At 45.1% G+C, this 57,671-nt stretch carries 48 protein-coding genes and 1 other annotated feature (1 of these 49 running past the window's edge); of the genes, 26 read left to right on the top strand and 22 right to left on the bottom strand.

All coding sequences use genetic code 11. The features are described from left to right. Positions 1-779: 779 nt before the first annotated feature. From croR to ACOMA8_RS04105, 4 genes are all read left to right on the top strand, one after another. The gene (gene croR, locus ACOMA8_RS04090) at positions 780-1,469 is read left to right on the top strand and encodes a response regulator transcription factor CroR (RefSeq protein WP_161900421.1); all 690 of its coding nucleotides are present in this window, start codon (positions 780-782) and stop codon (positions 1,467-1,469) included. Beyond that, the gene (locus ACOMA8_RS04095; protein WP_161900436.1) at positions 1,459-2,673 is read left to right on the top strand and encodes a sensor histidine kinase; all 1,215 of its coding nucleotides are present in this window, start codon (positions 1,459-1,461) and stop codon (positions 2,671-2,673) included. The genes croR and ACOMA8_RS04095 overlap by 11 nt, the downstream gene beginning before the upstream one ends. Positions 2,674-3,020: 347 nt before the next feature. Further along, positions 3,021-4,298, top strand: a complete 1,278-nt coding sequence (serS, locus tag ACOMA8_RS04100; protein ID WP_421368751.1) for a serine--tRNA ligase — start codon at positions 3,021-3,023, stop codon at positions 4,296-4,298. Positions 4,299-4,414: 116 nt separating this feature from the next. Beyond that, complete coding sequence (locus ACOMA8_RS04105) at positions 4,415-6,037, top strand: polysaccharide deacetylase family protein (protein ID WP_421368752.1); 1,623 nt, start codon at positions 4,415-4,417, stop codon at positions 6,035-6,037. 477 nt (positions 6,038-6,514) lie between these two features. On the opposite strand, the gene guaB is transcribed toward ACOMA8_RS04105, so the two are convergent. Further along, on the bottom strand, positions 6,515-7,999 hold the full coding sequence (guaB, locus tag ACOMA8_RS04110) for an IMP dehydrogenase (protein ID WP_161900419.1): 1,485 nt from the start codon (positions 7,997-7,999) through the stop codon (positions 6,515-6,517). A gap of 374 nt (positions 8,000-8,373) precedes the next feature. Here guaB and ACOMA8_RS04115 point away from each other — a divergent pair, with 374 nt between their 5' ends. Further along, entirely contained in the window at positions 8,374-9,528 is a 1,155-nt protein-coding gene (locus ACOMA8_RS04115; RefSeq protein ID WP_421368754.1) for a glycoside hydrolase family 88 protein, read from the top strand. A 13-nt stretch (positions 9,529-9,541) separates the two neighbouring features. Then, positions 9,542-11,326 carry a glycoside hydrolase family 35 protein gene (locus ACOMA8_RS04120; protein ID WP_421368756.1) on the top strand — a complete coding sequence of 595 codons (1,785 nt, stop codon included), beginning with the start codon at positions 9,542-9,544 and terminating at the stop codon, positions 11,324-11,326. A 32-nt stretch (positions 11,327-11,358) separates the two neighbouring features. Here ACOMA8_RS04120 and ACOMA8_RS04125 read toward each other — a convergent pair whose 3' ends face one another. Further along, the gene (locus tag ACOMA8_RS04125; RefSeq protein ID WP_161900416.1) at positions 11,359-12,066 is read right to left on the bottom strand and encodes a GntR family transcriptional regulator; all 708 of its coding nucleotides are present in this window, start codon (positions 12,064-12,066) and stop codon (positions 11,359-11,361) included. A 370-nt stretch (positions 12,067-12,436) separates the two neighbouring features. On the opposite strand from ACOMA8_RS04125, the gene ACOMA8_RS04130 reads away from it, so the two are divergent. The 4 genes from ACOMA8_RS04130 (at position 12,437) to ACOMA8_RS04145 (ending at position 15,719) form a co-directional block, all read left to right on the top strand. Then, the gene (locus tag ACOMA8_RS04130) at positions 12,437-13,372 is read left to right on the top strand and encodes a PTS sugar transporter subunit IIAB (RefSeq protein WP_421368759.1); all 936 of its coding nucleotides are present in this window, start codon (positions 12,437-12,439) and stop codon (positions 13,370-13,372) included. Between the two features lie 13 nt (positions 13,373-13,385). Beyond that, a complete protein-coding gene (locus ACOMA8_RS04135; RefSeq protein ID WP_161900414.1) occupies positions 13,386-14,183 on the top strand; it encodes a PTS mannose/fructose/sorbose/N-acetylgalactosamine transporter subunit IIC in 798 nt (265 codons plus the stop codon). Continuing rightward, the gene (locus ACOMA8_RS04140) at positions 14,170-14,976 is read left to right on the top strand and encodes a PTS system mannose/fructose/sorbose family transporter subunit IID (RefSeq protein WP_161900413.1); all 807 of its coding nucleotides are present in this window, start codon (positions 14,170-14,172) and stop codon (positions 14,974-14,976) included. The genes ACOMA8_RS04135 and ACOMA8_RS04140 overlap by 14 nt, the downstream gene beginning before the upstream one ends. 263 nt (positions 14,977-15,239) lie before the next feature. Then, positions 15,240-15,719: a pyridoxamine 5'-phosphate oxidase family protein gene (locus ACOMA8_RS04145; protein WP_421368762.1), complete on the top strand. Its 480-nt coding sequence runs from the start codon at positions 15,240-15,242 to the stop codon at positions 15,717-15,719. A gap of 295 nt (positions 15,720-16,014) precedes the next feature. Here the strand turns inward: ACOMA8_RS04145 and ACOMA8_RS04150 are convergent, their stop codons facing one another. The 14 genes from ACOMA8_RS04150 to ACOMA8_RS04215 form a co-directional block, all read right to left on the bottom strand. Then, the gene (locus ACOMA8_RS04150; protein WP_421368764.1) at positions 16,015-17,337 is read right to left on the bottom strand and encodes a dihydrolipoyl dehydrogenase family protein; all 1,323 of its coding nucleotides are present in this window, start codon (positions 17,335-17,337) and stop codon (positions 16,015-16,017) included. A gap of 41 nt (positions 17,338-17,378) precedes the next feature. Continuing rightward, positions 17,379-18,395 (bottom strand): ABC transporter ATP-binding protein, encoded by a 1,017-nt coding sequence (locus ACOMA8_RS04155; protein ID WP_421368766.1) that lies wholly within the window; start codon positions 18,393-18,395, stop codon positions 17,379-17,381. Beyond that, positions 18,395-19,933, bottom strand: a complete 1,539-nt coding sequence (locus tag ACOMA8_RS04160; protein WP_421368768.1) for an ABC transporter permease/substrate-binding protein — start codon at positions 19,931-19,933, stop codon at positions 18,395-18,397. Before ACOMA8_RS04160 ends, ACOMA8_RS04155 begins: the two co-directional genes overlap by 1 nt. Positions 19,934-20,233: 300 nt before the next feature. Continuing rightward, positions 20,234-20,935 carry a DUF1129 domain-containing protein gene (locus ACOMA8_RS04165; RefSeq protein ID WP_161900408.1) on the bottom strand — a complete coding sequence of 234 codons (702 nt, stop codon included), beginning with the start codon at positions 20,933-20,935 and terminating at the stop codon, positions 20,234-20,236. A gap of 124 nt (positions 20,936-21,059) precedes the next feature. Then, a complete protein-coding gene (gene ychF / locus ACOMA8_RS04170) occupies positions 21,060-22,160 on the bottom strand; it encodes a redox-regulated ATPase YchF (protein WP_421368771.1) in 1,101 nt (366 codons plus the stop codon). Positions 22,161-22,318: 158 nt separating this feature from the next. Then, positions 22,319-22,513 (bottom strand): DUF951 domain-containing protein, encoded by a 195-nt coding sequence (locus tag ACOMA8_RS04175; protein WP_421368773.1) that lies wholly within the window; start codon positions 22,511-22,513, stop codon positions 22,319-22,321. A 101-nt stretch (positions 22,514-22,614) separates the two neighbouring features. Then, a complete protein-coding gene (locus ACOMA8_RS04180) occupies positions 22,615-23,502 on the bottom strand; it encodes a ParB/RepB/Spo0J family partition protein (protein WP_421368776.1) in 888 nt (295 codons plus the stop codon). After that, positions 23,492-24,256 carry a ParA family protein gene (locus tag ACOMA8_RS04185; protein WP_161900404.1) on the bottom strand — a complete coding sequence of 255 codons (765 nt, stop codon included), beginning with the start codon at positions 24,254-24,256 and terminating at the stop codon, positions 23,492-23,494. Before ACOMA8_RS04185 ends, ACOMA8_RS04180 begins: the two co-directional genes overlap by 11 nt. 125 nt (positions 24,257-24,381) lie before the next feature. Further along, positions 24,382-25,098, bottom strand: a complete 717-nt coding sequence (rsmG, locus tag ACOMA8_RS04190; RefSeq protein ID WP_421368778.1) for a 16S rRNA (guanine(527)-N(7))-methyltransferase RsmG — start codon at positions 25,096-25,098, stop codon at positions 24,382-24,384. Between the two features lie 285 nt (positions 25,099-25,383). Further along, positions 25,384-26,025, bottom strand: a complete 642-nt coding sequence (locus tag ACOMA8_RS04195) for a GyrI-like domain-containing protein (RefSeq protein ID WP_421368781.1) — start codon at positions 26,023-26,025, stop codon at positions 25,384-25,386. Beyond that, positions 26,015-26,569: a helix-turn-helix transcriptional regulator gene (locus ACOMA8_RS04200; RefSeq protein ID WP_421368783.1), complete on the bottom strand. Its 555-nt coding sequence runs from the start codon at positions 26,567-26,569 to the stop codon at positions 26,015-26,017. Before ACOMA8_RS04200 ends, ACOMA8_RS04195 begins: the two co-directional genes overlap by 11 nt. Positions 26,570-26,578: 9 nt before the next feature. After that, positions 26,579-26,986, bottom strand: a complete 408-nt coding sequence (locus ACOMA8_RS04205; protein WP_421368785.1) for a helix-turn-helix transcriptional regulator — start codon at positions 26,984-26,986, stop codon at positions 26,579-26,581. A gap of 268 nt (positions 26,987-27,254) precedes the next feature. After that, positions 27,255-27,545: a hypothetical protein gene (locus ACOMA8_RS04210; RefSeq protein WP_161900400.1), complete on the bottom strand. Its 291-nt coding sequence runs from the start codon at positions 27,543-27,545 to the stop codon at positions 27,255-27,257. Positions 27,546-27,987: 442 nt separating this feature from the next. After that, positions 27,988-29,304, bottom strand: coding sequence for a CHAP domain-containing protein (locus tag ACOMA8_RS04215; RefSeq protein ID WP_421368787.1), 1,317 nt, complete (start codon positions 29,302-29,304; stop codon positions 27,988-27,990). Positions 29,305-30,068: 764 nt separating this feature from the next. Between ACOMA8_RS04215 and ACOMA8_RS04220 the strand changes: the two genes are divergently transcribed. Continuing rightward, the gene (locus tag ACOMA8_RS04220) at positions 30,069-31,226 is read left to right on the top strand and encodes an MFS transporter (RefSeq protein ID WP_421368789.1); all 1,158 of its coding nucleotides are present in this window, start codon (positions 30,069-30,071) and stop codon (positions 31,224-31,226) included. Positions 31,227-31,431: 205 nt separating this feature from the next. Here ACOMA8_RS04220 and mnmG read toward each other — a convergent pair whose 3' ends face one another. Both mnmG and mnmE read right to left on the bottom strand, forming a co-directional pair. After that, positions 31,432-33,333, bottom strand: a complete 1,902-nt coding sequence (gene mnmG, locus ACOMA8_RS04225) for a tRNA uridine-5-carboxymethylaminomethyl(34) synthesis enzyme MnmG (protein ID WP_421368791.1) — start codon at positions 33,331-33,333, stop codon at positions 31,432-31,434. A 164-nt stretch (positions 33,334-33,497) separates the two neighbouring features. Then, entirely contained in the window at positions 33,498-34,895 is a 1,398-nt protein-coding gene (gene mnmE, locus ACOMA8_RS04230) for a tRNA uridine-5-carboxymethylaminomethyl(34) synthesis GTPase MnmE (protein WP_421368793.1), read from the bottom strand. Positions 34,896-35,301: 406 nt separating this feature from the next. Between mnmE and ACOMA8_RS04235 the strand changes: the two genes are divergently transcribed. Continuing rightward, on the top strand, positions 35,302-35,655 hold the full coding sequence (locus ACOMA8_RS04235; protein ID WP_161900395.1) for a heavy metal-binding domain-containing protein: 354 nt from the start codon (positions 35,302-35,304) through the stop codon (positions 35,653-35,655). 495 nt (positions 35,656-36,150) lie between these two features. On the opposite strand, the gene jag is transcribed toward ACOMA8_RS04235, so the two are convergent. The 4 genes from jag to rpmH form a co-directional block, all read right to left on the bottom strand. Beyond that, positions 36,151-36,918, bottom strand: coding sequence for an RNA-binding cell elongation regulator Jag/EloR (gene jag / locus ACOMA8_RS04240; RefSeq protein WP_421368795.1), 768 nt, complete (start codon positions 36,916-36,918; stop codon positions 36,151-36,153). 201 nt (positions 36,919-37,119) lie between these two features. Then, entirely contained in the window at positions 37,120-37,947 is an 828-nt protein-coding gene (locus ACOMA8_RS04245; RefSeq protein WP_161900393.1) for a YidC/Oxa1 family membrane protein insertase, read from the bottom strand. A gap of 20 nt (positions 37,948-37,967) precedes the next feature. Further along, positions 37,968-38,312, bottom strand: a complete 345-nt coding sequence (gene rnpA / locus ACOMA8_RS04250) for a ribonuclease P protein component (RefSeq protein WP_161900392.1) — start codon at positions 38,310-38,312, stop codon at positions 37,968-37,970. Positions 38,313-38,591: 279 nt separating this feature from the next. Beyond that, positions 38,592-38,726: a 50S ribosomal protein L34 gene (gene rpmH / locus ACOMA8_RS04255; RefSeq protein ID WP_010766794.1), complete on the bottom strand. Its 135-nt coding sequence runs from the start codon at positions 38,724-38,726 to the stop codon at positions 38,592-38,594. 771 nt (positions 38,727-39,497) lie between these two features. On the opposite strand from rpmH, the gene dnaA reads away from it, so the two are divergent. From dnaA to ACOMA8_RS04325, 14 genes are all read left to right on the top strand, one after another. Beyond that, the gene (gene dnaA, locus ACOMA8_RS04260) at positions 39,498-40,832 is read left to right on the top strand and encodes a chromosomal replication initiator protein DnaA (RefSeq protein WP_161900391.1); all 1,335 of its coding nucleotides are present in this window, start codon (positions 39,498-39,500) and stop codon (positions 40,830-40,832) included. Between the two features lie 361 nt (positions 40,833-41,193). Next, positions 41,194-42,324, top strand: a complete 1,131-nt coding sequence (dnaN, locus tag ACOMA8_RS04265; protein WP_161900390.1) for a DNA polymerase III subunit beta — start codon at positions 41,194-41,196, stop codon at positions 42,322-42,324. Between the two features lie 511 nt (positions 42,325-42,835). Beyond that, positions 42,836-43,081, top strand: a complete 246-nt coding sequence (gene yaaA, locus ACOMA8_RS04270; protein WP_161900389.1) for a S4 domain-containing protein YaaA — start codon at positions 42,836-42,838, stop codon at positions 43,079-43,081. Beyond that, complete coding sequence (recF, locus tag ACOMA8_RS04275; protein ID WP_421368800.1) at positions 43,068-44,204, top strand: DNA replication/repair protein RecF; 1,137 nt, start codon at positions 43,068-43,070, stop codon at positions 44,202-44,204. The genes yaaA and recF overlap by 14 nt, the downstream gene beginning before the upstream one ends. Positions 44,205-44,373: 169 nt before the next feature. Further along, positions 44,374-46,323, top strand: coding sequence for a DNA topoisomerase (ATP-hydrolyzing) subunit B (gyrB, locus tag ACOMA8_RS04280; RefSeq protein ID WP_161900387.1), 1,950 nt, complete (start codon positions 44,374-44,376; stop codon positions 46,321-46,323). Positions 46,324-46,339: 16 nt separating this feature from the next. Beyond that, the gene (gene gyrA / locus ACOMA8_RS04285; protein ID WP_421368803.1) at positions 46,340-48,820 is read left to right on the top strand and encodes a DNA gyrase subunit A; all 2,481 of its coding nucleotides are present in this window, start codon (positions 46,340-46,342) and stop codon (positions 48,818-48,820) included. Between the two features lie 641 nt (positions 48,821-49,461). Beyond that, positions 49,462-49,696 (top strand) — a binding site (T-box leader). Positions 49,697-49,758: 62 nt separating this feature from the next. Further along, positions 49,759-50,970, top strand: a complete 1,212-nt coding sequence (gene tyrS / locus ACOMA8_RS04290) for a tyrosine--tRNA ligase (RefSeq protein WP_421368805.1) — start codon at positions 49,759-49,761, stop codon at positions 50,968-50,970. Positions 50,971-51,252: 282 nt separating this feature from the next. Then, a complete protein-coding gene (gene rpsF / locus ACOMA8_RS04295; RefSeq protein ID WP_161900384.1) occupies positions 51,253-51,552 on the top strand; it encodes a 30S ribosomal protein S6 in 300 nt (99 codons plus the stop codon). 59 nt (positions 51,553-51,611) lie between these two features. Further along, positions 51,612-52,169 (top strand): single-stranded DNA-binding protein, encoded by a 558-nt coding sequence (gene ssb / locus ACOMA8_RS04300; RefSeq protein ID WP_161900434.1) that lies wholly within the window; start codon positions 51,612-51,614, stop codon positions 52,167-52,169. Between the two features lie 27 nt (positions 52,170-52,196). Next, positions 52,197-52,433, top strand: a complete 237-nt coding sequence (gene rpsR / locus ACOMA8_RS04305; RefSeq protein WP_161900383.1) for a 30S ribosomal protein S18 — start codon at positions 52,197-52,199, stop codon at positions 52,431-52,433. 259 nt (positions 52,434-52,692) lie between these two features. Next, the gene (locus ACOMA8_RS04310; protein ID WP_421368808.1) at positions 52,693-54,648 is read left to right on the top strand and encodes a DHH family phosphoesterase; all 1,956 of its coding nucleotides are present in this window, start codon (positions 52,693-52,695) and stop codon (positions 54,646-54,648) included. Beyond that, a complete protein-coding gene (gene rplI, locus ACOMA8_RS04315) occupies positions 54,645-55,097 on the top strand; it encodes a 50S ribosomal protein L9 (RefSeq protein WP_161900381.1) in 453 nt (150 codons plus the stop codon). Before ACOMA8_RS04310 ends, rplI begins: the two co-directional genes overlap by 4 nt. A gap of 402 nt (positions 55,098-55,499) precedes the next feature. Next, positions 55,500-56,885 carry a replicative DNA helicase gene (gene dnaB, locus ACOMA8_RS04320; protein ID WP_161900380.1) on the top strand — a complete coding sequence of 462 codons (1,386 nt, stop codon included), beginning with the start codon at positions 55,500-55,502 and terminating at the stop codon, positions 56,883-56,885. Positions 56,886-57,013: 128 nt separating this feature from the next. Then, positions 57,014-57,671 carry the 5' portion of a DUF3810 domain-containing protein gene (locus ACOMA8_RS04325; protein WP_421368811.1) on the top strand. Its footprint extends 479 nt past the window's final position, so the window shows 658 of its 1,137 coding nt (coding positions 1-658); its start codon is at positions 57,014-57,016; its stop codon lies off the right edge, out of view.

A 57,671-nucleotide genomic window follows, 5' to 3' on the forward strand; every position in this document is an offset into this window, starting at 1 on the left:
AGACCATTTAAGCTCATAAATTGTTTGCTAGCTTTTGCTTGCAATGTTTTGTTCTCTCAATCGAAATTGAGATGCCCTACACATTGGTTCGTTTGCTTGTTGTTCAGTTTTCAAAGGTCTAAGTTGTTGTCGTTAATTGTTTCAGCAACTCTTATATCTTATCAGAAGGCTAGAAGTTTGTCAACAAAAACTTTTAAATTTTTTATTAACTTTCTTGTCTCCGACTTGACAAAAGCGTTTCTCTCTCAAGCGACTTTGCTATTTTACCAAGAAAGGAATCAGCTGTCAACTGTTTTTATCAAGTTTTTTTCTTGACCAGTTGATGGCTACTATCCCCTCAAGGACAAGATATAATATACCAACTTTGGCTTTGGATGTCAATGAAAAATGTTGATTTGGCGGGCTTTCCTTAGTTTCCTGATAATATCACTTCCATCTGTCAGCAACGTTCGTGATTACTGCGAAACAATTTGGAATTGAATGGCTTTCATTTCGTTTGTTATGTTTTTTTACTATCGAGAAATAGCGAGATTTTGAAGGCTGCTGTAAAAAAATAGTAGAAATGCATTTTATTTGATACTATTAAGGCAAATCACTTCCTTTTTTAGCTTCAACTACGGCTTATTTTTAGGCTAACTGTTCCAGTGGGAAGCTGCTTTTACGAAGGAAACTCTTTTGAGAAGGCACGGGGGCTGAAAGGTTCTTCTATCACTCCTAATCGCTTTATAGTTTTGATCAACCATTTTTTCACTATTTATATAGTAGGAGGAATTTACATTATGAAAATTTTAGTTGCAGATGATGACAAAGAGATTGTTGAATTACTGAGTATCTATCTCCACAATGAAGGGTACGAGCCGGTAAAAGCTTATGATGGTAAAGAGGCCTTATCAAAGGTTCGGACAAATCCGGATATTGAACTGTTAATATTGGATATCATGATGCCGGAAAAAGATGGTATGCAGGTGGTAAAAGAACTACGAAAAGAATCGCAAATCCCAATCATCATGCTCACAGCCAAAACAACGGATATGGATAAAATCAGAGGCTTGGTTGCCGGGGCAGATGATTACGTTACAAAACCCTTCAATCCATTAGAAGTCATGGCTCGGGTGAAATCCTTGTTGCGTCGGACAAAGATGGCTGTGCAGCCGGACCAACCTGATGTACTGGAAGTCAATTCGCTGATTATTAATAAAGACTCCCACGAGGTCAAGACCGTCGATGGCAAAGAGATCCAGCTAACCGCCTTGGAATTTGGTATCTTGTACTTGCTGGCTTCCCATCCAAATCGGGTCTTTTCTGCCGATGAAATCTTCGAACGGGTGTGGAAACAAGAGAGTGTGGTTTCTGCAAAAACTGTTATGGTCCATGTCAGTCATCTACGGGACAAGATCGAGGAGGCGACTGGTGGTGAGAAAATTATCCAAACCGTCTGGGGCGTTGGTTACAAGATCGATGCAAAATAGTAAACCAACACGTTTGATAGAAAAGCGTAAACGAATCACCCTCACCTCAAAAGAAATCAGTGAGCTTTTGGCGGAAGGCATCGTTACCGTCATCTTGTTACTTCTATTAAATGTCGCGATTATTGTCGTCTTGTCCGCTGTCATCGAAAATTCTCCTTCATTAAATGATGCCATCTGGGATACCAAAGAATCCTTGCGTAACAATTTTCAAACTAACTTCTTTCGTAGTGGACGCAACCTGATTATTCCGCTGTTTCTGATTAGCGATGTCGCTGTCTTGTACTGGCGACTGATCCGCCGTTATCGACAAATGCAGTTGCGACACATTATCAGCGAACTGCACTATATCGCTGAAGGAAATTACGATCACCGCATTCCTTTTGAATTACGAGGAGACCTCAGTCGTGTCGTTACCAGCATCAATGGCTTAGTAGACAGCACAGTGGCTGCGATTGAAGACGAACGTAGAATTGAGCAGTCAAAAGACGAGTTGATTACCAATGTCAGCCACGATATCCGCACTCCTTTGACGTCAATCATCGGCTATCTCGGTCTGATTGAAGACGGGCAGTATCAAACTGAAGATGAAATCTTGAAATATACCCACACGGCTTATGTCAAAGCCAAGCAGATGAAGTCGCTGGTGGAAGATCTCTTCGAATACACCAAAGTCCGCCAACCTACTGTGCCGGTGAATATGAGTAGCTTCGACATGGTGCAACTGGTTGAACAACTGGCCGCTGACTTTGAATTGGAAGCCAACAAAAAAGGCATTGAAATTGAAGTCGTCACGGAAGAAAAACAGTTGATGATGGATGGCGATACCGAAAAACTTGTGCGGGTCTTCAACAACTTATTCACCAATGCTTTTAAATACGGCAAAGGCGCCACCAAGCTTGTGATCCAACTGGAAAAAGTCGGAACAGAGGCCGTTATCATTGTCAAAAACAACGGTGCTGAAATTCCCAAATACGCCCTAGACTCCCTCTTTGACCGCTTCTATCGGGTGGAAGAATCTCGAAATCAGGCGACTGGTGGCACAGGACTTGGCTTAGCTATCACGCAAAGCATCGTCGCTTTACACGGTGGCTACATTTACGCGAAGTCAAATCCGGAGTGGACCTCTTTTATCATCCACCTGCCTTTGACCCGCAATCCCAAGCCAAAAGAATTGCCGAAAGTTGACGAAACACAGGAAATCTAGTATCCTAACACTAACTTGATACCTGAGACTTAAAGACCAAGTATGAATAGTTTCTCCTTTAAGAGAGCTGATGGCCGGTGAAAATCAGCAGAGGAATTTTTCGGAAATCCAGTCTTTTCTACGTCGCCTTCGTAATGGAAGGCCGTCTGATCTGCGCTAAAGATCGACAAGGGCGGCACGTCACAGTGTCGAACTTGGGTGGTACCGCGAATAAACTATTTCGTCCCAAGCATCTGCTTTGGAGGAAATAGTTTTTTTATTTTGTCCGGTCGCAAAATTCGATCATCGATTCAGGTCAAGTTTCACGACTATGAAGCCAAAGAAATAATTATATGGAGGGAAAACACATGTTAGATGTCAAAATGATCCGCCAAAATACCGAAGAGGTCAAAGCCAAATTGGCAACCCGCGGTGTTCCGGGAGCTGTCATTGATGAATTTACCACATTGGATGAACAGCGCCGCAGCCTTTTGGTAAAAACCGAGGAGCTGAAGAAATATCGCAACGATGTTTCCGGAGAAATCGCCAAATTAAAACGGGAAAAGGCCGATGCCGCAGATAAGATTGCCGAGATGAAAGAAGTCGGCGAAAAGATCAAAGTCTATGACAATGAGATTGGCGAGATTGATGAAAAACTGACCACCATCTCCACTACTTTGCCGAACCTGCCAAATGACAGCGTTCCGGTGGGTAAAGATGAAGCCGATAACGTAGAAGTCCGTCGCTGGAGCGAACCCAACGCTTTTGGTTTTGAAGCAAAAGCCCATTGGGATATCGCCGAAGACTTGGGTATTTTAGACTTTGAACGTGGTGCCAAAGTTTCCGGTGCCCGCTTTGTCTACTACAAAGGATTGGGTGCCCGGCTAGAACGTGCCCTTTACAACTTTATGTTGGATCAACATGTCTATGAACACGGCTATACTGAAATGATTACACCGTATATCGTTAACAGCAAAGCCATGTTTGGGACAGGCCAATTTCCGAAATTCAAAGAAGATGTCTTTCAATTAGCAGATACTGATCTGACGTTGATCCCTACTGCTGAGGTTCCCTTGACCAACTACTATAATGGTGAAATCTTAGAAGGCGCCGATCTTCCTATCTACTTCACTGCACTGAGCCCTTCTTTCCGTTCTGAAGCCGGTAGTGCCGGGCGCGATACCCGCGGTTTGATTCGTCTGCATCAATTCAATAAAGTTGAAATGGTAAAATTCTCCGATGCGGAACATTCTTATGATGAACTGGAAAAGATGACCAACAACGCTGAAGACATTCTGCAAAAATTAGGACTGCCGTACCGAGTGATGGCTTTGTCTACTGGTGATATGGGCTTTTCCGCAGCCAAAACTTATGATTTGGAAGTATGGATTCCTGCTCAAGACATGTATCGGGAAATCAGTTCTTGTTCCAACTGCGAAGACTTCCAAGCCCGCCGAGCAATGATTCGTTACCGAGATACAGAGGGTAAGATTCGCTACGCCCACACATTGAACGGTTCTGGTTTAGCAGTCGGTCGTACCGTAGCAGCTGTCTTGGAAAATTATCAAAACGAAGACGGCAGCGTGACAATTCCTGAAGTACTGGTGCCTTACATGGGCGGTTTGACCAAAATCACTAAAGACTGACCTGACAAAAATGAAAGCCCGGCAGACAGCCATCTAACTTGAAAGCAGTTCTCAATGGTGATACATTGGGAATGCACTATATGAAAAAGACACTCTTTACGGGGGATATATGTTCAATGGAAGAAAATCAAGAAATGAGCCGCTCTAGCCGCCACCAAAAAAAGCGGTCTAAAAACGAAAAGCCGGATAAAATCGTCGATGAAAACCCGCCGCAACCAGAAATTGCTGCGGAAGGCCCCGCGGAGGAAGTGGTACCGACTCAAGAAGACAACCACTCATCAGAGGAGCCTTCTCGCAGCAACAAACCCACCGAGCCAAGGAAAAAGGGACGCTGGGGTAAGCACATCTTCACTTTGGTCAGCCTCTTAGTCGTCTTGGCAGTCGCCGGCAGTGCTTATCTGTTTTACGACATGAAACGACAGGAAGCCCTCGCTCAAGAACGCTTTGACAACGGCGCTAAAAACCTGCTGGCTGAAGTCCAAGAAGAGCGCAACCAAAGTGGCATCACCGACAAAAAGACCGAAAAAGATGGCAAAGATTTAAAAACTGTCGTCTATGTTCCTGAAGACAAAGATGGTGACTTGCCAGTAAAAGATGCCGCAGCCAGCTTAGAAGAACTCGTAGCAAAAGCCAAAGAAAAAATCAAAGATGATAAAGCCGTCGTCGTTGGTAAATTGGCTGTCGACACCGTCTCTGATCAATTGGATATCTACCAGCTGGTAGCGCAACCTTATACCTGGGATGATTCAAAAGAAAGTTTCGTTACCGGCAAACCGGTCACCGGAGAATCCCAGTACATTTTCCACAAAACCGGCAAACCTGTGACTATCCAAGACTTACTTCCTGAAGAAGCAGATCTCCTCGGCATCCAACAAGTCATTCAACAAAAGATTCTGGATGCCGCGGATGACAAGGAGGCCATTTTTGACAAGGTGTTAGATATGCCGCGGATCAGTATGAAAGACAAAATTGTTTACTCACCAGAAAAGCTGACCATCACCTTACCAAAAAATGATACCGGCACAGATGAAATCACTTTGGAGTACAAAGACATCGCTGCATATATCAACACCTCTTTGGTAGATGCCAAAGCTTTGCAAGATCCAGACAAAATTACGTTGGATCCAAATAAGAAATATGTGGCGTTGACCTTTGACGATGGTCCAAATGCTGCTACCACTGGTAAAGTTTTGGATATTTTGAAAGAAAAGAAAGCGACAGCAACATTCTTCCTACTAGGGCAAAACGTTGCTGAAAATCACGACTTGGTTCAACGCATGGTAAAAGAAGGCATGGATGTCGGGAGCCACTCTTTTTCTCACCCGATATTGACTACTCTCAGTGATGAACAAGTCAAAGAAGAAGTCCGAAAAACAGACAAGGCCATCTTTGAAGCTTGTGGACAGTTACCGAAAAATTTCCGTGCTCCCTATGGTGCAGCCGATCAGCGGGTGGCAAATATCGTCGGGAAGCCATTGATCAACTGGAGCGTAGATTCCCAAGACTGGGAATTGAAAAATGCGCCGAAGACAGTGGATCGAGTTAAAAACACACTGTATGAAGGCTCGATTGTTTTGATGCATGATATTCATCAAACCACCGTCGATGCCCTACCGGAAATTATCGATAACATGCGCAATGAGGGCTATGAATTTGTGTCTGTCGATACGTTGTTGCAACAGACGCAAAAACCGCTGTATACCTACTTCGGGGAAAAAGATTTCCGAATGGTGCCATAATTGGTTAACAAGCAAAAAGAGAAGCAACTTCTTTAGCGGAAGTTGCTTCTCTTTTTGCTTGTGGCTCACGTTTGGTAGCATTCGCTTTGAAGGCAGGTGCTTGGGTGGTTGTTACAGCCCTTCATGACTAAATGTTTCAAAGGCTGTGATACTCGGCAATTTCTATTGGCAGCTTAGCAAACAGTTCAAGCTCTCCCTTTAGAAAGCAGCCACCTGAAGGGTACTTCCTATTCTTAAGGTGGGTTCAAAAAGTTTTCACGTGAAACATTTTTACTTTTCTAATGCCTGATAATGTCTCTAGCTAGGGATTTCCAGCATAACGAGTGCAGTTGGTCATTAGTCAGCGTCTGAGATTTTTAACAAGTAAAAACCGACTATCTTCCATTAAAATTAGTGGAAGATAGTCGGTTTTTGAGGTCTCACGTTTGGTAGTGTTCGCTTCAAAGAACGTGACGAATTGTCACAGCTCCTTCTAACTTATTGTTCGACGGAGTAGTTTGGTGCTTCTTTTGTGATTTGAACATCGTGAGGATGGGATTCTTTCAATCCGCTGCCGCTCATTTGGATGAACTGGGCATCGTCTCGTAATTGTTTCAGGTTGCCTGCACCAACATAACCCATGCCGGCCCGCAAACCACCAATCATTTGGAACAAGATATCAGATACGCTGCCTTTGTAAGCTACCCGACCTTCGATTCCCTCTGGCACCAACTTGTTGGCTTCATTGACGCTACCTTGGAAGTAACGATCGCTGGAGCCTTTTTCCATTGCTCCCAATGAGCCCATGCCTCGGTAAGTTTTAAAGCGGCGGCCTTGGTAGATTTCGAATTCGCCTGGAGATTCATCTGTCCCTGCCAGCATAGAGCCCAACATTACCGCATGACCACCGGCAGCCAAAGCCTTCACGATATCGCCGGAGTACTTGATCCCGCCATCTGCAATAATCGCTTTGCCGTATTGACGAGCCACTGAAGCAGCATCGTAAATCGCCGTCAACTGAGGGACGCCGACACCAGCGACTACACGAGTCGTACAAATGGAGCCAGGTCCGATCCCGACTTTCACTACATCGACACCGACATCATATAATGCTTTGGTAGCTTCTGCAGTGGCTACATTGCCGGCAATTAAGGTTGCTTCTGGGAAAGTTTCACGAATCTCTTTAATCTTCCGGATAACACCGGCGCTGTGCCCATGGGCAGTATCAATGACAATCGCATCGGCACCAGCTTCTAACAATGCACCAGCCCGCTCAAAGGTATCGCTGGTCACGCCGACAGCTGCAGCCACTAACAAACGACCATGTTCATCTTTGGCAGCATTCGGGAATTCAATCACTTTTTCAATGTCTTTAATCGTGATCAGACCGCTGAGACGGCCTTCTTCATCAACAATCGGGAGTTTTTCGATTTTGTGTTTTTGCAGAATCTTTTCAGCATCCTGCAGTTTCGTACCAACTGGAGCAGTAACGAGTTCGGATTTAGTCATGACATCATTAATCGGAATACTGTAATCCGTAACAAAACGCATGTCACGGTTAGTAATAATCCCTACCAATTTACGGTTTTCCATCGTTTCAACGATTGGCACACCACTAATGCGGTATTTGGCCATCAAATGTTCTGCATCCGCCACCAGGTGATCTGGCGTCAAAAAGAACGGATCAATGATTACGCCGCTTTCGGAGCGTTTGACTTTGCGAACTTCATCCGCTTGTTGGGCAATCGTCATGTTCTTGTGAATGACACCCAAACCGCCTTGACGACTCATGGCAATTGCCATTTTGCTGTCGGTGACGGTATCCATACTTGCTGAAAGGATCGGGATATTGAGTTTGATGTTTTTGGCAAGCTGCACGCTCATATCCACATCATTTGGCAATACATGGCTTTCTGCCGGAATCAGCAGCACGTCATCGAAGGTCAAGCCTTTTTTCGCGAATTTCGTTTCCCAGTTGGACATTTTCGTTACCACTCCTCGATTTTATTTTTATTGATGAATTTAACAGAAATATTGCTACAAGTCAACCAACAGACAGGGATTCTTAGGAAAGCTGCTTCCCTTTAAAAAGCACCGCTGATAAAGCATAGACTTTTCCTGTATTCATCTTTATTAATAAAGTAATTAATAAAGTAGCTTTTTTACTACACCCCCTCCCCTGCTCCTTCTAAGTGAAAACTGCTTCTATTGTCCCAGCTAAGAAAAATTTAAAGGTGCAGAAATCCCGCTCTATTAACGCCAACTGTCGCTACCTTTATTTCGGGGTCGCTTTTTTAGTTGAAATACAGTATACTGGTTTCGAGTTAATATGTTAACAAGTTAAGGAGTCTTGCGTAATGAATTCAATAAATGAGCAGCGCTTGGTCGCCCTGGGGCAACAAGTGACCCCGGCCTGGTTGGAAGATCAAATCCACTCTGCCATCCTTAAAATCGAGAAAAATATGCTTCGCTTTGGGGAACAATTTCCCTCAGCCTGTGCCACTGACGGCATTTATCGCCTCAAACCAAACGATGACTGGACCAACGGCTTTTGGACGGGCATGTTGTGGTTGGCCTATGAATGGACCGGCGATTCGAAATTTCGACAATTGGCAAAAACCAATCTAGACAGCTTTCAAGATCGCTTAGACCGGCACTTCGTCTTGGATCACCATGATATTGGCTTTCTCTACAGCTTATCGGCTGTAGCTGGCCATCAACTGACCCGCGAAGAGGCTTATCGTAAACAAGTTTTGCAGGCGGCAGATGTCCTGATGGCACGTTTTCAGACCCGCGGCAATTTTATTCAAGCTTGGGGAAAAATGGGCGATGCAAAAGAGTATCGCTTGATCATTGATTCACTGATTAACCTCCCGCTTTTGTTCCGGGCATCACAGCTCTCGGGTGATTCTCGCTATCGAGAAGTTGCCCAAAAGCATTATCAAACACTGCTTCACACGGTCATCAAGCCCGATGCCACGACTTACCATACCTACTACTTTGATCCTCAAACGGGCGAGCCGTCACACGGCGCGACCCATCAAGGCAACAGCGACAACTCCATCTGGGCACGAGGCCAAAGCTGGGGTGTGTTGGGAATTCCATTAAACCAGCATTATTTGGATACCCCTTATCCTGCAATCTATCCTCAACTGGTCACGGTTTTTCTTGATCATTTACCGGCGGATCTCATTCCTTACTGGGATTTTGATTTCACAGATGAAAAGCCGTCGGAAAAAGACAGTTCGGCTCTGGCTATCGCTGCCTGCGGACTGTTGGAAGCCGCTAAGCAAAAAGCTTATCCTGAGGCCAAACAGTTGGCTAAAGGCATGATTTATCAGTTGGGAACCTTGTACACAACTCAGGATTTGCAAAATGAAGGAGTATTACTTCACGGCGTGTATGCCCACAGCGAAGGCAAAGGCATCGATGAACCCAACCTCTGGGGCGATTACTTCTATTTGGAAGCTTTGATGCGCCTGCAAAACCCCGACTGGAAAAACTACTGGTAAGGAGACCACCACTATGACCACCTTTGCAATCAAAGAAGATTTTTTATTAGATGAGCAGCCCTTCAAAATCATCAGCGGGGCGTTACACTACTTCCGGATGACACCACAGCAATGGGAAGACAGTCTTTATAACCTGAAAGCCCTGGGCGCAAACACGGTTGAAACTTATATTCCCTGGAATTTACACGAAGCACAAGAAGGTGTGTTTGATTTTTCCGGCTCTAAAAATCTGGAAGCTTTTGTCCGACTGGCGGAAAAATTGGGCTTGTGGGTCATCTTGCGTCCTTCTGCATACATCTGCGCGGAATGGGAATTCGGTGGGTTGCCCGCCTGGCTGTTAAAAGAACCCGGCATCCGGCTGCGCTCCGGTGATCCCCGCTTCATGAGCAAAGTCGCAGCTTATTATCAAGAACTGCTGCCTCGTTTGTTGCCACTCCAGATCACTCACGGCGGCCCAGTCCTGATGGTCCAAATTGAAAATGAATACGGCTCATACGGCATGGACAAAGATTATCTTAGACAAACTAAGAAACTGTTGGAAGCCGGCGGAATTGATGTGCCGCTGTTCACCTCAGACGGGGCCTGGCCTGAGGTATTAGACGCGGGTACCTTGATTGAAGAAGATGTCTTTGTCACCGGCAATTTCGGCAGTCGTTCCAAAGAAAATGCGGCCGTTTTACAAGACTTCATGGCGGCTCATGGTAAGAAATGGCCCTTGATGTGTATGGAATATTGGGACGGCTGGTTCAATCGTTGGGGCGAACCGATCGTCAAACGTGACCCCCAAGATTTAGCAAATGAAGTCCAGGACATGCTGGAAATCGGGTCTGTTAATCTCTATATGTTTCATGGGGGCAGCAATTTCGGTTTTTACAACGGCTGCTCGGCGCGAGGCCAGCAAGATTTGCCTCAAGTAACCAGCTATGATTATGACGCACTCCTGACAGAAGCCGGCCAGCCAACAGAAAAATATTACCTCGTACAACAGGCTATCAAAGCTGTCTGTCCTGACGTTTGGCAAGCCGAACCGCGGGTCAAAAAACTGGTAGCTTTAGGAACATATCCGGTTTCTGACAGCGTCTCGCTCTTAAAAGTGAAGGACCAATTGATGTCACCAATAACGACAGCATATCCATTGACCATGGAACAGGCTGGCAGCGGCTATGGTTACTTGCTGTATTCTCTGGATTTAAAAAACTACCATCATGAAAACAGTATTAAAGTCGTCGATGCCGGTGACCGCATTCAAGCCTATGTTGACGGTGCCTTAACGCCTTTACAACAGACAGACCCATTACTCCGGGAAATGACGCTTACAGGAGCCAGCTCTCAGGATATTATCACCCTTGATCTTTTAGTAGAAAATCAAGGACGCGTCAACTACGGTTATAAATTGAACCATCCTGGTCAAAGCAAAGGCATTCGCGGCGGTGTAATGCAAGACATTCATTTCCACCAGGGCTACCGCCATTATCCCTTAGATTTCTCTTCTGAACAGTTGGCCGCTGTTGATTTCAGTGCTGGAAAAGACCCGCAGCAGCCTTCGTTTTATCGCTTTTCGTTTGACCTGGATGCCATCGGTGACAGTTTTATCGATTGTTCTGCTTATGGCAAAGGTGTCGTTATCGTCAACGGTCACAATCTGGGGCGCTACTGGAATCAAGGTCCCATCTATTCCCTGTATTGTCCAAAAGAATTCCTGCGCCAAGGTGCCAATGAAGTAATTATCTTCGAAACAGAAGGCATTGAATTGACCCAACTGCGCTTTACCGATCAGCCAATCTGCGACACAGAATAAATTTCTCACAACATCAAAATAGAGATGGCGGCTTATTCAGCCTCCACCTCTATTTTTGTTTTGAAGTATTTCCAATGTTTGTAGCTGACGATATACTCTGCGACGCTGTGATCCGGCAAATAGGTATGTTTGATCTGCTTGACTGCCGGCTCCCGGAAGCTCAAATGCAATCGATTCAAAATCTGCGGCTCATCTGGAAAGACGATTTCATTGGTTTCAACCGACGCCATCGCAAACAAATCAATCCCAAAATCTTTTCTGACCCGCTCGTATACACTGGCATAATGCGCAAGGTCATTGTCCAGCGGCTCTTTGACGAGGGTACGGGGCAGATGAGTGATGTGTAAAAGAAACGGCGCATCCTCAAAATAACGAACCCGCACGATTTTGTAATAGGCGGACTCTTCCGGCAGTCCCAACTCCACAAGCATCTCCGGTTCTTGTTCCAAGGTAATCGATAAGACCTCTACTCGCTCCGTATCGCTTGTATGAAGTTCAATATCGGAAAATTTGACACTTTGGGAAACTTTCGCTTTAGAAACAAAGGTCCCCTTCCCCTGAATCCGATACAGATAACCCGCTGCTGTTAATTCGTTCAGCGCCTTTACCGCCGTAATCGAGCTAACTGCATATTTGCGTTTAATATCCGCTTCGGAATAAAATTTATCCCCCGGCGTGAAGGTATGATTTTTGATTTCTGCCAACAGATCTTGTTTGATCTGCTCATATTTTGGTAACACGATGACGGCCTCCCTCTGTACTGCTCATACAGCAAGCATAACATGTCAAGTTGTTTCGTGCAATTGTTTCTATGCGCAGCGCTTTCAAGGTGCAAAATGATGCCCCGCATTTTTCTGTTCTCAACTCCTTGCTCGTTAATTTAAGGCTCGTTTTATAAGTGAAAACTTCCACAAAAGGAAATTATTTTCATTTTTTCGTCAGGATGATCAGCAACAGGCTGCAAACAGTGACCAAACTTCGCCGCTAATATTTTCACGAAAAAATATAATATATTAAGAGGTTAGGTTTACTTCGAATAAAAGATGTGATATAGTGAACACGTTCAAAAGATGACATATTAAGTTGACACTTTTTATTGGAGGGAACAAGATGAAAAACATCGTATTGGTGAGCCACGGCGATATGGCTGCTGGCGTCAAAGCCAGTCTCGAGATGATTGTCGGTCGCCAAGACCAAGTCCATGTCGTCTCCTTGCGACCAGATGGTGATGACCGGCAATTCGCTGCTGATTTACAGGCAAAAATGAAAACCCTTTACGGATCAACATTAATCATTACTGATCTATTGGGAGGCACTCCAGGAAACGTCTCATTAAAGCAATACTTGGAAAATGATGACGTCCAAATCATCAGTGGTTTATCGTTGCCGCTGGTCATGGAAGCGGCGTTAAACCCCAATGCAACAATCAGTGAACTGATTGCTACAGGGCGCAACGGTATTTCTGATCTCAAACATGCACTGACTGCTACCCAACCGACAACCACAGAAGCGGCGCCGGCAAGTGGCGCTGAAGACTTGTCCCAATATGCAGACTACGCCGGCAAAGCCAATGTCGTCAACGTCCGTATTGACGAGCGCTTGATTCACGGTCAAGTAGCAGGTATCTGGACCACCAGCCTCAATACGCAACGAATCATCGTAATCAATGATGAAGCAGCGACAGATCCATTGCAAAAATCTTCTTTGCGAATGGCGGCCCCTTCTTCGATGCGTTTGTCCGTCTTACCGGTAGATACGGCAGCTCACAACGTCGAAAGTGGAAAATACGGCAATCAACGCCTTTTCCTATTGTTTAAAAACCCAACTGACGTGCTCCGTTATCTGGAAAGCGGTGGGACATTAGCCACTGTCAATGTCGGAAACATGAGCTACAAAGACGGTACCAGAGAAGTCACAAAGAGCATTCAGGTAACCGCGGCAGAAGAAGAGGTTTTTGAAGCTATTGCCCAACGCAATGTCAAGATAACGGCTCAATTAGTTCCAAATGACCCAGTCGTCGATTTTATGCAAAAACTGAATCACTAAGGAGGAAACGAGTATGCATTTAGCTGCTTATCAAATCATTCTTATTACTATCTATGCTTTTATTGCTATTAACGATTCATTTATTTCCAACACTTTGACCCAGCCGGCGATTGCCGGGATGATCTCTGGTTTGATCATGGGGGACTTGAAAACCGGCCTGATGGTAGGTGGTACCTTGCAATTGATGCGCCTGGGGATTGCAGCTTTCGGGGGCGCTTCGGTGCCGGATTACTTTACCGGTGCAGTCTTAGGTACCGCCTTTGCCGTCATCTCTGGTAAAGGTGCCGAATACGGTATCGGACTTGCAGTGCCGGTATCCTTGCTGATGTTACAGCTGGACGTCGTGGCCCGCTTCTCCAATGTCTTCTTGCTTCACCGAGTAGACAAAGCCATCGAAAACATGCAGATCAAACGCATCCCGCGACTGGTATTATCAGGATCTGTTTTGTGGGGATTGTCTCGAGCGATTCCAATTCTCTTGATGCTGTTGGCAGGAGACGCAGTGGTCACTACCCTCACCAACAACATGCCGGAATGGCTGATGAACGGATTGAAAACTGCCGGTGGCGTGATGCCCGTCGTTGGTATCGGTATTTTGTTGCGTTACTTACCGACAAAACAATACATTCCTTATCTTCTAGTCGGTTTCTTCCTGGCTGCTTATTTGCAAGTTCCAATGCTGGGTGTTTCCATTATTGGTGTCGTGGCGGCAATGATCGTCTTCTCCCACGACAAAGAAAAGAATAACAATAATACTCAAACTGTCACAACTGCAGGAAGCTTTGAAGGAGGCATCGATGGCGATGAATGACAAAAAAATAACTAAAAAAGATCTGAATCACATCAGCTGGCGCTATATTCTGGGCAGTCAGTTGAACTGGAACTATGAACGAATGATGAGCTCCGGTTACCTTTACGGGATCTTGCCTGTTTTGAAAAAACTCTACGGGGATGACGAAGCACAATTGCAAGATATGATGCGGGTGCATAACCAATTCTTCAATACCAATGCCATCTTTGGCAACCTCATCATGGGGATTGACGTGGCTATCGAAGAACAAGACGGCTACAAAGCCAAAGATACCGTAGCCGCATTGAAAACGGCATTGATGGGTTCTCTAGCAGGGGTTGGGGATTCCTTGTTTCATGTGATTTGGGGGACTATTTTTGGTTCCATCGCCGGTACTTTGGCTCAAAGCGGTTCTACCATCGGCTGTATCATCTGGATCTTAGCCAACATCGCATTGCTCTTTGGTCGTGCGGCACTGCTGCCTCTAGGTTACACGCAAGGGGTCAAGCTGGTAACAACATTGAAAAACCAGCTGTCCGCCTTCACCAATGCCGCAACCGTCTTAGGGGTTACAGTAATCGGTGCGCTGATTCCTTCTGTGGTCAAAGCTTCCGTTCCTCTCGTCTATAAAAAAGACGGCGTTGAGCTGGTCATTCAAGATACACTGAATGCCATCTTGCCAGCACTGGTGCCTGTCTTGTTAGTTGCCCTGACTTACTGGATGTTGGGCCAGAAAAAACTCAATTCTACTCGCGTGATTTGGATCATCTTGATTTTGTCGATTCTTTTGAGCGCTATGGGAATCCTGGCTTAATGCTTCTGATAAATACTCGTGCCCGCTGGCTGATCTTTGAAGATCGGCAGCGGGTATTTTAGTTGCCGTAGACTAGCAGACCCCGCTAGCTGTACCTTGTTAGGCTCTGATACCTTTAGAAAAAATACTCCCTCCCACTAAAACACCCCCTGTCTCTCCTATTTTTTGCCAAAAACCAGTGCTGATTTTGAATCCTATCTAGTATTTGTTAGAATTATCTTAGTGAGAAATCGATTTCACTAATGAATGGAGGAAGTGAAGCAATGGAGGAATTCAATCGGGCGCTGGCCCACCTGCAAGAAAAGTTCGGAGACAAGGATAATCTGATCGGGCTGTCCACCATCAGTCTAAAATCAACACCTGATGGACGGCCACACCCCGCCGTCCGTTTTGTGGATGCCTATTATGAGGATGGTGCTTTTTACACCGTGACTTACGCAACGAGTTGCAAAGTCCAACAAATCATGGCAAATCCGGCGGTAGCCATCTGCTATGTCGTGGACAGCTTCACTGCAGACGGTCACGGAGAAAACCTCGGCTGGGTCAAAGATAGCAAAAACAGTGCCCTCGCTGCCAAACTGCGGGAAATTTTTGCCGAATGGTACGACGATGCCAACAATGACGACGACCCTAACACCTGTATCCTGAAAATCACACTGGACAAAGGGCTGTGGAATTTTCCCCACGAGGGAAAATGTACCCTCATTGATTTTGTGACAAAAGAAGTCGAACATCGGGGGTAGCCGCAATTTTCTGTGACTTACGAAGCTACTTCAACAATAATAACGGCGCTACTCAAACCGATGACATTTGTTGTGTCTGGATCCGCTGAAGAAACGTTCCCTTACAGTGAATGACACTGACTTCATTTGATGAAGTCAAGATTAGCCATCCTCTGCAATATTTAACAAAAAAAGACAAGTCACTTCCACATTTTTTGAATGGAAGCGGCTTGTCTTTTGCTTTTGCAATGGACAATTTTGTTGTTGGTTGTTTCAGAGGACAGTGCTGGAGCGATTGTCATCATCCCATTTATGATCAGACCAGATAGCTCAAGTCACTGGCCAGCGTAGGATAACCCATGATCATTTTAGTAAGGTCTTCAGTCGTTAGTTTTTGTTGAATACAAAAGGTGAGGTAGTTGATCATATCATCGGCACGTTCACTGAGGACAGACGCACCGATAAGCATTCCCTCAGTATTTTTTACTAGTTTTACTTTAGCAATATCTTCATTCACTCGACGATAAGTAAACCACTGGGTAAGATCCATGACTGTCTCTGTTTCACCGGCATCTGGATTGGCAATGGTCTGGCCAGTTTCTGCTAGCTTGGGAGAGCCGTAGACAATAGTAGGAATCAAAGGGTAATTGATTGCTGCTGTCTCCCCTAAAATTCGGGAAGCTACGTAACTTCCTTCAAAAGTAGCGACTGGGGTCAGCTTAGGTCGCCGCTTGGCTACAACATCGCCGCAAGCATAAATATGGGAGACATTGGTTTGCAAGAACTCATCGACTGCTATGCCACCTCGGTTGACAGCCACCCCTACTTTTTCCAAACTTAACCCTTCAATATTAGGGATTCGTCCAGTAGCAGCTACCACGTAATCAGCCGTGTAGCTTTTTTCATCATCTGTCCGCAGCTGAACGCGATTATTATCGTCAGTCAGAGCGGCCGTAATTTCCGTATCCCATTCAAATTTGATTCCTTTTGCTGTCATCTGAGTGGTCATTTCCTGTACCAACATTTCATCGAAGGCTTTCAAAGGCCGGTTGTTGTGGTGAATAATTGTAACCTGGCTGCCACAAGCAGCAGCTATCGTCGCCAATTCAAACGTGATATACCCTGCTCCAAGAAAAATCATTTCATGGGGCAACGTTGATAAAGACAAAAAATCGGTACTCGTATGAAGCAGCTCTGCACCAGGAATCTCTGGTAAACTAGGCCGCTGTCCAGTAGCAATAATAATATCCTTTGCTTGTAATTGTCGTGTACCAACTCGAAGTGTATCTTGACTGACAAAGGATGCCTGTCCCTTGATTGTCTCAATCCCAGCAGTATTGAGACTTCTTTGAAAACTTTCCGGTGCTGGATCAGTGAATGTTTTTTTGAAGGCCATCAATTGCGGCCAATCTATTTTCGGTTGATTATTAAATCCTTTTCCCTGTAACTGCCTTACCTGTGTCTTAGCTTCTACAGCACCTATTAATACCTTTTTAGGATCACAGCCACGATTGGGGCAGGTGCCGCCCCACAAGTCCATTTCTACCACAGCGACTTTCTTACCGGCATTTTGCAGTGGGTTAGCACAAGCCATCCCTCCTACCCCAGAACCGATTACAATCACATCAAATTTTTCCATCTCAAGTCCTCCTGTCTACCATACAAAAACCAGTTACCTGCTTATTCCTGTTCTGCCAAATACGCAAAGACTGCTTGCCTAGTTAAAATACCTTTGACACTGCCATCTGCTTGCTGATTTCTTCCATCAGAGTCATCTTCTAAGACAGCTACGCCATCAAATTCTGCCAATAACAAGAAGACTTGTGCCAAATTATCCGTCAGTCGGCAATAAGGCAATTCCCGCGTCTGAAGCGCCGAAGAATCCGTCAGCAAACGATCGGCTAAACAGCTGATCTTCGTCTGATAAATTCCCATTTGGCTAGCAGGCTGATCCCTTTCTGATCCTGTTTTTTGCTCTTGAAAAAACTCGTTGATAAATGATTCGGAAGGGGCTGTCAGCAACTGTTCCGGCGTATCTACTTGTAAAAGCTCCCCTTCTTTCATCACAGCGATACGGTCGCCTAATTTTATTGCTTCTTCCATATTGTGCGTCACAAAGACCACAGTAGTCCCAAGTTTAGCGTGGAGAGCCAAGACAAGCTCTTGAAGTTCGTTGCGGGAAATGGGGTCTAGTGCACTAAAAGGCTCATCCATCAAAATGACCTCCGGATTGGCAGCAAGTGCTCGTAGAATACCGATTCGCTGCTGCTCACCACCGGATAGTTCCGATGGCATCCGCCTGCGGTACAACTCTGGATCCAGCCCGACACTGGTCAATAACCGATCAGTCTCTTGTTGTTGCTTTTCTTTGGTCCAGCCGACCATCTCTGGAATTACCATAATATTTTGAGCGACGGTCATTGTTGGAAACAGTGCAATCTGCTGCAAAACGTAACCAATCTGCCAGCGAACTTTGCGAATATCATACGCAGATAACGGCTGGTCTTTATAATAAATTGTCCCACTGGTGGGTTGCGATAGTCCGTTGATCATCTTTAACGTGCTGGTTTTACCACTACCGGATGGCCCTACCAAAACAAAGATTTCCCCTTTTTCAATGCTAAAGCTCAAATTTCGGATAATCTCTTTATCATCATAGGCTTTTGTCACCTGATCAAATACGATTTGAGCGCTCATCACCGTCCCTCCTTCAACAAACCGGCTTGAACCAGAAAATTCCGTGCAACGTCTGCCGGTTCTTTTTTCTCGACATTGACTTGGTAATTCAGCGCTACCATCTCAGCTTCAGTTATCTTCCCTGCCAATTTTGACAGTGCTTCAACCACCTGTGGATGCTTTCTTTTAAAGGTTTCCGTCATCAAAGGCGCCCCTTGATAAGCAGGAAACAAACCACGATCGTCTGCTAGTGTCACCAGATCATATTGCTTGATTTCACTGTCAGTGGAATATGCGTCAATCAAATTGACATCGCCATTATTGATAGCCTGATACCGTAAGGCTGGCTCCATACTCTGGACAGAAGGAAAATCCAATCCATAGTTCTCCTTAATCCCCCGATACCCATCGGAGCGGTCGATAAATTCCAATGTAAACCCGGCTTTGATTTCTGACTGGATCTTTGCCAAATCAGAAATTTTCGTAATTCCGTTGGCTTCGGCAAATGTTTTTTTCATTGCTAATGCATACGTATTTTCATAAGCCATCGGTGGCAAAAAGGCCATATCGAATTGCTCTTTCAACAGCATTGCCGCATCTTGGTAGGTCTCTTCTTGGTTCCTTTTTTTATTCTGCTGATTCTCCGGCAGCTTTACCAGACTTTCTAAGACTGTGCCACTGAATTCTGGATAAATGTCCACCTGTCCATGCTGTAACGCACTGAAAAGAAAACTGGTTTTGCCAAAATTAGGTTTCAATGTTACTTGTGCCTCAGCGTCTTCTGCTTCAATCAACTGTTGGTACATATTGATCAAAATATCTGGTTCGGCCCCCAATTTTCCGGCAATTACAATAGGTGTCTGCGGCTGCAGACGATTGGCATAGACTTCATATCCGCCTAAACCTAACAATAAAATTGCCAGAGTAATCAATGTGTAGCGGGGCTTTTTTTGTTGCAGGAAGCGGATCAACGCGCCAAAGAAAATCGCCAACACTGCAGCACTTACCGCACCAATCAGTGTCAAATCAGGAGAATTCCGATCAATTCCCAATAAAATAAACGTCCCCAGACCACCGGCCCCAATCAGTGCCGCCAATGTCGCCGTCCCGATAATCAACACAAAGGCTGTTCGAATTCCGGAAATGATTACCGGTAACGCCATGGGTAACTCCACTTTAGTTAGTCGTCGCCAGCGGCTCATACCAAAAGCTACGGCTGCTTCTTCAATAGAAGGATCGATCTCAGTCAGTCCGATATACGTATTTTGAAAAATCGGCAGCAACGCATAGATTACCAATGCAATCAAAGCCGGTGCCGTGCCAATTCCTACAAATGGAATCAACAATCCCAGCAGTGCCAGCGAAGGAATCGTCTGTAAAACACTGGTGAGCTGCAAAACAGCCTCTGCCGCTTTTTTATGTGCTGTCAGCCAAATGGCTAGGGGGACAGCAATTGCCATCGCTAGTAACAACGCGACTACCGAGATACCTAAATGCTCGATAGTTGCTTGTAGCAGCTCCTCTTTTCGTGATAAAAATGTCGCCCATAGTTGTCCCATTCCATTATCCTTTCTCCAACCTGAAGGATTGTGCCCTTGCAGCAAAACAATTGATCTGGCATCTTTTCCCACGAGTTTTTCGTGATTGCTCTCTTATTGCTCTCTTATTGCTCTCTTTAAGTATAGAGGGTAGCCGTTTTTTTCACCAAAGATAAGACTGGAAATTTTTTCCTGGTTTGCTCTTGTTTTCGAAAAACACCACTACAACATCCCTAATTCCGTAGGGGAGTGTTCTATGCTGGGAAATTGCGCACAAAAAAACGCCTCAAAAAATCGAGACGTTTTTAGGATAATCCGTTTTTATTGTTCCCGTGGTGGGACGGCAAAGCTGCCTTGAATGTTGTATTTTTTCTTCAAGAACCAACGCAATCCCAATGCGGCTGCCCCGATTGCGACAGTCCCCAATGGCGGCAATGTCGGATTGATGATGTCGAACATCGGTAAACTGGAGACACCCCACAAAAGCATCCACAAAAAGAAGATCGGTACCATCAACAGCATCGCTTTCCAAAGTTTCGGACGCTTGCTCTTGTCTGCGCCTGGTTGCTCGTATTGGTAAAAGAATTTGTAGAACAGATAGAAGACAAAACCACCAATCGCCGCCCCTACCAACAGGCTGAAGACCCCATACATTTGGGCTTTGCCATTGGTAAACAGTCCCATCACACCTACCATCAAACCGAAGACACCCAGGATGAATAAGGTGTTGTCCACCCACATCAAGACCGGTTTTGCTTCTGGCATTGGTTGCGGCTTGTTCAAAATTGATTCGGTTCGTTCAGCGACGGTTCCGAACAACTGACGGGCCGTTTTCCCGCTTTTTTGTTCTTCTACCAATGTCGGTAGAATGTCATGCATTGCGATCACCATTTCTTCTTCAGAAAGATTGGCCGCCTGCAGCGATTTCTTTAAATCAAAAATATATTGTTGATTACGTTTAGTCAGCTGCGGTTCCAGCTCACGATTTTCGGAAACATATTGCCGTAAAACTTCTGGCTCCATGCAGAGTTCCTCCTCATTGCATTGCCGATCACAGGTGCAACACCCGTTTTCGTACAAAGTTAAAAATTACGTCCAAAAACCATTTTATCATATTCACAACCTGATAAACAGTTTTTTTGACCGCTTACACGTTGAATCGGAACAACATGACATCGCCATCTTGAACGACATAGTCCTTGCCTTCCAAGCGGACGCGCCCGGCTTCTTTGGCGGCATGCATGTTTCCGTATTTGTCTAAGTCTTCAAAAGAGACAGTTTCCGCTCGAATAAAGCCCCGTTCAAAATCAGAATGGATGATACCGGCAGCTTGGGGTGCTTTGATACCTTTTTTGAAGGTCCACGCCCGCACTTCTTGAACGCCGGCAGTGAAATAAGTTGCCAGTCCCAACAGGTCATAGGCCGCCCGAATCAATTGATCCAAGCCAGACTCTTCAATCCCCATTGCCTCCAAGAATTCTGCTTTGTCCGCGTCGTCCAATTCTGCGATTTCTTCTTCTGCACGAGCGCAAACAACGATGACTTCCGCATTTTCCGAAGCGGCAAAATTGCGAACTTCTTGCACATAGTGGTTGTTGTCAGCATCGGCAACTTCATCTTCTGACACATTGGCAACGTACAGAACCGGTTTAGTCGTCAACAAGAACAGGCTCTTGACGATTTTTTGTTCTTCATCAGAAAACTCGATACTGCGGGCTGACTTGCCTTCTTCCAAGACCGGTTTAACCTTATCCAAGACTGCCAATTCGGCAACTGCTTCTTTGTCTTTGGTCTTCGCCACTTTAGCTACCCGATTGTATCGTTTGTTGATGGACTCAAGATCTGCCAATACCAGCTCCAAGTTGATGGTATCGATGTCTTCCAACGGATCAACGCGGCCTTCTACGTGAGTGATGTTGTCATCATCAAAACAGCGGACAACATGACAGATGGCATCCACTTGGCGGATATGGCTCAGAAACTGGTTTCCTAAACCTTCTCCTTTGCTGGCACCTTTAACAATACCGGCAATATCGGTGAATTCAAAAGTCGTTGGTACTGTTTTCTTTGGTTGAACCAGTTCTGTCAACCGTTGCAGGCGCCAATCCGGTACTTCCACCATTCCGACGTTTGGATCAATGGTTGCAAAAGGATAATTGGCCGCTTCTGCTCCGGCTTTGGTAATTGCGTTAAACAAGGTAGACTTACCGACGTTTGGTAAGCCGACGATTCCGGCAGTTAATGCCATAGTAACTTCACTCTTTCTTTTTAGATTGATAAAACACGGCAGCCTCTTTAAAAAGGTCCAAAAGGCTGTCGCTTTGCTTTAGCTGAAAAAACAACACTTAGACTAATACTAATAAAGCTCGGCAATCAGCTACCATTCAAATAAACGGCAACCACTGCTTATTCGGCAGCAGTTGAGGCTTTTTCCAGAATTTTTTTTAACTTCTTCTCAAAATCACGGCGGGTCAACATCACGATGTGGCCGCAATTGGTGCATTTGATTTTGATGTCGGCGCCCATGCGGATGATCTGCCAACGATTGGCTTTACAGGCATGGGGCTTTTTCATTTCCACGATATCTCCCAGATCATACATGATAGATCCCTCCGATTGTACTGGTGACCGGCGCTACTGAAAATACGATTTGCGATTTCCTCCGGCAATACTGCCCCGGGAGCCGCCAGTTTTGCAATATTCTAAGCTTCGTCAAACTGAATATCCAAAATATCCAAAATACGGGTCAAATCCCCTTGAGACAAATACTCGATTTCAATCTTGCCTTTGCCGTCTTTCTCCAAGATTTCGACATTGGTGCCGAATTTGTCCATCAGACGTTCTTCCCCTTCTCGCAAGTAATAGGGTTTTTCCTTCACAATGCGGGGAGTCTTTTTAACTTCTTTCTTGTCGTTCATCGCTGACACCAGCTGCTCGAGTTGGCGCACAGTCAAGTTTTCTTTCACACAGCGATTGGCCAGTTTCAAGATCTGGTTTTTGTCCTTCAAACCCAGCAAGGTACGGGCCTGTCCCATAGAAAGTCGTTCATCTTGCAGCATTTCCTTTACCAGCTTCGGCAGTGTCAATAACCGCAGATAATTGGCGATGTAAGGACGGCTTTTACCCAAGCGCTCGGCGACTTGTGCTTGGGTCAATTCCAGGTTCTTCATGAGCATTTCGTAGGCTTCTGCTTCTTCCAACGGGGACAAATCTTCCCGCTGCAGATTTTCCAAAACAGCGATCTGCATCATGGACTCTTCATCAAACTCGCGAATAATTGCGGGGATCGTTTCCTTATCCGCAAGTTTTGACGCTCGGAAACGCCGCTCGCCGGCAATGATTTCATACCCTTTTACCGCTGACTTGCGGACAATAATCGGCTGAAAAACACCGGATTGCGCAATCGATGTCGCCAACTCCTGCAGTGAGGCTTCATCGAAAGTCTTACGGGGTTGATAGGGATTTGGTCGCAATTCGCTGAGGGGAATATCCACCACTGTTTCCGTCTTCACGTCGACTTCTTCCAAATCTTTGAAATCTTGAAAAAGTGCATCGATTCCTCGGCCTAATCCTTTTCCTTTATTTTTCACGGACTAACACTTCCTTTGCCAGTGCCAAATACATCTTCGCACCTTTGGATTCCGGATCATAGTCGATAATGGACAAGCCGTGGCTTGGCGCTTCTGACAACCGGACATTGCGGGGAATGATGGTATCATAGACTTTTTCTTGGAAATAACGACGGACTTCTTCCACTACTTCCGCCCCCAGATTTGTACGGGCATCGTACATGGTCAAGAGTACGCCTTCGATCTTCAGTTCTGGATTGAAATGTTTTTGCACCAAGCGCACAGTATTCAGCAACTGACTCAAGCCTTCCAATGCATAATACTCGCATTGAACTGGAATCAAAATCGAGTCGCTGGCAGTAAATGCATTGATGGTCAAATGCCCCAAAGAAGGCGGACAGTCGATCAAAATATAGTCATAGCGATCACGAATTTCTTCCAATGCGGACTTCAAACGAGATTCCCGCGCCATCATAGACGTCAATTCGATTTCGGCACCTGCCAACTGAATCGTCGCCGGTACGATATCCAGTCCTTCACGACTGCTAGGCAAAATCGCCTCAGCAATCGGTTCTTCATTGACCAGTACATCGTAAATATCCTTTTTGACATCCGGCTTGCGGACACCTACACCACTGGTGGCATTGCCTTGAGCATCGATGTCTACCAGTAGGACTTTTTTTCCTTCAAATGCCAAGCAGGCGCCGAGATTAACCGTTGTAGTTGTCTTTCCTACGCCGCCTTTTTGGTTTGCCACAGATATGATTCGTGCCATAAAGCAGGGATCCTCCTCTAGTTTATGATTCTTCTTGGGACAGCTCGACAGTCAAAGGCGCTAGTTGAGCTGCCTCAACGCTTTTATTGACGACAGTCTGCTACTTAGGAAGCTGTCGGCTGAACTTACTTGATGGGCTGTTTGTTAGGCAAGCCCGGTTTGCGGGGATATTTTTTCGGTGTTTCTTTTTTCTTTTGGATGACCAGAAAATGCCGCTCGTCACCGCCCACAGGTAGGGACATGGCGATCTCTTCCATGAACTTTCCGCCCATTGCAGCGATTGCCGGCTTCGCTTCTGCCAGCTCCTCGTCACTTTTGGCAGCCTTCAAGGCAAAGAAGAACCCGTCTTTTTTTACCAATGGTAGGCACAGCTCTGCCAGGACATTCAAGCGAGCCACGGCCCGCGCAGTCACATAGTCAAAGCTCTCACGAAAGGCTTTGTTTTGTCCAAAAGTCTCTGCTCGATCATGATACAAGCGGACACCTGTCAGTCCCAAGGTCTCCGCCAAATGCGTCAAGAACGTGATCCGTTTGTTCAGGGAATCTACAATAGTCACCTGCAGCTCTGGGAAAACGATCTTCAAGGGAATACTGGGAAAGCCCGCGCCAGCTCCCACATCACAAATAGATGCAGTCGGATCTAGCCGAACTGCCAATGCCAGCATCACGGAATCATAAAAGTGCTTCAAATACACTTCTTTTTCTTCTGTGATGGCAGTCAAATTCATCTTCTCGTTCCATTCCGCCAACAAGCGGAAATAATCAGCAAACTGGGCCATCTGTCGGTCATCCAGTTGGATTCCGTCAGCTTCCAGCCGCAATCGGAATTCTTCAGGCAGCATAGTGTATTCCTTTCATTCAAAAAGCGGTATAACCCGCCGCATTTAGAGTGTTTCACAAAAATGTTTCACAACCACTACTTTAACGCAAAACGGCGGTTTGTGCAATGGTTTGTCCGGGGGATTTAATGGATCATTAGAAAAATGTCCTTGAGGTTTCACCAAAAAAAGCCCCCCAATCACCAAGGATTAACGGACTTCTTTAAAAGTATTTTCAAGATTCTTTCAGCTTATCACCAAACCGCTGCCAGTGCTGACTGATTGCTCTGGTCTAATGCACTTTTTAAATCAGACCGCTGCTTTTTTCACCTGAAAGCGCAGAACTGTGCGACTGTTTTTTGGTGCTGTTCTACGAGGATCCGAAAGATAAATTTCCCGATGCTGCCAGCCTACCCGTGTCACTTGTTCCGCGGTTGCGAAAGCCTGCATTTTTTCAAAACTGGCAGGCTCTTCGTCAAAGGCTCCTTGATGCAGCATTTGAACACAAAGACCTTCTTCTACTTCTTCAAAGGTTACCTCTTCCAGCAGTGGCTGAGGTTTCTTTTCTTTAACCATTGCCAGTGTTTCGGCAAAGTCCTCGGCTGTAATCACTGCCGGTTGGCGGATCATGATTTGGTAGACAAACTTGTCTTTATTCAAAGGATCTTCTGGATCAGAGGTACTCCAAACACCTTCCAGCGGATAGACGGTAAAGTCCGTATATCCAACTGTACCAGCTGCCTCTGGATCATTCAGACAGCGCTTCTTGTAACCCATTTTTAGCGGATAAGCCAATGAATACAAGATGCCCACCCGCTCGCTGAAATCTTCCTTGTTGGGATCGCCGGTACCGCTGATCATGATAAACTGCTGCTTAGGCAGGGTAATCAGCGCCGGTTTACGGCCAGGCAGGTAATAATTTTTTTCCGTCTTTTTCCACTCATGTTTCATCCGTGAGCTCCTCCTTTGTGATTTTCTCCCTGCAGATTGCTTCATCAACAGGCAGGCTATATTTTTGGTTAAGCTTCGCTATTCGCTGTCTCATTGCCTCACGAAAACTTGCTGGTGCCACCACTTCCCCCTGATCGCCAAAAGACAAAATAAAATCATAGGTCGTGACATTATCCGGCAACCAGCAGGTTACTAAAAAGCGGCCATCTGCCAGCTTGCGTACATCAGAAAAGCTTTCATAGACCCGATATGCTAGCCTTGCTTCAAACACTAATTTCAGCTTGACTAATGCGTGCTGTTCTTTTGGCTGTAATCCTTTATCTTCAAAGTCCACTTCTTGCCAGACGCGTTCAAATGTTTCTTGAGTTACGTTGACTGCCTGCATCCGTGTTAATTTGAAGAGACGAAAGTCCTGACGCAAACTGCAAAAAGCCCACAAGTACCACTCACGACTTTTGAACACTAGCTGCAACGGCTCTGCTTCACGATCAACAAAGGTCCCTTTATAGCTCAGATAAGTGAAGGTCACTTTCCGTTGTGTCAAAATCGCCTCTTACAGTTGTGAAAACAAAGCAGAACGTTGCCCAGTCCAATCAGAAAAATCGACCCGCATCCAGCGACGTCCCCCGCCGGCCTTTTGAAACAATGCCCCTAATTTATTCAATAACTCAGCTGAACCTTCCCCAGCATCCACCGCCTGCAAACTTTGCAAAGCCATCAAGATTCGTTTTTGTTCACTTGCCGTCATCAGGGTACGATCCAATACATAGTCTTCTTGCAAGAAGATCCCGCCGCCTTTTCCCGGAGTTGTATAAATTGGAACTCCCGCAGCACTCAAAGCATCTACATCTCGGTAAATGGTGCGGACTGACACTTCGAATTTTTCCGCCAGCTCCGGCGCCGTTGCCTTGCCTTGATTCAACAACTGCAACAATAGCTGCAGCAATCGACTGTTTGTCATTGCCCCACTCCCTTTATCCCGTAATGTCCACTTTTCTTTAGTATAGCGTGGAAAACCTGACAGGGAAAGTCAGGTTTTATCAAGAAGCAACTAGAAAATGACCAACTGGCAGCGCAGCTTTTTTCTGTTTTGATAGCCTCAGCCTGAGAAACAATTTTCCTCAACGCAAAAAACTTTCGGACATAGGGACATCCGAAAGTTTCTTCTTAAAGAGATTTGCCACAGGTACCACACTTAAGCAGCCAAGTAGCTGATTTTTGCCGGTTGCTTATTGCTGTTCATCAAATTTCGCATCCAACTGAAATGGCGAGCCGATGTAAACAAAGCGGCTGGTCACAGTCCCATCCGTATCGGTTGAACAGATTTCCTGTTTGAACGGAAAACAAATTCTTTCTCCAAAGGTCGTCTGGTCCGCTTCAGCAATCAATTGAAAGTTAGCGGCTGTAGGTAGAATCTTGTTGGCCTCTGCAATAATTTCCTCATCTGATCGTTGGGCAGCCCCTTTGACGATCCGACGGTAATCTTCTAGAAAAGCTGCCTGATTACCGAATATTTCCATAAAAATCCCTCATTTCGTCTTGATACCCTAAATGTACCAAGACTATTCTTTAAAAGCCAGTAAACGCTACCGCCTTACAAAAGGAGTCGCCTCACAAAAAAAGGGAAGGTGACTTAAGTGAATTCCAAGTACTAAACAGCTGCTGTTTAACCACAATTAGTAAAAAGTATACGGATGAGGAAAAATTGTGACCCTCTTGATGTCTTAGTCCGAAGAGAGAACATACCCATACGTGTCAGGAGAAAAAGTGAACTAGGCTGACTTGGCTTGATGAAATCAAGGAAAGTCTGTGTTTGAAATTTTTAGCAATGAAAAGCCGACAATCTTCCAATGATTTTAATGGAAGATTGTCGGCTTTTGCTTGCGTCTTACGTTTGGTATTGTTCGGTTCGTAGGACAGTGACTCAACTATTGTCACAGGCCTATCAATTAGCTGATTTTCTTAGTAACGGTGGATAAATCGCAAACCTGATGCGCTCAATGTTTGATAGTTAGGACCAGTTGGACTAGCAAAGCCCATCCCACCTTGTGAGAAGGTGAAAGTGCCGTCACCGTTAACGGATTCTACATAACCTACGTGACCATATTGTGCGCTGAAACCATGTTGGCCAGCTGCAAATACGACAACTGAACCAACTTCTGGTGTGCCATCGACACGGTAACCATCAGCTGCTGCGGAATAGGCCCAGTCAGCGCCATTGCCCCAATAAGTGCCAACCCAAGGTGCTACCATTTTTACATAGTAGGTACATTGGCCCCAAGGGTACATGTTGCCTGATCCGGAGTGGTCAATCCCATTTCCATCACCAGGTTTCGGTACTTCCGGTTCTGGATCTGGCGTCGGTTCTGGATCTGGTGTTGGCGTCGGTTCTGGTGTTTCAGAGCTGCCGGTATTGTTGTTGTCTTCTGGTTCAGTAGAAGCTTCCGGTGCTTTCGGTGTTTCTTGAACCGGTTTGCTTTCTTGTGCTTGTTTTTCTTGTTCTTTTGCTTCAGCTGCTGCTTGAGCGGCTAATTTTTGTTGACGTGCTGCTTCTGCTTTACGGGCTTTTTCAGCTTTTTCCTGCTCAGCTTTGATCCGTGCTGCTTCTGCTTCAGCCTCAGCTTTTTTCTTTTGCAACGTCTTCTTATCTTGTTCTGTTTTAGCTTCTTCGGCTGCCAAAGTTGCTTTCAAAACTTCCAGTTCAGCCTGTTTGTTGGCGATGTCTTTCTTTTGTTCAGCCAATTCAGTTTGGCTTTCATTCAATTCTTTGATCTTTGCTTCATTTTCTTTCACGTTGGATTCTACAGCTTCTTTGTCTGCTTGCTGCTGTTTCAACAAATCTTGGTTGGCATTCACCAAAGTAGACATTGCTTGAACCCGATTCACCATGTCTGTAATTGAGCTAGAACCCAAAACAGCGTCCAAGTAGGTCGTAGCAGAGCCGTTAACTTGTGTATCCCGCGCCTGTTTGTTGATCTTTTCTTGGCGTTTTGCGATACGCAGCTTCAACTGTGCAATTTCGTCTTGCAATTTCAGTGTTTCATCCGTCAATTTGGTTTGTTTTGCTTCCAAATCTTGGATCTTACCATTGACTGCTGCAACTTCTGCTTCAGCTGTTTCGATTTGCGACTGTGCGCCAGCCTGTTGGTTTTGCAGGTCAGCGATCTTGTCATTTTTTTCTTGAATTTGTTGGTCGAACGTATCAGCGAAAACAGTGACTGGTGCAGTAGCCAAGGTCAATGTACTTACCAATAATGCTGCGAGTGCTCTCTTTTTCAATTGATTGTTCTCCTCCGACTGTTTCTTTTCTAATTTATACTTAAAGTGATTAAATTCGATTTTTAGGTAGCTATTCTTGCTACAGTCCAAATTCTAACATTTAGATGTATCAATCAGATATTAGTAATGTTACAGATATATTTCATTTCCAACGTTATATTTTTCTTCAAAAAGACTATGAAATTTCTATAAATACTCCTTTTTAGGATAGTAAAAGATAAAATCCATTGGTTTTTATCAACATTTCTATGAAGAAAGCGTTATCTGTTTTGTTGGAGAATCTTCTGGTTTAATGTTGCTATTTCATTACAAGTTCAAAATTTTGGAGAACTTGACTGCGGATAACCCTGTTTTTTTTATTCATTTATAGCGCTTTTTTATACGGATTTTTCAGCAATTTCTATCAGCTAACTTGGCCTTCATGGTATACTAACAGCAAGAAAGCATCTGAAACAACAGCTGAAAAAGGTGGTGATGACTAGATGGCAGCGATAACTCTATGCCCAAACAATAACAGATTTCAATTAGCATTTTTGTATGAATGTCGACAAATGACGCATGATTTCCATAAAAATGGGGAAGTCTGCCCAAAAATCGCTATTTTTATCCAAAATTTCATCAGTCACACCGATCCTCCTCTTTGAGCAAATTTGTAAAATAACAAATATGGCGCAGTGGAGTCTCTTTTCCACTGCGTTTTTTCTTTTACGTAAGGCGCTGTAGGAGCAATCATTTCGGTGGACTTTACGTAAGGAGTAGAAAAAATGCAAGAAAATATCAAACGAAATTATCGCTATACTTTTTTCCAGTGGTTCGTAGTCACCGGCCTCTGGATGCTCTATCTGACGCAAAAGGGTTTTTCCCCGCTTGAAGTCGGGATTATGGAAGCCGTTTTTCATGTCACCAGTTTTATCTTTGAAGTACCCTCTGGCAGCCTGGCCGATCGCTTCGGCTATAAAAATACATTGATTGCCAGTCGAATCATCAATACAATCAGCTGCCTACTGACTGTGCTAAGTGGTGATTTCTGGATTGTGACCGTGGGCTTTGTCTTTAGCGCCCTCAGCTACAACCTGTCTTCCGGCACCAATGAAGCCCTGGTCTTTGAATCTTTGTTAGCCGTCAAGCAGGAAAAACGCTACCTGAAAGTCACTGCCAATATCAATATGATCCTTGAAATCAGCAATTCATTGGGGATCGTCGTGGCAGGTCTGTTCAGCCACTGGTTTTTCGACGGTGTCTACTGGCTGCAGATTTTGTTGAATGGTTTGGCGATTCTTACTGCCCTGCGCTTTGAAGAACCGCCTCGTATTCGACAGCAACGACAGCGTTATTTTCAGCTGATCACCAGCGCCTTTGCCATGACGTTGAAGATTCCCGGGCTGTTCCTAGTGATGCTGGCCTTCGCCTTTATTGACAGCTTGAATGCCACGTATTATTTTTATTTTCAGAATTTCTTTGAACAGCTGGGGATCAATGGGATTGGCATCAGTCTGGTAATCTTCGCCAGCACCTTATTCCAATTGGCCGCTGTGCGTCTTGCTGCTGTTGTCGGAGAGCAGGTTTCGTTGCCACGTCTGTTTGCTATTGTTTTATTACTGCTGACTATTGCCACTGCCGCTTCTGGATTTTTGCCGGTTGTGGGGGTTATTCCCTGCTACATTTTGGCAAACTGTCTGCCGGCTTTGGTAACCCCGATTCGCTCCAACTTTATCAATCAGCTGATTCCATCGGAGCAACGAGCCACTATCAATAGTATCGACAGCCTTTGTTATTCCATGATGATGATCCCTTTCTTTCCTTTATGTGGGTGGTTGATTCAGATTTTTGGTTATCGCAGCACCTTTGTCTTTGTCAGTCTGGCGCTGGCTGCAGGCGGGGTATTGATTTATCCTCGCTTAAACCGGACGTTGAATGTTTAAGAGCTTACCTTCTTTATTAAGAAGAAACTGAAGTGTACCAATCCTCAGTTACTAAACGCGAGCTACAAAAAAAGACACTTCCATCAAAATGCAGTGGAAGTGCCTTTTTTTATTGTTAAATTTTCTGATACCAACTGACAAAGAAATAAAAAGTTTCATGTGAAACATTCGAATTGGCAGCTTTTCCCCGCGGTGCTTCACTACACTAAGCCTTGTCAGTGGACACTTTGGCGATCTTGCCTTGTTCGATATACACCATCAAAATGCTGATATCTGCTGGGTTGACACCACTGATTCGACTGGCTTGAGCGATAGTTTCCGGTTGAATCTTCATAAGTTTTTGGCGAGCTTCCGTAGCCAAACCGTTGATTGCTTCATAGTCGATATTTTCTGGAATTCGTTTTGCTTCCATGCGTTTGAGCTTTTCAACTTTTTCCATCGCTTTTTTGATGTAGCCTTCATATTTAATCTGGATTTCTACCTGTTCGATCTCTTTAGCAGTCAACGCTTCGTCAGCAGGAATAAATTGCAACAATTCCTGGTAGCTGATTTCTGGGCGACGGAGAAATTCAACTGCCAATACGCTGTCCTTCAAAGCAGCTGCGCCTTTTTCGGCAAGAAATGCTTGAACTTCAGCCGTTGGTTTGATTCGCAGCTTGTGCAAACGAGCAATTTCACCTTCGACTGCCGCTTTTTTCGCAAGGTAAGCTTCATACTGAGGCTCTTTGACAAGACCAATTTGATGCCCCATTTCAGTCAACCGCAAATCCGCATTGTCGTGACGCAAAATCAAGCGGTATTCGGCACGACTGGTCAGTAGCCGATAAGGTTCTTGTGTGCCTTTTGTCACCAGGTCATCAATCATGACACCGATATACCCGTCGCTTCGTTGCAAAATCAATGGCTCTTTGCCTTGGATTTTCAAACCAGCATTAATTCCGGCAATCAAACCTTGACCGGCAGCTTCTTCATAGCCGCTGGTGCCGTTTGTTTGACCGGCAGTGTAAAGATTTTCGATCAACTTGGTTTCCAAAGTGGGCCGCAGCTGATGAGGCACGACTACATCATACTCGATGGCATAGCCTGTACGCATCATTTCCACATTTTCCAAGCCGGCAATGGAGCGCAGCAAATCCACCTGAACATCTTCTGGCATTGACGTTGACAGGCCTTGCACATAGACTTCCTCCGTATGCAGCCCTTCTGGTTCCAAAAACAGCTGGTGACGTTCCTTATCTGAAAAACGTACAATCTTGTCTTCAATAGATGGGCAATAACGAGCACCCACCCCTTCTACGATTCCGGTAAACATCGGTGCACGATGCAGATTGTTTTGGATGATTTGATGTGTCTTTAGATTTGTATAGGTCAACCAGCAAGGTTCCTGCTGTGTTTTGTAGGCACTGTCAGGTGTCCCACAGCTGAAATGATTGGGTTCAACATCTCCAGGCTGAATCTCAGTCGCAGAATAATCAATAGTAGAAGATTTCACCCGTGGCGGTGTGCCCGTTTTGAAACGAGCAATCTCCAATCCATGTTCTTTCAAGTTATCTGCCAAACCGACAGACGGCTGTGAGTTGTTAGGACCAGAGGAATATTTCAGTTCTCCGATGATAATTTCTCCTCGCAGAGCCGTTCCTGCCGTGATAATTACCGCTTTTGCCGCGTAACGAGCCCCTGTGTTGGTGATGACCCCTTTACAGACACCGTCTTCTACAATCAGTTTTTCCACCAGTCCTTGACGCAAGGTCAGGTTTGGTTCTTTTTCAATCGTATATTTCATTTCCTTGGCGTAGGCTTTTTTATCCGCCTGTGCCCGCAGCGCCCGGACAGCCGGCCCTTTACCGGTATTTAGCATCCGCATTTGGATATAGGTCTTATCGATATTCTTAGCCATCTCGCCCCCCAATGCATCAATTTCTCGAACGACAACGCCTTTTGCGGGACCACCGACTGAAGGATTGCAAGGCATGAAAGCCACCATATCCAGGTTGATAGTTAAAAGCAGTGTCTTGTTCCCCATTCGTGCATTGGCTAATGCCGCTTCTGATCCGGCATGACCGGCTCCGACTACGACGACATCATAAGAATCAGCTTGAAATTCCATTTATTTTTTCGCTCCTTGTTTTCCATACTTGACTTGATAAATTGCGATTTTGAGGCAGGTAATCTGCACACTGCCTCTGATTTTTTTGAGAGCCGGCTGTGGTGGCAGGCTTTTTTTGTTGCGAAAATTAAATAACAAAACAACCAACACAAATTTGTTATTTATTATTTTCCAAGACAAAATTGACTGAATAATTGCGTGATGAGTTCATCTTGAACACTATCACCCACGATTTCTCCTAAATAATCCCAGCAACGGGTCATGTCAATTTGTACCAGATCCACCGGCATTCCCGCCTCGATGCCACCGATTACATCACCAAGAGATTGCCCGGCTTTTTCCAGCAAAGCGATATGGCGCGTATTGGAGACGTAAGAGGCATCCTTTTCACCGGTCCCGCCAGCAAAAAACAAATCCGCGATGGCATTTTCCAACTGATCCAATCCCTCTTGTTCCAACACAGAGACAGCAAAGACAACACTGTCCCCCGCCAAAACAGCCACTTCAGCCAGGTCCAATTTTTGAGGCAGATCGGTCTTGTTCAACAAGATGATTCGCTTGCTGTCACGAGTCAGTTCCAACAAGGTACGATCCGCCACAGTCAACGCTTCACTTTGATTCAGAACCAAAAGAATCAAATCAGCCTCGGCCAGCGCTTTTTTACTGCGCTCAACGCCGATTTTCTCAACGACATCTTCGGTATCGCGAATGCCCGCCGTATCGATTAGCTTGAGAGGAACCCCCCGCACGTTGACGTATTCTTCAATGACATCTCGGGTCGTACCGGCAATATCTGTGACGATGGCTTTTTCCTCGTCCAGCAGGTAGTTCAACAGGCTGGATTTGCCGACATTGGGCCGGCCGATAATGGCTGTGCTCAACCCTTCCCGCAGAATTTTTCCTTGTTGGGCTGTCACTAGCAGTTGATTGATTTGTCCTTGGACCTGATTAGCTTTTTCCAACAAAAGCCGCGTAGTCAGCTCTTCTACGTCATCGTATTCCGGATAGTCGATATTAACCTCTACTTGGGCGAGGGTCTCTAAAATTTCTTGGCGTAAGGAGCGAATCAAGGCAGACAAATTACCGTCCAGCTGATTTAGCGCGACATTCATGGCTTTGTCCGTCTTGGCCCGAATCAAATCCATCACTGCTTCGGCCTGTGACAGATCAACACGGCCGTTTAAAAAGGCCCGCTTAGTAAACTCTCCTGGCTCTGCCAGCCGCGCGCCTTGCCGCAATGCCAGCTGTAAGATCTGATTGGTAACTACCATACCGCCGTGACAGTTGATTTCCACGACATCTTCTCGTGTAAAGGTTTTGGGTGCCCGCAACACGGTGACCATCACCTCATCCACCAATCGCTGATCAGCGGGGTCCACGATGTGTCCATAGTGAATCGTATGGGTGGGAACCTCCGCCAGACATTTACTGCCACTCTGGTAGATTTCAGCAGCGATTTTGACAGCTTCTTCCCCGCTGAGACGAACGATGGAAATCGCTCCTTCCCCCGGCGGTGTCGAGATTGCCGCGATCGTATCGAATTCCTGTGTGATTTCAGCCATGACTCTGCTCCTTTTTGAATCGTTTACTTGTCGAACTTCCGACAAAAATGCAATAAAAAAAGCGCCCCATTCGAACACGGTGGGCAAAAAAAGTTTCATTCTCAAAAACTTTCTGCCAAACGGCTCGACTTAGCACTTTCACTGCTTGTCTTCTATTTAAATTCTTCATTAATTTAGCACAATTTCAAAACCGGTGCAAGACTGCTTTTTACAGATTCAGGGGGTTTTACCTTTACTTAAAGAATCAAAAAACGGTAAAATCATAAGTGAGACGGGGAAAAACCATGCTAAACAAACGCCTTGCAAAAGCATAAATCCTTTTTGAAGCAGCAGCTGTCATAAATAACTAGTTTTGCCCACAAGCTTTGGAAAGATTCCCCAGTACAATTGGAAGGGAGCAGGTATCATGAGTATTTTCAACGATAGAAACGACAAGTCTGACGGGACAAAAGAAGAAAATCAACGAATCAAGGAGGTCATCCTCTCCACTGGCAATATCAATCGTAGCTATGTGGTACGAGACGTCATCTTTGTGGCGGAAAAATTCGAAACCGATCTTTTTGATCAGGCCGTCGATCCCAATGAATCTTTGGCAGGTATCAAATTGAAATTGCAACGAATGGCCCACGCATATGGAGCCAACGCCGTCATCAACTGCCATTTCGATCACGCCCACGTGACGGTTGAAGGCAAAACTTGCTTGGAAATCTTCGCATATGGCACCGTCGTCCAATTTATCCAATCCACAATTGGTGGTTGATTGCTTCAACGATTGCACCAGCCTTCCTTGTTTTGACTAGGACGGCTGGTGTCTTTTGTTGTCATAGAGCATCAGCCAGTTGACGCTCTTTTAGACAATAGCCCTTCCCGCTGGCAGAAGGCTGCCTATTTTTACAACAAAAAACCCTCTGTTGTATGGCTGGCAACAGAGGGCTCTCTATCAAAGTTTCGACTACTCTGGCGTCTTTCCTTCGATAAGAATGATTTCTACTAGAATATACTGTGATTCCCGGTAGATGTCAACGTATTTTTGCGGGAAACAAGGGTTATCAAAGCTTAAAAACGTTGGTATATCAGTATTTTTATTGAAATTATTCACGCCGACATTCCCTTGTTTTTCAAGGCTTGTACAAATGAAAAGACCAGCAGCTTCCACCATTTTTTAGCGGAAGCTGCTGGTCTTTTGCTGGCTTACTTTGGTAATGATTGCGTTCAAAAAAAGCTGATCAGAGGCTTGTCACAAACTCTTTTGATCTCAATAATATCTTTTCGCAGGTTCCACAACCAAGTAACGATAGGGCTCGTCCCCTTCAGAATGCGTTTGAACGGCATCATCTTTACTCAAAACGGAATGGATTTGTTTGCGTTCAAAGGCCGGCATCGGTTCCAAAAAGACCGGACGTCCGGTGCGTTTGACTTTCTCAGCAGTTCGTTCTGCCAAACGTTCTAAGATAGCTTGACGTTTTTGTCGGTAATCACCGACATTCACCACTACTGACAGTTTATTTTTGGCTACACGGTGGATGAAAACCTGTGCCAAATATTGCAGGGCATTCAGCATTTTACCGTGCTTACCGATTAAAATCCCCTGCTTTTGCGTATCCAATTGGAAAACAATCAGACCGTCTTCGCGTTTCATTTTCACCAATGCCGGTGCCTTCAGCTCATTGCTGATATTAGTCAGATACAGCGCCAACTGTGTCAGAGCCGCTTCATCCTCCAATTCCGACAAAACTTGCCGGCTATCTTCCTCCGGCACTGTAACCTCTTCAAGCTCCAGTTCAACGACTGGTGTCGCTTGGTCTTCGGCAGTAACGTCAGCCACAACCTCTTCTACCGCTTCGCTGATTTCTTCTGCGACGCTGGGCTCAACTGAAACGCGGGCGTTTTTTTTGCCCATCCCCAGAAAACCCTTTTTGGCTTCTTCTACCACTTCAATCACAGCTTCATCTTTGGCAATACTCAGCGCTGACAGCCCTTTTTGGATTGCTTCTTGCACTGTTGCCCCTTCATAAATCGGCATACTTACAACCTCCTATATCTCTTCATGATTTTTCAATGAAAAATCAGATTACTCGATACTCCATGATACCATTTCCCATCGTTTTTGGCTTATTTTCCCTAAGTAAAAATCAGACTTTGCCGGCCATTGCTGCCAAAAAAGGATCAATAAGCGGGAAAATCCGCCATCCTCGCAGATAGCGGATTTTCTGAATCATTGTATTTAGCGTTTTTTGTTGCGTTTTTTCTTCGGGTTCAATGCTTTTTGCAGCGCCCGTTCTTTTTCTCGTTGCTGTCTGGCAACTTCTTCTCTTTCGCGACGAATCTTGAAAGGATTGTTGATCAGCAGAGTTTGTACAACTTGGAAAGCATTGGAGACTACCCAGTACAGTGACAGACCACTGGCTAAGTTGATACCCATCAGCAAGATCATAATCGGCATCGCGAAGTTCATGATCTTCATGCTGGCATTGGATTCCAATTGACTCATACTCGACAGATAGGTGCTGGCAAAGGTGAACAGTGCCGCCAAAACCGGCAAGATGAAAAATGGATCCGGATGTCCCAGTTCCAACCACAGGAATTTTCCGTTGGTCAAGCTTGGAGTCCGTTGAATGGATTGCCACAGTGCCATCAAGATTGGCATCTGAACAAGCATCGGCAGACAGCCGGCGTAAGGATTCACACCATGTTCTGCATATAGTCGTTGTTGTTCGTCCCGCAGACGTTGTTGTGTCTCTGCATCTCGGGAAGCATATTTTTGTTGCAGCTCTTTTAGTTGTGGTTGAAGTTCTTGGGTCTTGCGCATGCTCTTGTTTTGAAAGTGCATCAGCGGCAATAAGATGACCCGGATAATCAACGTAAAGAGGATGATACCGATTCCGGCATTGCCAAACGACAGGGCTTTGATCGCTTGGGCAAAGTTATAAACGATGTACCGATCCCAAAATCCGGTACTGTTTGCATTGACCTCTCCGGTTCCGCAGGCGGACAAAACGAAGACCATAGCCAACATTCCCGCCAGCAAAAGAATACGTTTTTTGTTTTTCACTGGACAAAAATCCCTTCTACTTATGAATTATCAATAATTTTTGCGAGTTTCAAGACGTGGATCAGATTGCTCATGACTGCTTTTGAGTCGCAATCTTTCACAGACGGTCGCGCAATCACGATAAAGTCGATTTCCGGATCGATCTGATCTTTCAATGCAAACAGGCTGGCCCGCAGCATCCGCTTGACCCGGTTGCGCTCCACAGCGTTTCCTACCTTTTTACCGACAGACAGTCCCACACGAAAATGAGCTTGTCCCGGTTTTGCCAAACGGTAAACCACAAACTTCCGATTGGCGCAGGATTCGCCTTTTTTAAATACTTTTTGAAAATCCCGCTCTGATTTGACGCGATAAGCCTTTCTCATGGTGATCCTTCATTTCTTCTAAAATCGTTTACTCACTTTCCAATAATACCATAGAAGCCCCTCAAACTTCACCTTAAAAATTAAAAATTCCCCGTCCCATCAGTTCCCACCAAAATTAAGTTGCCATTCCTCCAGCTGCCTGCATATTTTTCGAATCAATCACACCCTGCTGCCAAAGAGAGTTGCCAAAAAAGAACTAAAAAATCAGCCGCCACCAAAAACAAGACTTTTAGCAGCAGCTGATTTTTGGGCAAAAAAAAACCACTGGACCCCAGTGGCTTAGGCAGATAAGACTTTACGTCCTTTAAGACGACGTGAAGCTAACACGCGACGTCCGTTTTTAGTGCTCATACGTTTACGGAAACCGTGAACTTTTTGGCGTTTGCGTTTGTTTGGTTGATAAGTTCTTTTCATTATTGTCCACCTCCAAGAGAGTCATTGTTCTATCACTACAGACATACTTTGATAGTATACCGAGTCCACCAGACATTTGTCAATAAATTTTTGGTGGAATGGCCTCGATCATTTTCACTGTCTTTTAGTTTTCCACAGAAATTTCCTGACTGAGGGCCTCTGCCTTCAGTTCCATTTTCAAAAAACTTATCCACATTTCAGAATTTTTTAGTTGTGCATATCTGTGGATAATGATTTTTGTGCGTTTTTAGCTCCCACAGAGTTTTTCCGAGGTTTTCCACAAATCCCCCTCCTGTATAAAAGTTTTCAACAAGGATACATTTCCCCGTGGATAACTCCTATAAACTCCTAGATATCAAGTAGAATTTCTCCCAGCTATCTGTGGATTTCTTTTTTTAGCAGCCGAAATGTCCACAGATTTTTTTATCTTGTTGATAACTTTTTTTCTTGCTGTGTATCTCTTTATCCACAGCTTATTTAACTTGTGGACAATTTACTTCTCACTTTTTCTTCGCCGGTTTTTTAGCTGAATCTGTGGAAAACTTTCGATGAACGTGCTAAATTAGGGGTACACTTAAAAAAGACTTAAGGGACTCGATCCGACGTCTGCAGCCAACCCTGCTTGTCTGTACCTGTCGCATCGTGAGCTTTGGTGTCGCCAAAACTCGCAGTTCCTGTTTTTCTTTTGTAAAAAATGCACTGATCAACCACTAATTCGTTTCGTCTTTGCAGCCGAAGCCATCATTTTTATTTCAATAAAGGAGGACAGCCATGTCGACTCTCGAGACGGTTTGGCCGAAGATACTGGAGGGGTTGCAACATGACCTCAGCGAAACCAGTTATAATACTTGGGTCCATCCGGTGATCCCTCTTTCGTTAAACAACGATCAGCTTCTCATCCAGGTTCCCAGCCCGATTCATAAAAATTACTGGGAACGCAATATCATGACTAAATTTTTGGAAAACAGTTACCGCCTGTTTGAGCGGGAGATTATTCCCAAATTGGTCGTTGAAGGCGATGAGTCGCTGACAGCAGCCCCACAGACACCACCGACTGCTGAAGTGATCGAAGAGGATGCCACAAACTCTGTTTTGAATCCCAAATACACCTTTGACACCTTTGTCATTGGGAAAGGCAACCAGATGGCCCATGCGGCGGCGCTGGTTGTTGCTGAAGAACCCGGATCCATCTACAACCCACTGTTCTTTTACGGGGGTGTTGGTCTAGGGAAAACCCACTTGATGCACGCCATCGGCCATCAACTGCTGACCAACAATCCCAAAGCCAAAATCAAATATGTCAGCAGCGAAAACTTCACCAATGATTTCATTACTTCTATTAAGAACAATGAAATGGACAAGTTTCGCCAAGAATACCGCAGCGTCGATTTACTTTTAGTCGATGATATCCAGTTTTTGGAAAACAAAGTCGAAACACAAAACGAGTTCTTCTATACCTTTGAAGAACTGTACAAAAACAACAAGCAGATCGTGCTCACTAGTGATCGCCTGCCTTCTGAGATCCCAACATTGCCGGAGCGACTGGTTTCGCGCTTTGCCTGGGGGTTATCTGTCGACATCACACCACCGGATCTGGAGACTCGTATCGCTATCTTGCGCAAAAAAGCGGAAGCAGAACGCTTAGAGATCCCAGATGATACCCTCAGCTACATCGCTGGCCAGATTGATTCCAATATTCGGGAACTGGAAGGGGCCTTGGTGCGAGTACAAGCCTTTGCCACCATGAACAATGCCGATATCACTACCAGTTTGGCCGCCGAATCCTTGAAAGCACTAAAGAGCAGCAATGGTTCTGCCCAATTGACAATCTTGCAGATTCAAGAAGAAGTCGCCAAGTATTACCACATTTCTCTGAAAGATCTCAAAGGCAAAAAACGTGTGAAAAGCATCGTTGTTCCTCGACAGATTGCCATGTATCTCTCACGGGAACTAACTGACAATTCATTACCGAAAATCGGCGCTGATTTTGGCGGCAAAGACCATACGACTGTGATCCATGCCCATGAAAAGATCCAACAACTGTTGCAGTCAGATGCTACGACTCAAAATGAAGTCGCAGAGATCAAAAATCTCCTCTTCAACTAAGCAGTCAGCAGCCAAAAACTTGATCAAATCCATTGAAGACAAATTATCACTGATAGTTGTCGTGTGGATAACCTTTTAAAAACCATAAAATTTATCCACAACTTATCCACAGTGGAAAACGGTGAACTAGCACGGCTTAAGCTGAGTTATCCACTGTTTAAACAGAGCCTACTGCTTCTATTACTTTTTCCCTTAAATCAACTAAAATCAGTAAGCAGCTACCCTTCGTTGAAGACGAGCAAGTAATAGTCGTTGCGCTCTTCAAAAAGCAATTTACTAATGATTGAACACCTGTGTATTTCAAACAAACGCAGCTAAAAAAATCCGTTGACCATTACAATTAAAAGGAGTGTTCCCCAACATGAAAGTTACCCTCAACCGATCCGTCTTTATTCAAGAATTGGCAACCGTGCAACGGGCCATTTCAAGCAAGACGACTATTCCCATCTTGACTGGGGTTAAAATCGAACTGAAAGACAGCGGACTGACCATGACCGGCAGCAACGCTGATATCTCCATCGAAACTTTTTTAGAAAGCAGCAATGAAAAAGCCCAGATGCAGATCGAATCAACGGGCGCCATCGTTTTACAAGCCCGTTTCTTCTCAGAAATCGTCCGCAAACTGCCAGAAGATACCTTCACCATGGAAGTCATGGAAAATAACCAAGTGGCTATCACTTCCGGTAAAGCCAACTTCATCGTCAACGGATTGGATCCTGACAATTATCCTCATCTGCCTATTGTGGAACGACGCAATCAAATGAAATTGTCTGTTCAGATGCTGAACCAGTTGGTCAGTGAAACTGTTTTTGCTGTTTCAGCGCATGAAAGCCGCCCAATTTTGACAGGTGTTCACTTTATTTTAGAAAATCAAAAGCTGTTGGCTGTGGCTACCGACTCCCACCGACTCAGTCAGCGACTCATTCCTATTGAAGCAGAAGCCAGCGAGTTCAATATCGTCATTCCCGGCAAGAGTCTAATCGAGTTGTCTCGTTCTTTTGCCGATGAGGAAGAAGAAGTGGAAATCAGCATTATGGAAAACCAAGTTCTTTTCAAAACTAAGAACATGCTGTTTTACTCTCGCTTGTTAGAAGGCAATTACCCCGATACCAATCGTTTGATCCCGACTAGCTTCAACACCGAAATCGAATTTGGTGTGCGGGACTTTTTGGCAGCCATTGAACGGGCATCTTTGCTGTCTCATGAAGGTCGCAACAATATCGTCCGCCTGTCGATTTCCGACGACAGCGTGATGTTGTACGGAAACTCTCCGGAAGTCGGTAAAGTAGAAGAAGCCTTGAATTACGAAAAAGTAACCGGCGAACCGTTGACGATCTCCTTTAATCCGGACTACATGAAGGCGGCACTGCGGGCTTTTGGTGATATGAGTATTACCATCAAGTTCATTTCGCCGATTCGACCATTTACCTTGGAACCAACGGAAGGCCAAGGTGAATTTATCCAATTGATCACACCTGTGCGAACCAACTAAACAGCCTCAGCTCAGTAAAAAATTGGTTAAATGTCCTACAAACTTAAGAAAGCGGCAGTTCTCTTTTGAGGCTGCCGTTTTTATTTGGCTATAGTGATTTAAGCAGCGAAAAGTTCTTGTAACCTTGGCAAATTGACTTCACATTAACAGTCACAGAAGTATGCCGGCTTCTGCGGGCTATATCACGTTTCTGATCTGTGCCAAGCTGCCTTTGACAGCTGGGAAAAAGCTGAAAATTGCAACAGCCGGAAAAACTGTTGTTCTTTCTGCTGTCCTGACAAGTTTCATGAAAATAAAAATAAGTTGCTGAAAGAGAGAAAAAATTGGAATCTCGCCGAAAAGGTCCTTAAAATCGATTTTCAGCGATTTTTTTGCTGGAGGATATTTTTTATCGAAAATATACAAGTCTTCTGAGAGTGAAAAATATCCGGAGAAATTTGTTTTTCCCCTTAAAAAAAGGTATAATATGGGTATCTGTTTTATGGTGTTTAGAGTGAAACGAGGGCTGAAAATGAAAGAAAAGATCTATCTGGACGAAACCAGCGAATATATGACGTTGGGACAAGTCCTGAAAGAGGTTAATGTCATCTCCAGTGGCGGACAAGCCAAATGGTATTTGGCAGAGACAACTGTGATGGTAGACGGTGAGCCGGAAAATCGCCGTGGCCGCAAGCTGTACCCGGGGATGATGATCGAGATACCTGATGAAGGTACTTTTTTTATGGCGAAAAAGGATCCCGACGATGCGGCTGAATGACCTCTACCTGCGGAATTTCCGCAATTACGAGGAGCTGTCTTTGACCTTCGACAAAAATATCACGATTTTTCTTGGAGAAAATGCGCAGGGAAAGACCAATGTTCTGGAAAGCATCTATGTGTTGGCCATGACCCGCAGCCACCGCACCACCAACGAGCAAGAGCTGATTCGTTTTGATCAAGATCATGCTTATCTCAAAGGGGACCTGACCAAGCGGGGAGCCACTGTGCCGTTGGAGATTACCCTTACTAAAAAAGGCCGCAAGACGAAGGTGAACCACATCGAGCAAAAAAAGCTTTCCAGCTATGTGGGTCAGATGAACGTAATCTTGTTTGCGCCGGAGGATCTTTCTCTGGTGAAGGGTACTCCTCAAATCCGGCGAAAGTTCTTAGACATGGAGATTGGCCAGATTGATCCCATCTATCTGTATGATCTGGTGCAGTACCAAGGGGTTTTAAAGCAGCGCAATCAATACCTCAAGCAGACTGCCGGTGATAAAAAGCCGGATCCTGTTTATCTGGAAATCCTTGATGAGCAGTTGGTGTCCTTTGGAGCCAAGGTTTTGTTTGCCCGTCAGCGTTTTGTAAAACGGCTGGAATACTGGGCCAATGCTCTTCACCAAAAGATTAGCCGGGAAAAGGAGCATTTGACGCTGAAATATGTGTCTTCCATTGCCTTTGACGAGGCAGCTGATCTAGCGGCTATCAGTGACGCATTCACAGCCGCACTGCTGAAAAGTCGTGAGAAGGAACGTTTTCGGATGAGTACACAGGTGGGGCCGCACCGAGATGACCTCAGTTTTGCTATCAATGGCAAGGATGTTCAGACCTATGGTTCCCAAGGGCAGCAGCGAACCACCGCATTGAGTGTCAAACTGGCAGAGATTGATCTGATGAAAGAAGAGACAGGGGAATTTCCCATTTTGCTTTTAGATGACGTGATGAGCGAATTGGATGATTCTCGTCAGCTTCATCTTTTGGAAACCATCGAAGGTAAAGTTCAGACCTTTTTAACCACTACCACCTTGGAGCATGTCAAAAATAAGATGACGGTAGAACCCGCCATCTATTATGTAACACAAGGACATATCACCAAAGAAGCAGCTTCAACGGATCAGCTATAGATCCCTTTTTATTTAGATAAATCGACTTTAGTGGCAGGCAACAGCCGTTAAAGTTTTCCCTGATCTTGCAGCAAGCTGGCAGTTTTGTAAAAAATGAACGGGATTGCCCGCCGCTGGACCATTTTTGTGTCTCGCCGCTGCGTTTCAGACAGAAAGGAGCTTTTCGTTAATGACAGAAGAAGAAAAGAACAAACAGGAACTTGCCAAGGCTTATGATGCCAGCCAGATCCAGGTCTTAGAAGGCTTGGAAGCGGTGCGTAAACGTCCTGGTATGTATATTGGTTCCACTAGCGGCGAAGGTCTCCATCACTTGGTTTGGGAAATTGTCGACAACTCGATTGATGAAGCGTTGGCCGGCTTTGCTACCAAGATTGAAGTTATTGTGGAGCCAGACAATAGTATCACCGTCGTGGATGACGGCCGAGGAATTCCCGTGGACATCCAAGCCAAAACGGGGCGGCCAGCTGTTGAAACAGTGTTTACCGTTTTACATGCCGGCGGTAAATTTGGCGGTGGCGGATACAAAGTTTCCGGGGGGCTGCATGGGGTGGGTTCATCCGTTGTTAACGCCCTTTCCACTAGTTTGGACGTCAAAGTTTATAAAGATGGCAAAATCTATTACCAAGAATACCGTCGTGGGGCAGTTGTAGATGATTTGAAAGTCGTCGGTGAGACAGAACTTCACGGAACCACCGTTCACTTTATTCCCGATCCGGAAATCTTTACTGAAACCGTGGAATTTAACTTCGATAAATTATCAACTCGGGTGCGGGAGCTGGCCTTTTTGAATCGCGGTTTGCGCATTTCGATTGAAGATCGGCGCAGCGAAGAACCAGTCCTGAGAGAATATCATTACGAAGGCGGAATCAAGAGCTACGTTGAGCATTTGAATAAAGGTAAAGACGTACTCTTTCCTGAACCAATCTATCTGGAAGATGAGCAGCAAGATATCGCTGTGGAAGTATCCATGCAATATACCAACAGCTACCACACCAATATTTTGAGCTTTGCTAACAATATCCATACCTATGAAGGCGGAACCCATGAATCCGGCTTTAAAACAGCTCTGACCCGGGTAATCAACGACTACGCCCGACGCCAAAAGCTGATGAAAGAAAATGACGAGAACCTCTCCGGTGAAGATGTGCGGGAAGGCCTGACAGCAGTTATTTCAATCAAACACCCAGATCCGCAGTTTGAGGGACAAACGAAGACTAAACTAGGAAATTCGGAAGTCCGGACAGTCGTCGATCGTCTGTTTTCAGAACACTTTATGAAATTCTTGATGGAAAATCCAACAGTCGGTCGTCAAATTATCGACAAAGGAATCATCGCTTCAAAAGCTCGGATGGCCGCAAAACGTGCCCGTGAGATGACTCGGCGTAAGGGAACACTGGAGATCAGCAATCTGCCAGGGAAATTAGCGGACTGTTCTTCAAACGATCCAGAAAAATGCGAATTGTTTATCGTCGAAGGAGATTCAGCCGGTGGTTCTGCTAAGCAAGGACGTAACCGCGAATTTCAAGCAATCCTGCCAATCCGCGGGAAGATTTTGAACGTAGAAAAAGCGAGCATGGACAAGATTTTGGCCAACGAAGAAATCCGTTCCTTGTTTACTGCGATGGGAACGGGCTTCGGTGCTGATTTTGATGTTTCGAAAGCTCGTTATCATAAACTGGTTATCATGACCGATGCCGATGTCGATGGTGCCCATATTCGAACCCTACTTTTGACCCTGTTTTATCGTTATATGCGTCCTATCGTAGAAGCCGGTTACGTTTATATCGCTCAGCCGCCTTTGTATGGGGTGAAACAAGGGAAAAATATCACTTATGTCCAACCCGGCAAAGATGCAGAAGAACGCCTGCAAGCAACTATTGATGCACTGCCAGCCACACCGAAGCCAAGCATTCAGCGTTATAAAGGGCTGGGGGAAATGGACGATCATCAATTGTGGGAAACAACGATGGATCCAGAGAATCGCCTGATGCTGCGGGTATCTGTTGAAGATGCAATCGAAGCCGACCAGGTTTTTGAAATGTTGATGGGCGACCGAGTGGAACCACGTCGAAACTTTATCGAAGAAAATGCACATTACGTCAAGAATCTAGACATTTAAGGAGGGAGAATGAACTGTGGAAGATCATAAAGAAAATATCCAAAACGTCAACCTGACCAGTGAAATGAAGACCTCCTTCATCGATTATGCGATGAGTGTCATCGTGGCGCGGGCCTTGCCAGATGTGCGTGACGGATTGAAGCCGGTTCACCGCCGGATTTTATACGGAATGAACGAATTGGGTGTAACGCCGGACAAGCCTCATAAAAAATCAGCCCGGATTGTCGGGGATGTCATGGGTAAGTATCACCCCCACGGCGACAGTGCCATCTATGAGTCAATGGTGCGGATGGCGCAACCCTTCAGCTACCGCTATATGCTAGTAGACGGCCACGGGAACTTTGGTTCAGTGGATGGTGACGGGGCTGCTGCGATGCGGTATACCGAAGCCCGTATGAGTAAACTGGCAATGGAAATGTTGCGAGACATCAATAAAAATACGGTTGATTTCATCAGTAACTATGATGATTCCGAAAAAGAACCGGAAGTTTTGCCGGCTCGTTTCCCGAACCTGTTGGTAAACGGAACTACCGGGATCGCCGTCGGTATGGCTACCAATATTCCACCCCATAACTTAAGAGAAGTTACAGCTGCTATTGAATTGCTGATGGACGATCCTGAGGTAACCACCAATGAGTTGATGGAAGTCTTGCCTGGGCCGGACTTTCCTACTGGCGGTTTAGTCATGGGTAAATCCGGTATCCGCCGAGCGTACGAAACTGGTAAGGGATCGATTACTGTTCGGGCAAAAGTGGAAATCACGGAGATGCCTAACGGAAAAGAGCGAATTTTAGTCACCGAACTGCCTTATATGGTGAATAAAGCCAAGTTGATCGAACGCATTTCTGAGCTGCACCGGGACAAGCGGATCGAAGGAATCACTGATTTGCGGGATGAATCATCTCGGGAAGGTATGCGGATTGTTATCGATGTCCGAAGAGACGTTAGCGCTTCTGTTATTTTAAATAACTTGTATAAAATGACTGCACTGCAGACTTCTTTTGGCTTCAATATGTTGGCCATCGAAAAAGGTGTACCGAAGATTCTCAGCTTGAAAGAAATCCTCGTAAACTACGTCGAGCACCAAGAAGAAGTCATCACTCGCCGGACGCAATTTGACAAAGACAAGGCCGAAGCACGGGCCCACATTTTGGAAGGTCTGCGGATTGCTTTGGATCACATTGATGAAATTATTGCCATCATTCGCGGATCCAAAACCGATGACGAAGCTAAAAATACTATGATGGAACGCTTCAAACTCTCCGATCGTCAGGCACAAGCCATTTTGGATATGCGTTTGCGCCGTCTGACCGGTTTGGAACGAGACAAGATTGAAGCGGAATATCAGGAATTACTGAAACTCATTGAAGACTTGAAAGATATTTTGGCTCGTCCAGAACGGGTACGAGAAATCATCATTACCGAACTGAAAGACGTTGCTAATCGCTTTGGTGACAATCGTCGGACAGAACTTCTGGTAGGCGAAGTATTGAGTTTGGAAGATGAAGATTTGATTGAAGAAGACGAAGTAGTTATCACATTGACCAACAACGGCTATATCAAACGCGTAGCCAACAGCGAGTTTCGTGCGCAACGCCGCGGTGGCCGAGGCGTTCAGGGGATGGGGGTCCACGATGAAGACTTCGTGAAGACACTGGTATCTTGCTCGACCCACGATACACTTCTCTTCTTTACCAATATGGGGAAAGTCTACAAAGCAAAAGGTTACGAGATTCCTGAATATGGCCGTGCTGCCAAAGGAATTCCAGTCATTAATTTGCTGGGGATTGATTCCAACGAGAAGATCCAAACGATTATCGCTGTCAATGGCGGCCCAGAATCCGGTCGTTACCTCTTCTTCACCACTCGATTAGGAATTGTCAAACGGACGTCAGTCGATGCCTTTTCTAACATTCGCAGCAACGGTTTGATCGCAATCGGACTTAAAGAGGGCGACGAACTGGTCAGCGTTCTGGAAACAGCTGGTGATTCTACAATCATCATCGGGACCCACAGCGGCTATTCTGTGACCTTTAAAGAAGAAGTTGTTCGAGATATGGGTCGAACGGCAGCCGGTGTGCGAGGAATCCGCCTTCGTGACGAAGATTATGTAGTCGGTGTTGCCACCTTGAGTGACGACAAAGAAGTATTAGTAATTACCGAAAATGGCTACGGTAAACGTACTTCCGGAGCGGAATATCCGATCAAGGGCCGTGGTGGTAAAGGGATCAAAACTGCCAATATCACTGCTAAAAACGGTCCATTGGCGGGCTTAACGACGGTGGACGGCACGGAAGACATCATGGTCATCACTGACAAAGGTGTCATTATCCGCTTCAACGTGGAAGGTGTCTCACAAACTGGTCGAGCAACGCTGGGTGTTCGCTTAATGCGGATGGAAGACGATGCAAAAGTCGTTACCATGGCAGTTATCGAACCAGAAGAAGCCGAAGAACAAGAAACTGAAGCAATTGAAACACCCGAACAAGACGTATAAGAATCATTACGGGAGCTATGACAAAAGTCTAGTCACCATCTTGTAAAGGGAAAATAAAAAACGTGAGCTACAAGCAAAAGAGAAGGCATTTCCACTAAAAATGGTGGAAGTGCCTTCTTTTTTCGCTGCTGAAAATTTCAAACACAGACTAACAGGGATGAAATCAAGGGCAGTCTGTGCTTCTCCTATACGCAGGACAATGTTGCCTCTAAAGACTAGGGAACTATTTACTAACATAGATTCTCTTACTTAGTTGTTGAAACCTGCGGCGTTTATCATCTAGAAATGATTGAGGTCACAAGCTCCTTTTTGGGAAGCTGAACAGACCAGCTTGCAGCTAAGCCTAGACAAGATTGGACAGTTTTAGCTGTGGAAAACTTAACGGTAAAAAAACTGGCTGAAGGCGACGATTGACGATTGTTGAAAAGTAAAGAAGGCTGTTCTAAAAGTTTTCCACAGTGGATAAGTTTTAGCAGCGGAAGTCTTTTTCGCCAGCTCGTTCAAATTGGCCCCAGTTGTGTGCTTAGAAGCTGGCGATTTGTTGTTTTACGAGCAGGTATGGAGGGGATTCTTCTGGGGAATGATGGTTGTTTGATTGACAGCTCCGTGTTTTCCGTTGTAGAATAGCTTTAATTTAAGAGGTAGAAGCGATGAGGGAAACGAGTACCTTTGCAGATGTTCTTCAGAGAGTAGCCGGGTGGTGAGAGGCGCGGACACAGCAGATGGGAATACAGTCCTGAGCTGCCGGTGGAATCAAGTAGACCGGATCGGAGTTGCATCCGTTAACAATGCACAAGTATGTTGGTACTTGGTTGAGGAGTCTTTTGCGTAAGCAGGACTCGAAAAAAGGTGGTAACGCGTGTAAACGTCCTTTGGCTATATAGCCAGAGGGCGTTTTTTTTGACGATAACAACAAGAAGAAAGGATGAAGTGAGTTTATGAAGTACACAATTGACCAGCAGCTAGCAATCATTAAAAAAGGTGCCGCTGAAATCGTCTCAGAAGATGAGTTACGAAAAAAATTGTTAAAATCTGCCGGTGAAAATAAGCCGTTGGTGATCAAATTAGGGCTGGATCCCACGGCGCCGGATATTCACTTAGGCCACGCCGTAGTCTTACGCAAAATTAAGCAGATGCAGGATCTCGGACATCAGGCAGTGATCATTATCGGGGATTTTACCGGTAAAATCGGGGATCCCTCTGGTCGCAGCAAAGGGCGGAATCAGCTTTCAGAAGAGCAAGTCAAACAAAATGCCAAGACCTATGTAGCACAGCTAACACAGATTCTAGATCCTGAAAAAACTGCGGTACGATTCAATAGTGAGTGGCTATCGCAACTGGATTTTAGTGACACGTTGGCCTTGGCACAGACGATTTCCGTAGCTCGAATGCTGGAGCGGGATGATTTTGCCCGCCGCTACCAAAATCAAATCCCCATCGGTCTACATGAATTCTTTTACCCCTTGATGCAAGCGTATGATTCACTAGCTATTGAAGCAGATATCGAGATTGGCGGAACGGATCAGACATTCAATCTCTTAATGGGACGGCACCTACAAAAACATTTTGATAAAGAAAAGCAGGTAACCATTTTTATGCCTTTACTAGAAGGGCTGGATGGTGTTGAAAAGATGAGTAAATCATTGGGAAATTACATCGGGGTAGCTGAGGCGCCGTTTGTCATGTTCAAAAAGGTGATGGAAGTTCCGGATTCATTGCTGCTTAAATACTTTTTGTTAGCTACAGATCTGCTGCCTTCAGAAATAACAGCATTACAAGAACGGCTGGAGACAGGGGAAAATCCACGGGATATCAAGTTGATCTTAGCTACTGAAATCACCGGGTTGTACCACGGAAAAGACGTCGCACTACAAGCAAAGCAGGAGTTCATTACCGTTTTCCAAAGAGACGGGATTCCTGAAACTATGCCGGAAGTAAGTCTTGGGGAAATTAGCAGCCTGACTGGGCTGGCTTCGTTGCTGGTAGAAGCAGGAGAGCTCACCAGCCGGAGTGCGTTTCGTCGACTAGTGGAGCAAGGCGGCGTGCAGTTGAATGGCGCCAAGCTTTCTATAGCACTTTTTGAAGAAACACAAGTTACTCCCAGTGATATCATACGTCTAGGTAAAAAGCGGTTTATTCGTCTGATCTGAGCGCTCTCTTTTTATGTATTGTCTCTGATTAAAGCCAATGACAATTGAAAGCTTTCTCAGCGGAAATTCTACTTTGTTTGCGTAATTGTTGTTGGAGGAGTCGGGATGGTTGACCGCCCTCCTGTCAAATATTTGGAAGCTTTTATTCTAGAAGTAAGCAATAAAAAGCTTGATTTATGGGATGATTTCCTGTATACTTTTACTTTGTGAGTAGTCTGAAAAGACAGCTCTCTCTGCTCTCAGACAAGCTGAGGGCCAAAGTCCATAGGGAGGTGAAAATCAATGGAAAACACGAAATATGAAGTTATGTACATCATTCGTCCAAACATTGATGAGGAAGCAAAAGCTGCTTTGATCGAACGTTTCGATGCAATCTTGAAAGACAACGGTGCTGAAGTCGTTGAATCAAAAGATTGGGAAAAGCGCCGCTTAGCGTATGAAATGAACGGATTCCGTGAAGGTATCTACCACATCGTCAAAGTTACTTCTCCATCAACTGCTGCTGCGATCAATGAATTTGACCGTTTGGCAAAAATCAACGACGATATTCTTCGTCACATGATTATCAAGGAAGAAGCATAATTCATCCGAAATGTTTCACGTGAAACATTTTTGACGATGAGGAGAGGAGCGTGAACCTTTTGATTAACAATGTCGTCTTAGTCGGTCGTCTGACCAAAGATCCCGATTTGCGATTTACTGGTAATGGAGCTGCAGTAGCAACCTTCACATTAGCCGTCAATCGTAATTTCACCAACCAAAACGGTGATCGGGAAGCTGATTTCATCAACTGCGTGATTTGGCGTAAACCTGCAGAAACACTGGCAAATTATGCTAAAAAAGGTACCTTGCTAGGCGTGACTGGGCGGATCCAAACGCGTAATTATGAAAATCAACAAGGTCAACGTGTGTATGTCACTGAAGTAGTAGCCGATAACTTCCAATTGTTGGAGTCTCGTCAACAATCCGAGCAGCGTCAACAACCTGGTAGCGGTTATAATAACAACAGCAGTGCTGGTAACTTTGGTTCTTCCAACAGTTACAATAGCGGACAAAACACTGGCAACTCATTCGAACAAAATCAAAACCAATCTTCTCAACCATTCAACGGGATGCCGAATTTCGATCGGGATACTGCTGATCCATTCAGCAATTCTGGAACGTCTATCGACATTTCCGACGATGATCTACCATTTTAACAGGTAAATTGACAGGAGGGAATTTAAATGGCACAACAACGTAGAGGCGGACGTAAACGTCGTAAAGTTGACTATATCGCAGCTAACCATATCGAATATATCGATTACAAAGATATTGAATTGCTTAAACGCTTTATCAGTGAACGTGGGAAAATTTTGCCACGTCGTGTAACTGGTACCGGTGCGAAAAATCAACGTAAATTGACTATCGCTATCAAACGGGCTCGTATCATGGGTCTGTTGCCGTTCGTAGGCGAAGAATAAGATGTAATCAAGCTTTCGATGTTCTGTACTTGCAGTTCATCGAAAGCTTTTTTGTTGTATACTAATTAATAAATGTTTCACGTGAAACACTCACTGGCAGCTAATTTGGAATGTAAGGTAGTCGAAACAGCGCTGTATCGCTAAAATTCAGCTGTTATGATAAAATAAAGTGTCGGACGTATAGCCTGACTGGATGATAATAAAGTGAAGTGAGTATCCGAAAATTTCCGGAGACTTTTTGTTGGGAAAGGAGTATGGGATGAATCAGAAACGTTTTGTTCAAATACTGGTCTTGATGACATTGATCCAGGTCCTGTGTATCCTGTTGATCCCGTGGCGTTGGTTGTTGGTTTTATTAGCAGTGATTGCTGCTTTTTGTATTTATGGTTTATATCGAGAGGTACGACGTTTTTTACAGATGAGCGAGAAAGAGCGAATCAATCAGGCGGCTGATCTGGCAGAGACGAATTCAGAGTATCTTTCAAAACTGGCACCCTATCCACTGTATATGTATGACGAGCAAAATCATATCCGCTGGCTGAATGATAAAGCGATTGCATTACAGGAAAAGTATGGTGATCAGTTGTGGGCTGAGCAGCTACAGCCAGCTATAAAGGCGCAGCGGGAAACCGGCCGTATTACGATGAAGGATTCAAACCTTCGTTATCGTATCGACTTTGATAAACGAATCATCTTTGTGGAGAATATTTCTCAAGAGGTAGCTGCCATCCAAAGGCAACGGGAACAACAGGCGGCGATTGGCTTCATTTCTATTGATAATTATGATGATGTCATTGATCAGATGGATGATAAAGAAGTTTCCTATTTGAATTCCTTTGTGACGACTTTCATCTCTGACTGGGGAGACGAGTACCGCATCTATTATAAACGATTGAATGCTGAACGTTATTTTTTCACGTCTAGGCTGGAAGATATCATCCGAATGGAGCAAGATAACTTTTCTATCGTCGAACGGTTACGAAAAGCGGCTGAAGATCAGAACTTTGCCTTGACGATTAGCATGGGAATTGCGTACGGCGATGACACGCTTGAGCGTATCGGGGATACTGCGCAGAACAACTTGGATATTGCATTGGTTCGTGGTGGTGATCAGGTAGTCTTGAAGGATGTTGATGAAGCTGCTAAACCAAAGTTCTACGGAGGAACCACGACCAGTACCGCGAAGAGAACGCGTGTTCGCTCCAGGGCCATGAGTACAGCGTTGAAAAAAATTTTTCAAGAAGCCGATCAGATCTTTGTCATGGGGCATCGTTTTCCTGATATGGACGCTATTGGCTCGGCTTTCGGTGTTTCCTGTCTGGCCGACTTTCAGGGCAAAGAAAGCTATGTAGTGATCAACGAGCGGGAATTAATACCGGATGTGGAGCGTTGTTTGACAGAAATCCATCAGCATCCTGAAATGGAGAAAAAGCTGATTACTGTTGAGAACGCGATGGCTTTGGTGAAACCCGGCAGTCTGTTGGTAATGGTGGACTACCATAAACCCTCCATGTCTATTTCGCAGGATCTTTATGATAAATTCGAGCAGGTGGCAATCATCGATCATCATCGCCGTGGGGAAGAGTTCCCATCGAAACCACTGCTGACTTATATTGAATCTTCTGCCTCATCAGCGTCAGAGCTTGTGGCGGAATTGATTCAATATGAAAGTCATGCCAATAAACAGTTGGATAAGTTTACAGCTACCCTGCTGTTGGCAGGAATTTTTGTCGATACAAAAAATTTCGTGGTTCGCACTAGTCCGCGGACGTTTGATATATCCAGCTATTTGAAATCAAATGGGGCCAATACGGATCTGATTCAGTATCTGCTTAGCTCTGATTTGACCTCTTTTCTGGAAATCAGTGAGCTCGTTGCTAAAAGTGAGTTTATTACTCCTAATATCGTGATTGCTTGCGGGGATCCTGGCAAGGTCTATGACAATGTGACAGCGGCTAAAACGGCGGACACGCTGCTCTCCATGAACGGTGTGGAGGCATCCTTTGTCCTGACGACTCGTGAGGATCAGTTAGTCGCAATCAGTGCTCGCAGCTCTGGAAAAATCAACGTCCAGCTGGTAATGGAGGCTCTGGGTGGTGGTGGTCATTTCACGAATGCTGCTACTCAGATCAAGGATAAAACACTACACGAAGTCAAAGAGATGCTTTATAATGAGGTACAGAACGTGTTAAAACAAGAGGGGGCACAATCATGAAAGTCATATTCTTACAAGATGTTAAAGGTAAAGGTAAAAAAGGGGAAGTCAAAGAGGTCCCAACTGGTTATGCACAGAATTTTTTACTAAAAAATAACTTAGCAAAAGAAGCAAATAAAGAAAATGTTGCTGTTTTGAAGGGGCAGAAAAAAGCTCAGGAGAAACACGATGCTGAGATCTTGAAAGAGGCTCAGGAACTAAAAGCAGTTTTGGAAAAAGAAGATACCGTCGTGGAATTAAAAGCCAAAGCCGGTGAAGATGGTCGTTTGTTCGGCTCAATTCCTTCTAAGCAAATTGCTGATGCACTACAAAAACAATACAAGGTGAAGATCGATAAGCGGAAGCTGGATTTGCCAAATCCGATTCGCACATTGGGGTATACAAAAGTACCTGCAAAGCTTCATACGGATGTGACAGCAACCTTAAATGTTCATGTAGTAGCGGAATAATACCAGTGACAGTGGTTTACTCGATTTGAGGCGGCGACAATCCTCTTGTCACCCTCCTTTAAAGCGAAGATTTCCAAACGTGAGTCACGAGCAAAAGACAAGTAACTTCCATGAGAACCAGTGGAAGCTGCTTGTCTTTTCGTTGTTAAACCGCTCAAATAGGGACTAACCTGGAAGGTAAGACGCATTTTCCTACTATGAAAATCAGCGTTGTGCTCTCTGGAATTATTCAGCCTGCTGCTTTGTTTTGGCAGCTTGCTGAAGCTTCTGTGAGACAATGCGGAACTAGCAAGATAACGGCGAATCTACTTTACATAATCTTACACTTTGCCTCTGGGTCCTGCGTTGTATTCAGGGGTGAATTCTTGTAGAATAAAGAGACGAATCAGGAGGGAAAAGACCATGGATGAAGTTTGGCAAGATCGCATGCCCCCTCAAGATATACAAGCAGAACAAGCTGTATTAGGGGCAATCTTTCTCGATCCCGAGGAGATTAACAATGCGATGGAAGTCCTTGAGGCACCGGATTTTTATCAGCGGCGGCATCAGCTGATTTTTTCAGCGATGGTGGCGTTATTTGATCGAGGTGAGGCTATTGATGTGGTCACCCTCAAGGCAGAATTAGAAAAGGCAAATGGCCTGGAAGACGTCGGTGGCATCAGTTATTTGGTAGAGCTTAGCCAGATCACTCCTTATGCGGGCAGTCTGTCTTTTTATGCGAAGATTGTAAAAGATAAATCGGTCTTGCGGGCACTGATTCATGCTGCGAATCAAATCGCGACTAGCGGTTTCCAACAGGATGAAGATGTTTCTTCAATCGTGGAAAATGCCGAGCGGACGATTCTGGAAGTAGCTGAAAATCGTAATAGTGGCGGCTTCCAAGCAATTGAAGATGTGTTGCAGCAGACGTTTAAAAATATTGATTTATTGGCTCAGTCTGATGAAAGCATCACTGGGATCCCTACCGGCTACCCGGCGCTGGACAAGATGACTGCAGGACTGCAAGCCGGTGAGCTGATTATCTTAGCTGCTCGTCCAGCTGTCGGGAAGACGGCGTTTGCACTGAATATCGCTCAAAATATCGGCACGAAGACGGACTCTTCTGTAGCTATTTTCAGTCTGGAAATGGATTCGGAATCACTGGTAAAACGGATGCTGTGTGCAGAAGGCTTGATTGACGCCAGCCATTTGAAGACTGGTCAGCTGACAGACGAGGAATGGAGTAATCTGGTGATTGCCATGGGCAGTCTTTCCAAAGCCAGCGTCTATATCAATGATACGCCGGGGATCAAAGTTTCTGAGATTCGGGCCCAATGCCGCCGTTTGGCACAGGAAAAACGAAACTTGGGATTGATTTTGATCGATTATCTGCAACTGATTGAAGGAACTGGTCGGGAAAACCGGCAACAAGAAGTCTCTGAAATCTCCCGTCAGTTGAAAAAACTGGCTAAGGAGCTGAAGGTACCGGTTATCGCATTGTCTCAGCTTTCTCGAGGTGTGGAACAGCGTCAGGACAAACGACCGGTGATGAGTGATATCCGGGAATCTGGATCTATCGAGCAGGATGCCGATATTGTGGCCTTCTTGTATCGTGATGACTATTACCAACGAGAAACCGACGATCCTGATGAAAACCCGGTAGATGCTTCACGAGAAAATATCATAGAAGTTATCATCGAAAAAAACCGAAGTGGTGCCCGAGGAACGGTTGAACTGATGTTTATTAAAGAATACAACAAGTTTACTTCTATTTCGTTACGAGACGATGAGGTACCTCAATTTGGTTAGCAGACAGGTTCTTTCCCTGCTTTTCATAAGTAAAAACAGTGTAAGAGCCATGCTGACTTTCCGCAAAAAGACCACTTTAGCTGTGGTCTTTTTGTATTTATCTCCAATGAAGCAAAAAGGAGGCAAAGATGAAAAGAGACAAGTATGGACAGATAGCCGCCAGTCACAAGTCGTATTCAGGGAATAGAGGGCAGCAACGATTGTTAGTGGGCACCTTGCTACTGGCAGTCAGTGGCGGATTGTTGGTGATTTCTCGACAAATAGCCGGCAGCGGGGAATGGTATGCCCAACAACTCTATCCTTATTTTCGCCAAATCATAGGCGGACTAAGCGGCGTAGTCCCTTTTTCAGTCGCGGAAATCGGGCTTTATGTGGGACTTTTTATCTTGATTTGGACGCTTATCAGATGTTTATGGCGGCGTTTCAAAAATAAGGAGAGCAGTGCGATTCTCAACTGGTTGTCAGGCGTGTATCTAGTGGCAGCGCTGCTTTTATTCTTGTATACGTTCGGTTGTGGCATCAATTACCAGCGGACGTCTTTTCTTACCTTGTCCGAGATGCCACAAAGTCGTTACCAGAAAGAAGATTTGGTTGCCACCGCTCATTGGCTGACAGATGAGGTCAATCGAACAGCGGCACAGGTGACAAGAGCTGATGGCGGACGGCTGCAACTTTCCGGTGATTACCGCAAAATGGCGTCAAAGACTATGACAGCTGCTGGAAAACGTTATGAAGCTTTGGCGGGTAACTATCCGCCTGCTAAAGGACTACTATTACCACAATTGT

The organism is Enterococcus infantis (genome assembly GCF_049166715.1).
Taxonomy (GTDB): domain Bacteria; phylum Bacillota; class Bacilli; order Lactobacillales; family Enterococcaceae; genus Enterococcus_C; species Enterococcus_C leclercqii.

Excerpts from the sequence above, each read along its gene's own strand:
- croR (WP_161900421.1), top strand. The coding sequence starts at position 780 with ATGAAAATTTTAGTTGCAGATGATGACAAAGAGATTGTTGAATTACTG.
- ACOMA8_RS04095 (WP_161900436.1), top strand. The coding sequence starts at position 1,459 with ATGCAAAATAGTAAACCAACACGTTTGATAGAAAAGCGTAAACGAATC.
- serS (WP_421368751.1), top strand. The coding sequence starts at position 3,021 with ATGTTAGATGTCAAAATGATCCGCCAAAATACCGAAGAGGTCAAAGCC.
- ACOMA8_RS04105 (WP_421368752.1), top strand. The coding sequence starts at position 4,415 with ATGGAAGAAAATCAAGAAATGAGCCGCTCTAGCCGCCACCAAAAAAAG.
- guaB (WP_161900419.1), bottom strand. The coding sequence starts at position 7,999 with ATGTCCAACTGGGAAACGAAATTCGCGAAAAAAGGCTTGACCTTCGAT.
- ACOMA8_RS04115 (WP_421368754.1), top strand. The coding sequence starts at position 8,374 with ATGAATTCAATAAATGAGCAGCGCTTGGTCGCCCTGGGGCAACAAGTG.
- ACOMA8_RS04120 (WP_421368756.1), top strand. The coding sequence starts at position 9,542 with ATGACCACCTTTGCAATCAAAGAAGATTTTTTATTAGATGAGCAGCCC.
- ACOMA8_RS04130 (WP_421368759.1), top strand. The coding sequence starts at position 12,437 with ATGAAAAACATCGTATTGGTGAGCCACGGCGATATGGCTGCTGGCGTC.
- ACOMA8_RS04135 (WP_161900414.1), top strand. The coding sequence starts at position 13,386 with ATGCATTTAGCTGCTTATCAAATCATTCTTATTACTATCTATGCTTTT.
- ACOMA8_RS04140 (WP_161900413.1), top strand. The coding sequence starts at position 14,170 with ATGGCGATGAATGACAAAAAAATAACTAAAAAAGATCTGAATCACATC.
- ACOMA8_RS04145 (WP_421368762.1), top strand. The coding sequence starts at position 15,240 with ATGGAGGAATTCAATCGGGCGCTGGCCCACCTGCAAGAAAAGTTCGGA.
- ACOMA8_RS04150 (WP_421368764.1), bottom strand. The coding sequence starts at position 17,337 with ATGGAAAAATTTGATGTGATTGTAATCGGTTCTGGGGTAGGAGGGATG.
- ACOMA8_RS04155 (WP_421368766.1), bottom strand. The coding sequence starts at position 18,395 with ATGAGCGCTCAAATCGTATTTGATCAGGTGACAAAAGCCTATGATGAT.
- ACOMA8_RS04160 (WP_421368768.1), bottom strand. The coding sequence starts at position 19,933 with ATGGGACAACTATGGGCGACATTTTTATCACGAAAAGAGGAGCTGCTA.
- ACOMA8_RS04165 (WP_161900408.1), bottom strand. The coding sequence starts at position 20,935 with ATGGAGCCAGAAGTTTTACGGCAATATGTTTCCGAAAATCGTGAGCTG.
- ychF (WP_421368771.1), bottom strand. The coding sequence starts at position 22,160 with ATGGCATTAACTGCCGGAATCGTCGGCTTACCAAACGTCGGTAAGTCT.
- ACOMA8_RS04175 (WP_421368773.1), bottom strand. The coding sequence starts at position 22,513 with ATGTATGATCTGGGAGATATCGTGGAAATGAAAAAGCCCCATGCCTGT.
- ACOMA8_RS04185 (WP_161900404.1), bottom strand. The coding sequence starts at position 24,256 with ATGGCACGAATCATATCTGTGGCAAACCAAAAAGGCGGCGTAGGAAAG.
- rsmG (WP_421368778.1), bottom strand. The coding sequence starts at position 25,098 with ATGCTGCCTGAAGAATTCCGATTGCGGCTGGAAGCTGACGGAATCCAA.
- ACOMA8_RS04195 (WP_421368781.1), bottom strand. The coding sequence starts at position 26,025 with ATGAAACATGAGTGGAAAAAGACGGAAAAAAATTATTACCTGCCTGGC.
- ACOMA8_RS04205 (WP_421368785.1), bottom strand. The coding sequence starts at position 26,986 with ATGACAAACAGTCGATTGCTGCAGCTATTGTTGCAGTTGTTGAATCAA.
- ACOMA8_RS04210 (WP_161900400.1), bottom strand. The coding sequence starts at position 27,545 with ATGGAAATATTCGGTAATCAGGCAGCTTTTCTAGAAGATTACCGTCGG.
- ACOMA8_RS04220 (WP_421368789.1), top strand. The coding sequence starts at position 30,069 with ATGCAAGAAAATATCAAACGAAATTATCGCTATACTTTTTTCCAGTGG.
- mnmG (WP_421368791.1), bottom strand. The coding sequence starts at position 33,333 with ATGGAATTTCAAGCTGATTCTTATGATGTCGTCGTAGTCGGAGCCGGT.
- mnmE (WP_421368793.1), bottom strand. The coding sequence starts at position 34,895 with ATGGCTGAAATCACACAGGAATTCGATACGATCGCGGCAATCTCGACA.
- ACOMA8_RS04235 (WP_161900395.1), top strand. The coding sequence starts at position 35,302 with ATGAGTATTTTCAACGATAGAAACGACAAGTCTGACGGGACAAAAGAA.
- jag (WP_421368795.1), bottom strand. The coding sequence starts at position 36,918 with ATGCCGATTTATGAAGGGGCAACAGTGCAAGAAGCAATCCAAAAAGGG.
- rnpA (WP_161900392.1), bottom strand. The coding sequence starts at position 38,312 with ATGAGAAAGGCTTATCGCGTCAAATCAGAGCGGGATTTTCAAAAAGTA.
- rpmH (WP_010766794.1), bottom strand. The coding sequence starts at position 38,726 with ATGAAAAGAACTTATCAACCAAACAAACGCAAACGCCAAAAAGTTCAC.
- dnaA (WP_161900391.1), top strand. The coding sequence starts at position 39,498 with ATGTCGACTCTCGAGACGGTTTGGCCGAAGATACTGGAGGGGTTGCAA.
- dnaN (WP_161900390.1), top strand. The coding sequence starts at position 41,194 with ATGAAAGTTACCCTCAACCGATCCGTCTTTATTCAAGAATTGGCAACC.
- yaaA (WP_161900389.1), top strand. The coding sequence starts at position 42,836 with ATGAAAGAAAAGATCTATCTGGACGAAACCAGCGAATATATGACGTTG.
- recF (WP_421368800.1), top strand. The coding sequence starts at position 43,068 with ATGCGGCTGAATGACCTCTACCTGCGGAATTTCCGCAATTACGAGGAG.
- gyrB (WP_161900387.1), top strand. The coding sequence starts at position 44,374 with ATGACAGAAGAAGAAAAGAACAAACAGGAACTTGCCAAGGCTTATGAT.
- tyrS (WP_421368805.1), top strand. The coding sequence starts at position 49,759 with ATGAAGTACACAATTGACCAGCAGCTAGCAATCATTAAAAAAGGTGCC.
- rpsF (WP_161900384.1), top strand. The coding sequence starts at position 51,253 with ATGGAAAACACGAAATATGAAGTTATGTACATCATTCGTCCAAACATT.
- rpsR (WP_161900383.1), top strand. The coding sequence starts at position 52,197 with ATGGCACAACAACGTAGAGGCGGACGTAAACGTCGTAAAGTTGACTAT.
- ACOMA8_RS04310 (WP_421368808.1), top strand. The coding sequence starts at position 52,693 with ATGAATCAGAAACGTTTTGTTCAAATACTGGTCTTGATGACATTGATC.
- rplI (WP_161900381.1), top strand. The coding sequence starts at position 54,645 with ATGAAAGTCATATTCTTACAAGATGTTAAAGGTAAAGGTAAAAAAGGG.
- dnaB (WP_161900380.1), top strand. The coding sequence starts at position 55,500 with ATGGATGAAGTTTGGCAAGATCGCATGCCCCCTCAAGATATACAAGCA.